This window comes from Streptomyces sp. NPDC034037, from assembly GCF_055575715.1.
The window spans coordinates 567,158-611,663 of record NZ_JBVISC010000006.1; the positions used below are offsets into that span (position 1 = coordinate 567,158).

Here is a 44,506-nt window from a genome sequence, read left to right on the forward strand (position 1 = left end):
GGGCGCGCCGCCGTCCGGGAACGGCACGTCGGCGACGGCGCTGGCGTAGGCGACCCGGCGTAGTTCCGCGCTGCCGTCGGCGAGGCCGGGCGGTGCCTCGTCGCCGGCGAGCAGGCCTTGGTAGAGGTCGACGGAGGCGAGGTCGCAGAAGCCGGGGACGGTGACGTCGAGGAGTTCGCGGGCGGTCGTCTCCAGGTCGAGGGAGTTGCCCATGCGGGCGCCCGCCTCGTTCAGGAGGGCGAGGTTGCGGCGGGCCTGGGCGGCCTCGCGGGCGGCGGCGTGCCGCCGGGTGACGTCGGTGCCGAGGCCCGCGACGCCGATGGGGCGGCCCGCGCCGCTGTGCACGCGGTAGAGGTCGATCGACCAGTGCCTGCGCTCGGTGCTGCCGGGCGCCGGGCCCACGATCTGCATGTCCGTCACCGCTTCGCCGGTCTCCAGGACCCGCTTCAGGGCGGCGGCCATGCGGTCGGCCTCGTGGCGCGGGAGATAGTCGTGGACGGTGCGGCCGCGGTGGTCCTCGGCGCCGCCGCCGAAGACGTCGGCGAACCGGCGGTTGGCACGCTGGACGCGCAGATCCGTGCCGAACAGCAGGAAGCCGAAGGGAGATTGTCCGAAAATGGCCTGCGAGGCGGCGAGGTCCGTCTCGATCCGCCGCAGCGCCCGGACGTCGACGACGATGCAGACCGCGGCCCGCTCGCCGTCCCGCGTCCCGGTCGGCATGACGTAGACCTCGGCGACGCCCTCCGTGACGGGCTCCCGGCCGGGGCCGGCGGCTGCCGCGTCCGCGGGCAGGCGGAAGGGGACGACGCCCGTCCACTCCCGCCCGTCGAGGATCTCCGCCATCTTCCGGTGGCCGCCCGCGCGCAGCTCCGGCGGCACGAAGGCCTCGATGGGGTCCTTGCCGACGGCGTCCCGCGCGGCCACGCCGAACAGGCGCTCGGCCCGGGCGCTCCACTGGTCGACGAGGCCGTCGGGGCCGATCGAGAACGAGGCGACCTGGATGTGGTCGTATATCGACCCGGGCGGGCTGCTCCGCCAGGTCTCGTCGACGGACCCCGCACCGGAGCCGGCCCCCTGACCGGCGCCGGACCTGTCGCCGGAGCCGGACCTGTCGCCGGGGGCGGGCAGCCCGCCGGAGCCGGGCGCACCGCCCGACGGCTCCTCGGGCTCCGTCGCCTTCGCTGGTATCTCGCTCACGCGAACCGTCCCCTCCAGCTCACCGCGTCCGGCACCGGTCACCGCGTACGGCTGACCGCAGTATCCAGCACTACGGACCAGCGCCACACGGCGTTCACGATCACAGCACGGACTCGACGCTTTTTGGCCCGTGCGGCTCTTGTGCCCGACGCTCTACGCACACTGCCAGTCTTCTAACCCGGCAGCGCCAGCTCGAACCACACCGTCTTGCCCGTCCTGCCCGTACGGCCCGGCCGGGTACCCCAGCGGCGCGAGGAGCGGGCCACCAGCTGGAGCCCGCGCCCGCCCTCGTCGTCGAGGGCCGCGACGCGCTCCAGGGGCGGGTCGGGCAGCGGGTCGGACACCTCCACGAGGAGCGTCCCCAGGGGATCGGCGGGGCGTACGAGGCGTACGCCGATGGGACCGGAGGCGTGCCGCAGGGAGTTGGTGACCAGCTCGCTGACGAGCAGGGCGGTGACGTCGCCGAGGGGCGCGAGACCCCAGGTCCCGAGCTGGTCGCGGACGACGGCGCGGGCGGTGCGGACGGCGCCGGGGTCCGCGGGGAAGTCCCACTCGGCGCAGTCGCCTTGGATGTCGATCACGCCGATCACTTCCAGACCAGAGGCAGAACCTGTCCGGTTTCGGGTGGTTAATGGGCACATACCCGATATCACGGCGGCTCTACCGCGCACTGGGGCGCACTGTGGCACGAACGGCGTAGGCGGAGTCAGCGCGTGGTGTGCGGAAGGGCGAGCGCCGCCGTCACCGCGGGCACGTCGGCGGCCAGCCAGTCGACCGACCACACCTGGTCAGGGGCGAGCCAGCGCAGTTCGTCGTGATCCTGGAGGGGGTGGGCCACGCCCGAGACGAGGCGGGCCCGCCACACCCGAAGGACGTACCCCTTGGGGAGCGGCCATTCGCCCGGCACCCGCTCGGTGATCTCCGCCTCGACGCCCAACTCCTCGCGCAGCTCGCGCGCCAGCGCGTCCTCGCACCGCTCGCCGGGCTCGACCTTGCCGCCCGGCAGCTCCCAGCCGCCCGCCAGCTCGGGGGGCGCGCTGCGCCGCGCGGCGAGCAGGCGTCCGTCGTCGTACAGGGCAGCGCCCACCACGATGCGTTCGTTCATGCGCCGGAGCCTAGAGGGCGGCCGGCGGGCAGGGGCGGGGCGGTCAGGCGTTCTGGTTGAGCTTCTCGATCCAGTACAGCTGCTTGTTCCCGCGCCCGTCGAGGCTGTCCGCGATCTTCTGGGCCTCCGCCTTCGTCGCGTACCTGCCCACGCGATAGCGGTTGCCGTTGTCGTCCTGCCGTATGACGAGCCAGGGCAGCAGATCCGTCCCGTCGTTCATCGCGCCCCTCCGCTCGCCGGCCCCGGCGCGCGCCACGCCTCGATCACCAAGGAAACCGCACTCCGCATATGCCCGAGCCTACGCCCGACCTTTACTCAGCGGATACGCGTTTGCACGAAGAGATACCCGTCAGGGGCGGCGGAGGTAGGCAATCGGCCACGGTGCGCGCGGGCGCGGCCGCCGGCGCGCGGGGTCACTTCACGGGGAGGTGGTACGCGATGCGGTAGCGGTCGGCGGGGACCACGATGTCGGCGGTCTCGACCGGGCGGCCCGAGGCGTAGTACGTCCGCGAGACGACGAGGACGACATGGCCGGGGACGCCGCCGAGGGCCGTCAGCTCCTCCGCGAGGCCGGGGCGGGCGCCGACCTCCTCCGCGACGTTGTCCACCACCACGTCGATGGCCGCCATCCGCTCCACCACGCCGCAGCCGCCCAGCGGGCCCTCCTCGGGGAGCATCACGGGGGTGCGGCCGGTGACGGCGAGGGGCTCCCAGGACGTGGAGAGCATCATGGCCTCCCCTCCGTCCCGGAAGACGTACTTGGTGCACATGACGCGCTCGCCGGCGCGGATGCCGAGGCGCTCGGCGATGGCGGCGCTCGCGTCGGCCTGCTCGCTGCGGGACTCCCAGGTGCCGCGCGCGCCCTCGGCGGCCTGCTCCTGGCGGAAGGGGGTGGAGCCGCCGTCCACCGCGCGGTAGCCCGTGCGGGCGATCTTGCGGGGGACGGGGCGCTCACGCACATACGTGCCCGAACCGGAGCGGCCCTCGACCAGGCCCTCGGCCATCAGGACCTTGCGCGCCTCCAGGGCGACCGTGTCGGACACGCCGTACTCCTCGCGGATCCTGGCCTGCGAGGGGAGGCGGGTGTGCGGCGGCAGCGAACCGTCGGCGATCTTCTTGCGGAGATCACCCGCGACCCGCAGATACGCCGGCTGCTCACCGAAAGTCACTGGCCACTCCCATCAGGTTGACAGACAGCTACAGCCTGGCAACCGTGGGTTGTCGCCCGCAACCCAAGGCCAAGGAATCACTCGAAGTGATGATTTCTGACCCCGCAGGTCTTTACGCAGGACGCTTGCCCGGATATGCCTCTCGCCCTCGCGGCGGGCCAGGGGTGGGGGACCTGAGCCGTGCCACGAGGGCGAGCGGGTCATCCGGGGGCGAGGTCACTCAGAACTGCAGACCCCAGGAGTCGATCTTGCCGGTGTCCTGCGCCGCGTTGTCGCTGACGCGCAGTTTCCACGTGCCGTTGGCCGTCTCCGAGGAGGCGTTCACGGTGTACGTGGTGTTGATGTTGTCCGCGCTGCCGCCGGTGCCGTACGCCTTGAGGGTGTAGGCGGTGCCGTCGGGGGCGATCAGCTGGACCTGGAGGTCGCCGATGTAGGTGTGCTGGATGGTCACCGGCACGCTCAGGGCCGCGGGCGCGTTGCCCGCGACGCCGGTCACGGTCACGGGCGACTCGGCCGTGGCGTTGTCCGCGATCGCGTAGTCGGTGTCGTTGGTGAACTTCGGGCCGGGCGGGTTCGTGGTGCCGCCGGTCACGTTCAGCAGGCGGTTGGGCGAGCCGGTGCCGGGGTTGGTGACGACGCCGGTGGAGGCGGCGTTGACCAGCGCGGTGGAGACCTGCGCCGGGGTCGCCGAGGGGTTCTGGCCGACGTAGATCGCCGCCGCGCCCGCCACGTGCGGGGAGGCCATCGACGTACCGGAGATGGTGTTGGTCGCCGAGTCACCGGTGTTCCACGACGAGGTGATCGAGGAGCCGGGGGCGAAGATGTCGAGGACGCTGCCGTAGTTGGAGTAGCTGGCCCTGGCGTCGGTGTTGGTCGTGGCGCCGACGGTGATGGCCTCCGTCACGCGCGCGGGCGACTTGGTCGAGGCGTCGGTGGACTCGTTGCCCGCCGCGACCGCGTAGGTGATGCCGGACGCGATGGAGTTGCGTACGGCCGTGTCGAGGGCGCTGTCGGCGCCGCCGCCGAGCGACATGTTGGCGACGGCGGGCTTGACGGCGTTCTTGGTCACCCAGTCGATGCCCGCGACGACCTGGGCGGTGGTGCCCGAACCCTGGTTGTTCAGCACGCGGACGCCGACGACCTTGGCCTTCTTCGCGACGCCGTGCAGGGTGCCCGCGACGGTGCCGGCGACGTGCGTGCCGTGGCCGTGGCCGTCCTGCGCGGTGTTGTCGTTGTCGATGGCGTCGTAGCCGTAGGAGGCGCGGCCGCCGAAGTCGCTGTGGGTGACGCGCAGGCCCGTGTCGATGACGTACGCCGTGACGCCCTCGCCCGCGGAGTCCGGGTAGGTGTACTTCTGGTCCAGCGGGAGCGCCTTCTGGTCGATGCGGTCCAGGCCCCAGGAGGGCGGGTTGCTCTGGGTCGCGGAGACAGTGAACGTCCGGTTCTGGACGACGGCGTCGACCGCCGGGTCCGCGGCGAACCGCTTCGCCTCGGCCTCCGTCAGCTCCACCGCGTAGCCGTTGAGCGCCCTGTCGTAGGTGCGCTCGATCTCGGCGCCGTACCGCTGGGCGAGGGCCTTGCCGGCGGCCGAGCGCGCCTTCGGGGCGTCCTTGCCGAGGCTCACGATGTAGCTGTTCTTGATCGTGCCGGGGGCGCCGGCGTTCTCGATCCTGCCTTCGGCGCGGTCCGGCCGGGCGTCGGCGGGGACGGCGGAGACGACGCCGAGGGCGAGGGCCGCGACCGCTGTCGCGCTGATCCCGGCCAGTCTTCGGCGGGCATGACGCATCACTGCCATCTGAGGGGTCCTCCTCAATAGGTGGTGCGCTGGTGGGGGAAGTCGAACGGGTGGTGCCCACACGCGCGGAGGCGTCCATGTGATCGTCAGGGGCATGTCAATACGGGCGTACGCGTATGCCGTCCGACCCCACGGGGCCCGCCTCCGTCGGGACGAAAGATTGGCTGATCCATAGGAATCCCACAAGGCCCACGACCGGATGGGCCCCGCCCGCCCCACCTCGTCGGCCTCATCCGCCCCACGACTGGTCTGACGTGGCGTCAGACATGGCTGATTCGGGGGTGCGTGGGCGGTCGGCCTGACGCAAAGGCGGTACGGGTACGGCCTAGCCTGCGCGCATGACCGTCATGAACCATGCGGGCCCCGCGGCCGCGCTGCCCGACTGCTTCTGCCCCGTCGACGGGACCCGCGTCCTCGCCGGCTCGCTCGAATGGGCCTGTCCGCTCTGCCGCGGCCCCCTCGACCTGGACTTCTCCCCCACCCCGGCGCCGCTCACGTCCCTGGCCGGCCGCGTCAACTCGCTGTGGCGGTACGCCGAGTGCCTGCCGCTGCCCCTGCCCGCGATCTCCCTCGGCGAGGGCCGTACGCCCTTGGTGGAGCTGACCGGCGGCGTGCGGGCCAAGGTGGACTTCCTGATGCCGACGCTCTCCTTCAAGGACCGGGGCGCGGTCGTGCTCGCCGCCCTCGCGCACCGCCTCGGGCCCGACCTGGTCATCGCCGACAGCAGCGGCAACGCGGGCACGGCCCTCGCCGCGTACTGCGCCCGGGCCGGGCTGCCCTGCACCGTGTACGTCCCCGCCGGCACGTCGGCCAAGAAGCTGGAGCAGATCGGCGCGCACGGGGCGCGGCTCGAAGTGGTCGACGGCGACCGCGAGGCGACGGCCCGCGCGGCCCGGGCCGCCGCCGACCTGCCCGGCACGTTCTACGCCTCGCACGTCCACAACCCCTACTTCCTCCAGGGCACCAAGACCTACGTCCACGAACTGTGGGAGGACCTCGGCGGCCGGCTGCCCGACACCCTCGTGCTGCCCGTCGGCAACGGCACGCTGCTGCTCGGCGCCGCGCTCGCGGTGCGGGAACTGCACGCGGCGGGGCTCATCGCGAAGGCTCCGGCGCTGTACGCGGTGCAGGCCGCGGCGGTCGCCCCGCTCGCCGCGGCCTGGCGGGCCGGCGCCGACGACCTGGTGGGCGAGACGCCGGCGGCGCCCACCACGGCGGAGGGCATCGCGATCCCCCGCCCGCCCCGGGCGCGGCAGATCCTGCGGGCCGTACGCGATTCGGGCGGCGCCTTCCTCACCGTGACGGAGGAGCAGGTGGCCGCCGCCCAGCGGGATCTGGCCGCACGCGGCCTGTACGTCGAACCGACCGGCGTCGCCTGCTGGGCCGCCGTCCGGGACGGGGCGCTCGGCGAGCACTCGGCGGTGGTCCCGCTGTGCGGCGCGGGAGCGCGGACGGGGCTCGCGGCCGCGGCGCTCGCCTGACGCCGGGCACGGGGTGAGCGCGCCGCCGAAGGACGCCGGTCCATGGAGCGGTTCCGCTGCGTGATCCATCTGTGCGGCGCGCCCACGACGGACATCACGACGTCGCGTCAGGAGTGCGCGGAGTACGCCGGGATGTTCGGCTGGCACAGCACGGAGGTCATCGAGGAGCGCGTGGGGCTGCTGCCGCCGCACGGACGCGACGGGCTGGAGCGGGCCGTCGAGCGGGTGCGCAGCGGCGACGCCGGGGCGGTGCTCACCGCGTGGCGGTCGATGATCTCCTCGGTGCCCCAGGAGTACGACGAGGTGGCGCGCGAGATCGAGCGGGCCGAGGGCTTTCTGCACGTCAAGGGGGCGCCGCGCCGCGAGCGGGGCACGGCGTGACGTTCGCGCCGGCCACCGCGCGGCCGTGGCGGGACGCGTGGCCGCTCGTCGCGCGGACGGACGACGGCAACCGGTGGGTGGCCGGCACCTGTTGGCTGTACTGCCGACGCCAGGGCGTGCGCGTGCTGTGGGTCGGCTCCGTCCGTACGCCCGGTGCGACGGGCGACCTGTACGCGTGCGGTGCTTGTGTCGCGGAACTCGACCACATGGTGCGCGTCCAGTCACACGGCCGGGATCGGGTCACCGACCGCGCCGTGTGAGCCGGACATGCCGGGAAGGGCTGTCAGCGGTGCGGTGCGACCAGCACCGCGTGTCCCACCTCGGAGAGCATCGGCAGGTCCGAGACGTCGTCGCCGTAGCCGTAGCAGTCGGCCGGGTCGATGTGCGCGTGCCGGGAGAGCAGTTCGCGCACCAGGCGGCGCTTCTCGTCGCCGATGACCGGGGCGCCGAGGAGCGCGCCGGTGTAGACGCGGCCGCACCGCTCCGGGCGCGCGCACAAGACGTGTTCGGCGCCGACCGCCTCGGCGAGGGGTTCCAGGAGGGGCCGGAACGAGCCGGAGACCAGGGCGATGGTGGCGCCCTCGGCGCGGTGCCGCCGCAGCTCGGTGACGACGTCGCGGACGTAGAAGCCCTCGGCGGCGCTGCGTTCGGCGAACCAGCGGCGGGCCCACTCCTCGACCGCCGCCACGGGCTCGCCCCGCCAGGCCCGGTAGTAGGCGCGGTTGGCCTGCGCCCTCGGCAGGCCCGCCGCCGATCTCGCGAGGAGGTCCTCGCGGAGCCGGGCGGCGCGCAGAGTACCCTCGGCGCCGTGGCGGCCCGTCGCGTAGTAGGCGTGGAAGTCGAAGAGGCTCTTGCCGGTGATCAGCGTCTCGTCGACGTCGGAGAAGACCAGACGGGGGCGTTCAGACCTCGGCATGGGGCACCTCCGGTGCCAGGTCCCGCGCGGTGGCGGTGACCTCGGTGAGTTCCTCGGACAGTTCGGAGAAGACGCTGCGCGCGTAGTCGACCGCCGCCTGCTCGCGGCGCAGCATCCGGTGGCCCGCCACGGTGCGCACGTCGCGGCGGCACCGCTCGACCGCGGCCGGGGCCGGCGGGCCGGCGGGGACGCCGGTGCGGTGCAGCCGCTCCACCGCGCGGGCGAGCAGCCCGACGACGGAGGCCGCGACGCGCCGGTTGCGGGCGACGTCCCGCTCGGTCCAGGTGGCGGCGTCGGCGCGGTGGGCGGCGTCCCGCAGCAGCAGGCCCGCGGCCTCGATCTCGTCCGCCGAGAGGGCGAGGACCCGGTGCAGCCGCAGCGCGCCCGCCTCGGGCAGGGCCAGCGCGGCGCGGGCCGCCCACCGCGACCACTCCTCGAGGGCGTGGCGCGCGGCGCCCAGCGCGGGGCCGCAGAACAGGAGGCCGCCGCCGAGCTGCGCGGGGACGGTGTGGCAGCGGGCGCGCCCGGGACCCGGCGTGCCGGCGGTCAGGTCGGCCATCAGGAAGGAGCGGTGGTGGGGTACGGGGACGGACTCGACGACGACGGTCTGGCTGCCGGTGCCGCGCATGCCGTCGGGCCGCCAGGTGTCCAGGACGGTCGCCTGGGCGCGCGGGAGGGCGAACACCCGGCAGCGGCCGACCGGTTCGCCGGGTGCGGCCGGTTCGGTGGAGGTGAGCAGCAGCCAGTCCGCGTAGTCCACGCCGCTCGCGTAGGCCCAGCTGCCGCTCAGCAGCCAGCCGTCGGGGGTGGGCGTGGCCTCGCCCGAGGCGCTCATCACCGCGGTGATCCGTGTGTCGGGCGAGTCGGCCCAGAGGTCGCGCTGGCCGTCGGGGGGCAGGTAGGCGGCGAATCTGCCGTGCGCGGCCCACAGGGCGCCGCACCACGCGGCCGAGGCGCAGCCCGCGCCGACCGTGGCGGCCGCGTCGAGGAGCGCGTCGAAGGTGCCTTCCGTGCCGCCCCAGGCGCGGGGCACGAAGTGCCGGGCGAAGCCGGCACGGGTCAGCAGCCCCGCGGTCTCCTCGTGCAACCGGTGCTCCCGGTCGGCGTGGTGGGTGTGGACGGCCGCGGACCTCGCGGCGCTCGCGACGGCGGCCGGGGACAGCGCGAGGCTGCTGGGTCGCTGATGTCCTACTGGTGAACTCTGTGACGGAAACATCTGTGGCATACACCTCTCGCACCGATTAGAATTCGTTCTTGAACGTATCTTTATGGCCGCCGGTCCCCTCGCCACTCGATCCCAGTGAAGGAGGTGTGCACCTTGCCGAAGCAAGCACGGGCCTTGCGCACATACGACGCCGTCCTGGACGCCGCCGCCTACGAGTTCGCGCGATACGGGTACGCGAACACCAACCTGCAGAAGATCGCCGATCAGATCGGCCTGACGAAGGGCGCCCTCTACGGCCACTTCTCCAACAAGGAGGAGCTGGCCGCCGTGCTCTCCACCCACCTGTCCAGCGCGGTCGAACTCCCCCTGGGTGAGGCGAGGGCCGCCACCGGCCCGGCGTTCGACCGACTGCGTACCCTCATGCTCACCCTGGGAGAGCTCTTCCAGGGCGACGTCCGTGCCCGTGCCGCGCTGAGACTGACCCTGGAGACCGCTCAGGCCTCAGGGGTCACCGCCGCCTTGCTGGAGGAGACGCACTCCGTCGTGCGCCGGCTGGTGGGCGAGGTACAGCAGGAGGGTCGCTGGGATGCCTCGGCGTCCGCCAAGGCCGTGGCCGACCTGCTCGTGGCCGCTTTCTTCGGTGTGTTCTGGATGGGCTCCGCCGGTGACCGGCCGGAGTCGGGCGGCCGGGTGGCCGCCATGTGGAACGTGCTGGCCCAGGCCCTACGGCGCAAAGCCTGTCAGTGAGGCCGGCTCGGGCCAGCGGCCCACCGCCGGCGGGGCGGGGCAGGGCCCCATGCCCGCCCACATCATGTCGGTGCGCGCCAGCAGGGTGTCCCCCTGGAGGGCCGCGACCCGCAGCCGGAAGGGGTCCGTCGCCCCGGCGCCCGGCACGCTCTGCTCGACGACGAGCCGGATCGGCGCGTCCAGCTCCGCGAAGGCCGCGCACTCCACCTGGGAGCCGACCAGCGCGAACACCTGGTCGGGCTCCTCGACCTGTTCGTGCACACAGAGGTGGCCCAGCTGCCGGAAGCCCTCCATCAGGACCATCAGCGGCACATGGTCGGTCGGGTGGTCGAAGAGCACCGCGTGGTCGCGGTCGAGGCGCAGCTGCCAGTCCCCGTCCGGCCAGCAGCGCTCCAGGACACAGTCCTTCCAGCGCAGCCGGCCCACGCGGCGCGGCGGCACGAGCGGCGTGGCCGAGGTGCTGCGCGCGACGGGGACGGGCGGGGTGTCGCCGCCCCACGCCATCCGGCGCAGCAGCCCGTACCGCCTGTCGTCCAGCACGAAGACCCGCAGGGTGCCGCTGCCGCACTGCACGCCGTCGACCAGCAGCCGGACGTCGATCCTGGCCCCCCTGGGGCGCCCCTCCTCCCAGGTCCACCGCACGTCGAGGACCACCGGGACGGGGACACCGACGATCCGCAGGGCGGCCGGGTCGGTGATGTCGAAGGACAGGTCGCGGCCGACGAAGCGGTGCCCCAGCGGGACCTCGCAGTACTCGTGGGCCACGTAGAGCAGGGCCTGGCGGATGGTCTCGGCGAACAGCATCGGATCGCTGAAACCCTGCCCGTCAGGATGGTAGAGCGCGTGATCGCGCGGCCACTGGGCCGCGACAGAGAAACGGCTGTCGCTTACGCGACAGCCGTCCGTGACGAAGACCTCCGCGATCGAGCTGCGGTGCACCAGCTCGCGCGGCACGGGTCTGAGAAAGGTGAGACCAGGGACCGTGGGATCCATTGATGAGGCCTCCCCGTTTCTGGAATCATCCGTGAGTACGACCGACATCCGAGACAACGCTTCCCCCCAAATCAGGACGAACTCTTGCCAGAGAACAGGCGTGTGAAGCCTTGCTGCCCGGGAATTAATATACCTGCGAGAAGGTATATTTCAAGGGTTGTCACCACGTGCGGTCATCATCAACCACCCCTGCGTACCGAGCAGTTGTCCGATCCGATCGACTCAGCACGATATGGAAGCCCATGAGCAAAGAACGCAAGGCACCGCTGGCCCCCCTCCCGGCCGGCTCCCTCTCCGACGACACCTCGCACCTCAAGCAGGAGCGGGCCATCCACACCCGCAGGACGATCCTGGACGCGGCGGCCTCGGTCTTCGCCGACACCGGCTTCCCCGCCGTCACCATCAAGGACGTCGCCGACAAGGCGGAGCTGACCAAGGGGGCCGTGTACTTCCACTTCGCCAACAAGGAGGCGATCGCCGTCGCCGTGGCCGACGAGTTCTACCGGCGGCTGAACGAGATCATCGCCCCCGTCCTGGACGGCGACCCGTCCTCGCCCCAGACGGTGGTGGACGTCCTGATGGCGGTGGCCTGCGGCTTCCGTGACGACGACTACATCAAGGCCGGCTCCCGGCTCCAGATCGAACGCCCCTACATCAAGGGCGACATGCCGGTGCCCTACGTGGGCTTCACCGACCTGCTGGCCGAACTCCTGGCGAACTGCGACAAGGCGGGGACGCTGGAGACCGCCGATCCGGCCGCGCTGGCCCGGGTGCTGCGGGCCGCGCTCTTCGGCGCCCAGCACATCTCCTGGGTCCAGGCCAACCGCCAGGACGTCGTCGACCGGGTGCGGGAGATCATCGATGTCTTCCTGACCACCCACCGGGTGGCGTCCTGACCCGTGTGCCGACGAGCGTACGGCTTCCGTGCGCTCACGGCCCGGCGGTCAGTCCAGGAAGGCCGCCTCGATCCAGCGGCGCACCCCGCGCGGCCGCATCCGGTGCAACGCGCCGACGGCGTCGGCCACTTGCGTGGAGCCGCCGACGGCCAGGAACTTCTCGCGCACCATCTCCGAGTGCCGCACCCGCGTGTCGGGACCGGCCGCGCCGACCGGGATGAGGCGCCCGCGCGTGACCGTGCGCCCATCGGTCAGCCGTACGGTGACCCGGGCCCCGGTGGCCTTCGTCGAGCGGGAGAAGTCCGCGCCCGCGGCGCCCAGGTCCCCGATGAGGTCCACCAGTTCGTCCCCGCCGAAGCCGCGCAGCCACGGTGTGGCCAGCGGGCCCGCCTCGCGCACCGCCTCGCCGAACGGGGCGTCGGACAGGAAGAGTTCACGGGTCATCCGCGTGTCGTGCTCCAGGCGCACGCGGCGGGCCAGCGCCCAGCGGTCGGGGTCGTCCAGCCGCGGCGAGGAGAAGTCGTCCACCGAGAACTCCCCGGTCAGCAGCGTGGTGGCGACCGGGTAGGGCACGTCGAGGACGAGCGCGCCGAGGGGGGACCCCGGCCCGTTGACGTACTGGGCGGCGCGCTCCCCCGCGAACAGCGTGTACAGCGACGCCTCCACGACGATCTCCGCCACGTCCTGCGGGCGCAGGGAGCCCAGCTCCCGGTGTATCTCCATCGCGCAGTCCACGGCGGCGTCGATGCCGGGGCCACCCGGGTGCATCTTGAACGACAGGGTGTCGGTGTGCCAGCGGCTGCCCAGCCCCTTGGCGACGGCCTGGGGCAGCGGCACGGTGGCGAAGCGGGCCAGGAAGCCGTCCTGGTGCTCGATGATGTCGGGGGCGCCGCGCAGCCCGGCGGCGGCCGCGTCACAGGCGTCCATGGCGGTGCGTACGGGCGTGAAGGTGTTGAACAGCCGGGCGTCGCTGGCCAGGAAGGCGCGCATCAGCGGCCAGTTGGGCATGGCGAAGGCCAGGCCGAAGGCGTCCTCCCACTGCGAGGCGGGCGCCCGGTCGCAGTGCAGCCGGCCGGCGACCGCGCCCGCCAGATGGGTGTGCACGGCGCTCTGCCCGCGCAGCGGACCGAGGGTCGCGGAGGCGGTGATGCGGGCCGCGCACTCGTTGGCCGCGACGACGGCGGTCAGCAGCGAGAGCCCGTCGAGCTTGCGGGCGTAGGCGAAGGCGAGGGGCACCGCGACGGTCGAGTTCGACAGATGCCCGGCGTACGCGGTGTCGTCGAGGTTGAGCCAGGAGCCGAGGGCGGCGAAGACGCCCGCCGCGGCACGCGGGTCGCGCTGCATGGGATGGCCGAACGCGGCCACGAGCTTGCGGCCCAGCGGATGGGCGAGGCCCGCCCTGATGGAGGCGACCTGCGACAGGACCTGGCTCGCGGCGAGCTTCAGGACTCGGCAGGGCACGTCCTGGGGGCGCAGCCGCGCGGCCCATCGGGAGAGTTCGCGCAGCGGTGTGTCCGTGGCGGCGCGGGCCGCCGTGGGCCGGGGCGGCTCCCACTGCTCGCACAGTGTCCGGGCCACCCGTTCGGCGAGGACTGCCGACATGTGACGCACCGTGCCTTTCCTGTGCGGGCCGGGCGGCACGGCCGCCGGGCCGGTGAGTGCCGCGGCGGCGGTACGCCGATGACGTACCGCCGCCGCGGGGGTGATCAGGCCGCGGGGACCTTGTCCAGGAAGCCGTAGACGCCCTTGATGCGGCCGTCCTCGGCGGTGACCGCGACGTCGAAGCCGATGGCGATCGGCTCGGCGCCGGGCTCGGTCACCAGGCCCCACTGGAAGCGGGCGAGGTTGTGGTGGGTGTCGACGGTGCCGATGAGCTCGAAGCCGAGGCCCTTGAACTGGTCGCGGGCGCCGGCGATGACCGCGCCGATGCCCTCGTGGCCCTCGACGGCCGCCATCGGGTCGATGTACGGGGCGTCCGCCGTGAACAGCTCGGCGATCGCCGCGGCGCGCTTGTCGGCGTCCGCCTCGTTCCAGATGGCCAGGTAGCGGGTGACGGTGTTGTTGAGGTCGCTCATGAGGACTCCTTGGAGAGAGAAAGCAGTCAGGTGGTAAGGGACATGAGGAAAGAGGGGCCGGGCGTGCGGTCAGAGCTCGTCTCGCGCCGACGCCCAGGCGGCGAGCGCTCCGGGGAGCACATCGAAGGTGGCCGAGGAGCCGATCCCGTGCTGGTACTCGCCGTCGTGCTCCAGAGGCAGCCGTCCGCCGTCGGTGCGCTCGACGGTGATCTTGCGGCCGCGTGCGTACACGGTCGCCGGATGCGCCATGTGCGCCGCCTCCAGGGTCAGTCCGGGCACCTCGGTGGCGGCGACGCCGTCACCGATGACACAGACGTCGAGCAGTCCGTCGTCGAGCACCGAGTCGGGCAGGACCAGGAACCGGCCGCCGCGGTAGCGGCCGCCCCCGACGTTGGCGAGGACGGTCGGGCCCTCGTGGACCACCTTCCCGTCCACCACGACCCGGCCCGGGTACGGGACGTAGGCCTCGGCCGTCTCGGCGAACGCGCGGGCGTACAGCTCGCGGCCGCTGAGCGCGATGCCCTTCGCGGTGATCAGCGCGTCGGCGATCACCCCGGTGCAGGCGCCCAGGCAGACGCAGTTGCCGGTCTCGGCGAGCCGCGCCAGGTCCAGGTGGCGCAGCCGGGCGCTGCCGCCCGGCCCGGAGTCGGCGAGGACCGCCTTCAGGGACTCGGTCCAGGGCTGCTCGCCCCAGAGCATCTTGTACCCGGAGTTCCCGGTGCCGCCGGGCACCACCATGAGCGCGGCGCGCCCGGCGGATTCGGCGAGGCCCTGCACCACCTCGCGGACCGTGCCGTCGCCCCCGATGGCCACGACGAGGTCCGGCGCCCCCTCGGTCCGCTCCAGGGCGCGGCGCACGAAGGCGGTCGCGTCCCCGGGGGCGGTGGTGAGGTGCCGTTCGGTGTGGGACAGGTGGGCGGAGCACAGTTCCTCGACGTCACGCACCAGTTCGGGGCTGTGGCTGCCGGATGCGGGATTGGCTATGACCAGGGCCCTGGTGGGGACCGCGGCGTCGCTGCTGTCGGCCATGACGGGCGTACTCCTTGATCTGGTAGCACCTGCGAACGACTCTTTCACCGGGCGCTGACACGGATCTGACGTCCGCCTGACGTCGGCCGGGTGGTCCTACCAGGTCACGAGCAGGGAGTTCAGCCCGTAGTTGATGGTGTTCTCGCGGAAGGAGACCGCGCCGGGCACGTCCGCGACGCGCAGGCCCGGGAAGCGGCCCACCAGGGCGCGCAGGGCGACCTCCAGCTCCATGCGGGCCAGGGAGGCGCCCGGGCACAGGTGCGGGCCGTGGCCGAAGGCGATGTGCCGGCTCGCGTCGCGCGTCAGGTCGAGGCGGTCGGCGTCCGGGAAGACCGTCTCGTCGTGGTTGGCGCCGGGGTAGGCGAGGATCACGCCGTCGCCCGCCGCGATGTGCGCGCCGCCGATCTCCGCGTCGGCGACGGCGACACGGACCTGGTTGTCCTGGGTGATGGACCAGTAGCGCAGCAGCTCCTCGACGGCCGGGGCGAACCGCGACGGGTCGCCGCGCAGCTGCTCCAGCTGCTCGGGCTCGCGCAGCAGGCTCAGCACGCTGAGGCTGAGCTGGTGGGCCGTCGTCTCGTGGCCGGCCACCAGGAAGAGCCGCGCCATGGCCACCAGGTCGTCGTGGGACAGCTCGCCCGTCGCGACGTACTGCGTGGCGAGGCGGCTGAGCAGGTCCTCCTGCGGCTCGCGGCCCTTGCGCCGGATCAGTTCGTCCAGGTAGCCCGTCATCTCCACGAAGGCCGCGTAGATCTCCTCGGGGGTGGCGTCCTGGGAGAGCACGGCCTGGCTCAGCTCCGTGAAGTCGCACTCGTCGGCCTCCGGGACGCCCAGCATGCGGGCGATCACCAGGGAGGGCAGCCGTACGGAGAAGCGCGCCACCAGGTCGACCGGTCGCGGCCCCCGCTCCAGCTCGTCGACGAGGCGCTCCACCAGCAGCTCCACGGAGGGCCGCAGGGCGCGGGTGCGGCGGGCGGTGAACTCCGTCATCGCCATGCGGCGCAGCCGGCCGTGCTCCGGGCCGTCCATGCGCGTGAACGACATCACCCGGGGCGCGGGCGGCAGTTGTATGCGGACGGGGAAGCCGGGCAGCGTGTCGTCCGAGCTGAAACGCGTGTCGGCCAAAATGGCGCGAACGTCCGCGTAGCGGGTGACCAGCCAGGCCTCTCCTGTCCTGATCCGCACCTTGACGGGTGCGCCCCTACGCAGTTCGGCGTAGGCGTCCGGCGGCGCATACGGGCAGGTGCGCGGCATGGGCCAGGTGTCGAGACGCTCTTGTACCTCGGATATGACAGGTGTGACCGCCATGAATTCCCCCCCTGGGTTGTGGCTGATTCCTTTCCGTCATGCTGGCCGAAACCCCTGATGCTCCTCTGACGCCGGACTGACCCTCCCAGGGCCTTGGCGACACCCGCGTACACCGCCTCTGACCTGCACGGGAAACATGCCTGTAACACGTATCGGCGGCCGGTCGCGGGCATGCGAACGGCGGGTGCCCCGGAGCCAGAGGCTCCGGGGCACCCGCCGTGGGGACCGCCCGTTTCCGGGCGCGCGGTCAGACCTTTTCGGCCTTGCGCGGAAGGAACTGCACCAGGATCGCGACCAGGACGCAGACGCCGGCCTGGGCGTACAGGCTGAGTCCGAACCCGTCGGTGTAGCCCTGCGCCGAGGGGTGCTCGCCCACCTGGTTGAAGAAGATGACGCCGATCACCGCGATGCCCAGGGCGTTGCCCATCTCCTGCCCGGTGGAGAACACCCCGGAGGCCGCCGCCGCGTGCCCGGGCGCCACGCCTTCGAGGACCAGGGAGGTGAGCGGGGCGACCACGAGGCCCATGCCGAAGCCGCAGACCACCATGGCCGGCACGCACCAGCCGACCGAGCCCGTGGTGCCGAGGTGGGAGGCCGTCTGCGCGAAGGCGATGTCACCCGCGGCCACGACCAGCGCGCCCAGCGCGAGCGCCTGCCGCCCCAGCTTGGCGGCGAACTTGGGCGCCATCGCCGAGGCGACGAAGAACCCGAGGCCCAGCGGCACGAAGAGCAGGCCCGACTCCAGCGCCGAGGTGCCGCGCCCCTGCTGGAGGTAGAGCGCGAGGACCAGGAAGAAGGACGCCATCACCGAGAAGTACACGAGGATGGTGACGGACCCGACGGTGAACGCGCGGTCCCGGAACAGGGACGGGTTGACCAGCGGCGACTTGGCGCCCGCCGCGAGCCTGCGCTGGCTGACCCAGAACGCGGCGAGCAGCGGTACGGCCGCCGCCATGCACAGCCACGTCCAGGCCGGCCAGCCCTCCTCGCGGCCGATGACCAGCGGCAGCACGACCGCGGTGAGTCCGGCCGTGACCAGCAGGACACCGACCAGGTCGATCCCGGTGCGGCCCTCGGACTTCGACTCCGGCACCAGCTTCGGGGTGAGGACGAGGACGAGCACGCCGATCGGCACGTTGATCAGGAAGATGGTCCGCCAGTCCCAGCCGAACACGTCGGCCTTGATCAGCAGACCGCCGATCAGCTGCCCGAAGACGGCGGCCGCGCCGAGCGCGACGCCGTACGCGTTGAACGCCACGGCCCGGTGCTTGCCCGCGTAGGTGGTCGTCAGGATGCCGAGGACCTGGGGGATGACCAGGGCGGCGGCGGCGCCCTGGACGCCGCGGGCCACGATCAGCTCCGCCATGTTCTGGGCGATGCCGCAGGCGAACGAGGCGAGGGTGAAGACCGCCACGCCGACCGAGTAGACCCGGCGCCTTCCGTAGATGTCGCCCAGCCGGCCGCCGGTGATCAGCAGCGCGGACAGGCCGATGGTGAACGTGACGGCGATGAGCTGGATGTCCGCCGCCGTGGCGTGCATGTTCGCCTGGAGCGAGGGGATCGCCACGTTGACGATGAAGAAGTCGAGGTTCGTGACGAAGAGGCCGGCCAGGACGACCAGGAGCGCCCCATAGGAGGGCTTGGCCGCCGTGGCCTCGCCCGGCGGTGCTGCCTCTGGCACGAGGAGTGGGGCCTGTACGCCCGTGATTTCCGCTTCGGTGGTCATGACCGACCTTCCTGACTAGGGCTCAGCGCGCCGAGGCGGCGACGAGCCGCTGGAGCCGCTGGGCGAAATGCGTGGTGACGGCCTCTGCGTGGCTGTCGATGTAGAAGTGGCCGCCCGGGTACTCGCTGTGCCCCAGGTAGCGCGGGCTGCGCTCGGCCCAGTGCGTCATGGCGTCCGGGCGCTCCATCAGCGGGTCGGACGCGCCGCCGTAGGAGACCAGCGGGCAGCTGGTGCCCGCGCCGTCGTCGACGTACTGGGCGGCGACCCGCAGGTCGGCGCGGAGCGCGGGCACGACGAGCGCGAGCATCTCCGGGTTGTCGTAGACCGCGGCGGGGAACGACCCCAACTTCTTGATCCACTCCACGAGTTCGGGGTCCGGCATCCGGCTCTGCTCCTCCGTCGGCTGGAAGAAGCCCTCGGGCGACCAGCCGGACATGCCGACCAGCAGCGGCGAGGGGCCGCTCTCGGCCTCCATGCGGATGGTGAGCCGGAACGCCAGCTGCGCGCCCAGGCAGTGCCCGAAGAACGCGAAGGGCCGCTCGTCCAGGTCGTCCAGGACGGCCTCGTGGAGCGCGTCGAGCAGCGGCTCCCACTCCTCGTAACTCATCTCCTCGCGGCGGTTGTGGCGCCCGGGCAAGGTCACCGCCTGCGGGGCGATGTCCGCGGGCAGCAGCCGCTCCCAGTCGCGGTAGATGATGGCGCCGCTGCCCGCGTGCGGCAGCATGAACAGCCGTACGGAGGCGTCCTGCGACGGCTCGGCGGGGTGGAACCACTCGCCCGCGGCGGACATCTCCTGGCCCAGGGCGGTGGCGGTGGCGGTGGCACTGGTCACGACTGTGTTCTCCCAACGTTCGTGGTCTCCCCGATGGCGCGTACCGCGGGCAGCAGCACCTCGGCGATCTCCTTCAACTGCGGCTCCGGGTCGAGCGAGCCGACCCGGATGACCAGGTGGCGGGCGCCGGCGCGCACATAGGCGCCGAGCCACTCGGCGCAGCTCTCGGCGCTTCCCCAGCCATAGGCCTGGATGGCCGACATCTGCTCCAGGGAGCGCCCGTAGTAGTGCTCGATGTAGTGCTCCAGCTCGGCCTTGGCCGCCGCCTCGTCGCGGTTGACGGTGACCGTCGCGTACAGCGCGGGCGTCACCGCGTCCGGGGCGCGGCCCGCCGCCTCGGCGAGTTCGGCGATCCGGGCGCGGGCCCTGCCGTACGCCTCGGCGTCGGGCAGGAACGGCAGCCAGCCGTCGTACTTCTCGGCGACCCGGGCGAGCACCTTCGGGGTGTCGCTGCCGGCCAGCCAGAGCGGCGGGCCGCCGGGCGAGGCCGGCTTGGGCAGCCGCTCCAGGCGTTCGGCCTGCCAGAACCTGCCGTCGAAGTCGCAGGGGTTGCCCTCCTCGCCGGAGCGCCAGGCGGTGCGCCACAGCGCGGTGATCTCGTCCAGCCGCCCCACCCGCCCGGCGAAGGACGCCCCGACCGAGGCGAACTCCTCCTCGGTCTCGGGCATCGGGAAACCGGAGCCGAGCCCGAGCACCAGCCGGTCGGCGGCCACGTGGTCCAGGCTCGCGATCATGTTGGCGCCGATGAGCGGGTGGCGCAGGGCGGGGGTGAGCGCGGCCGTGCCGACCGTGATGCGCTTGGTGGCGGCGGCGGCCGCGGAGAGCACCACCAGCGGGTCCAGGCGCGGCCGGGCGGTCAGCGAGTCGCCCGCCCACAGCGAGTCAAAGCCGAGCGCCTCGGCCTGCCGGGCGAAGTCGAGCAGCGGGGCGGCGGCGTAGGTGCCGTTGATGGCCTGCTCCCGGGTGGGCAGCAGGATGCCGATGCGCAGGGGCCCGGCTGATGACTGCATGGGGTACTCCGTTTCGTGGGGGTCCGCTGGTGCGTCTGGTCCGTGCGTCTGGTCCGTGCGTCCGGTGGATGCGTCCGGGGGTGTACGTCTTCGGCGTGCGGCCCGTGCGTCAGGCGTGCTGGCGCTGTGGCGGCAGCGACGCCTGCTGCGCCGAGGCGCGGCGCTGGACGGGCAGGCTCAGGCGTTCGGTCGCCGGCGGCGCCTCGGCGCTCAGCCGCTCCCGCACGGCGCGGCGCAGGATCTTGCCCGAGGGGTTGCGCGGCAGGTCGTCGGCGAAGTGGAAGGCGCTCGGGATCTTGTAGTCGGCGAGGTGTGCGCGCAGCGCGACGAGCAGTTCGCGGGGTTTGACGGTGGCGCCGGGCCGCAGGACGACGACGGCGTGCACCGCCTCGCCCCAGTGCGGGTCGGGCAGTCCGACGACGGCGGCGTCGGAGACGGCCGGGTGGGCGGCGAGCGCCTTCTCGACCTCGGCGGGGTAGATGTTCTGCCCGGCCACGATGATCGTGTCGTTCATGCGGTCGCGCAGGTACACATAGCCGTCCTCGTCGAGGTAGCCGGCGTCGCCCATGTGCAGCCACTCCCCCACGATCGTGCGCTCGGTGGCCTCGGGGAGGTTCCAGTAGCCGAGCATGCGGGAGGGGGTGCGGATGCATATCTGGCCGGTCTCGCCGGGCGGCAGGGTCTCGCCGTCGGGGCCGATGACCTTCACCTCGTTGCCGGGGCAGGGTCTGCCGACCGACTTCAGGAGCCGGGTGCCGGGGCGGTGCGCCTCGGGGGGCAGGCAGACCGCGACGCTGCCGGTCTCGGTGCTGGCGTATATCTGCGCGAACTCGCAGCCGAACACCGCCAGGCAGCGTTCGAGCAGTGGCTCGGACATCGGCGCCGCCCCGTAGGCGATCTTGCGCATCGAGGCGAACGCGGCCGGGCCCGCGCCGCGTTCGGCCATCATCATCTGGAGCATGGCGGGCGCCGCGAAGGTGATGGTGACCCGGTGCTCCCGGATGAGCCGCACCGCCTCCTGGGGGATGAACTGCGGCATGATCACGCTGGTGGCACCGGCGTTGAAGGTGTGCATGAACCAGCCGATGCCGGCGATGCCGAAGCCCGGCAGGGAGATCAGGCTGACGTCGTCCGGCAGCCAGTCGAGCCAGTTGGCGCCGTGCTCGCGCATCGCGGCGGGCAGCGTGAAGAAGCTGCGGTGGGCGAGGACCGCGCCCTTGGGCAGGCCGGTGGTGCCGCTGGTGTAGATCTGCACCACCGCGTCGTCGGGTCCGGTGCCCGGCTCCAGGTCGGTGGTGGGGTGGTTGGCGTACCAGGCGGGCAGCCCGGTGCCGCGCGCCGGCTCACCCTCGCTGTCGGTGCCGTCGACGCGCACGATCGTGCGCAGCCCCGGCAGCTGCGGCTTGACGCGGTCGGCGGTCTCCCAGAACTCGTCGTCGACGAAGAGGAGCACGGCGCCCGAGTCGCGCAGGATGTGGTCCACCTCGCCCTGCGTGAGGCGCCAGTTGACCGGGACGAGGACGGCGCCGGCCTTCGCGCAGGCGAGGATCGTGAGGTAGTAGTTCTCCGACTCGCGGCCCAGGTAGGCGATCCGGTCGCCCGGTCCGATGCCCGCGTCGCGCAGGGCGTGGGCCGCGCGGTTGCTGTCCCGGTGCAGCTTCCCGTACGTGGTGGTGCGGCCTTCGCAGATGATCGCCGCGTGCTCGGCCCGGCTCCCGGCGTGGGCCCGTGAGGTACGGGTCAGCGTCCAGTTGGTTGCGGTGTGGTTTTCCACAGTGGTCTCCCCGCTGCATGGGACATCGGTGGGTGTCATGAGGAATGGATGCCGTGATGGGGGGTGGCTGGCGGACGGTCCCGGTCAGGGGTGCTGCTGGGTGGCCGGGGCCAGGCGTCCGTCGAGGAACTCGGTGAGCCTGCGGACCGTCGGGTGGTCGAAGGTGAGCGAGGCGGGCAGCGGCAGCCGGAACTGCGTCTCCAGGCCGCTCTTGACGGTCTGGGCCATCAGCGAGTCCAGGCCGAGCGAGACGAACTCCGCGTTCGGGTCGAGGTCGTCGTCCGCGTCCATGTGCAGCGCGGCGGTGACCTTCTCGCGCACGGCCGCGCCGATCAGGGCCTCGCGTTCGGGCTTCGGCAGGGCGGCGAGCGCGCTCAGGTCGATCCCGGTGCCGTCCGCGCCGCCCTGCTCCTGCCGGGCGAGCCGGTCGTAGAACGCGTCGTCCACGCCGCCGCCCCCGACATAGCGCGCCCAGTCGAACTCGCCGACCACGCGGCGGCTGCCGGGCCGCTGCCAGAGCCGGGCGAGGGTGTCCAGCGCCCGGGTCGGCGAGAAGAAGCGGACGCCGCTGCGGTCGATCTCCTGGGCGAGCTGCTCGTCCAGCCGGGCGGACATGCCGACCCTGGCCCAGGCGCCCCAGTTGACGGAGAGGCCGCGCAGGCCGCGCAGGCCGCGCCACTCGGCGAGGGCGTCGAGCCCGGCGCTGGCGGCGGCGTAGTGGCCCTGGGTGGCGCCGCCGAGGACGGAGGCGATCGAGGAGTACGCCACGAAGAAGTCCAGCTCCGGGAAGAACTCCTCGGCGGCCTCGTGCAACAGCCAGCCGCCGTACGCCTTCGGGGCGAGCTGGGCGTCGATGGACTCCCAGGTCAGCTCGGCGATGAGCTTCTTGTCGAAGGAGCCGGCCGCGTGCACCACGCCGCCGACCGGATGCGCTCCCGTCGCGAGCCGCGCGGCCAGTTCCCGCACGTCGTCGGCGCTGCTCACATCGGCGCGCACGATGTCGACCCGTGCCCGCTCGGACAGTTCGGCGAGCACCGGCGCCGCCTCTTCGGTGGCCTGCCCGCCGCGGCTGACCAGCGTCAGGTGCCGGGCGCCGAGCGCGACCAGCTTGCGGGCGGTGACCAGGCCGAGGCCGCCGAGGCCGCCGGTGACGAGATAGGTGCGGTCGGGGCGGACGCGGGCCGCGGCGGGCTCGCTCTCCGGGCCGCCGGGCACCTCCACCCACACCTCGTGGGTGCCGGCGGCCGCGGTGCGCAGCGCCTCGCCGATCTCCTCCAGGCGGAAGGCCGTGGCCCCGCCCCGGCTGACGCCGCGAGCCGCGCCGGGGGCCAGGGCCACCTCGGTGGCGGGGACGGTGAGGGTGGCGCGCAGGGCGCCGTCATGCCGTACGTAGACCTCGTCGCCGGCGGTGAACGCCGCCTCGGCGCCCGCGGCGACGACCGTCCCCGCGGCCAGTGAGCCGAGGACGGGACCGGAGCCGTCCACCTGCTCGCCGTCCAGCGCCGTGCGGGCGTCGGCGGCGGTCAGGGCGACCGAGGCGACCCGCACCTGCACCTCGCCGGCGGCGGGGGCGCGGTCCTCGACGGGGGCGAGGGTCAGGTCGGAGAGGTCACCGGAGCCGGGGGTGCGCAGGGCGAAGCCGCCGGGCCAGGTGCGGGTGGTGTCACCCGGCAGCAGCCTGCGCACGTGGCGGTGGCCGGCGCGCAGGGCGACCTGGTACTCGCCGGGGGCCTCGGCGCGGCACTCGTCCAGCAGCGCCGACAGGCCGGTGCCGGGCTCGATGTCGACCAGCGTCGCGCGGTACTGCGGGGACTCGGTGAGCAGCACCCGGCCGAAGCCCCACAGGGTGGCGGCGGCCAGGTGCGCGCCGTCGCCCGGCCGGTCGCCGGGCAGCCGCTGGGCGCCCTCGGTGACCAGCCACAGCCGGGGCGGCCGCTGCTGCGCGGCCGCGTCCAGGACGGTCAGCAGGCCCAGCAGGTCGCGGTAGTTGTGCTCGCACTCGGCGCGCATCAGCTCGGCCGACATGGTGCCGGGCAGCCGCCGCCAGTTCCAGCAGACGTCCGTGACGGAGGTGTCCTCCAGGGCGCTCTTCAGCGCGGCGGTGTCCGGGACCCGCGTGACCCGGGGGCCGTCGCCGTCCGGGGCGCCCATGTCGTCGGGGCCGCCGAGGAGCAGGACGTGCCGGGGGGCGGTGCCGGCGGCCAGGGCGGGCAGGGCGCGGCGCACCCACTCCGGGCGGTGCAGGAACTGCCGCTTGCCCGCAGCGCCTTCGGGGCGGGCGAGGGTGACGCCGGTCAGCTCCAGGACGGGCCTGCCGTCCTCCACGACGAGGACGTCGGCCAGGCGCCGGTCCTGCTCGGTGGTGACGCGGGCGACGACGTCCAGGCGCTCGCCGCGGGGCTTCTTGAAGTGCCGTACGGAAGCGATCTCGCGGGGCAGGAACACCGGGCCCTCGGGGTCGAGGGCGACGGCGGCCTGCACGGCGGCCTCGACCAGCTCGGCGGGCATCTGCTCGACGGCGGTGGTGCCGCGGCAGGTCAGCCGCGCGGAGTGGCCGCCTCCCTCGTGGCGGGCCGCGCTCACCAGGGCGCGGGTGCGCGGGCCGTGCGGGCGGCCCACCGAGGCGAGGTCGGTGTAGAGGTCCTCGGCATCGCTCTCCAGGACGGCGGGGCCGAGGAGGAGACCGGCGAGCCGCGGCTCGTCCTGGTCGTCGTCCTGAGCGGCGCCGAGCACGGCGGTGGCGTGCACCAGCTCGGTGCTGTCCTCGCCCCCGGCGGGGTCGGTGACGGTCAGGACCGTCACGTCGGCGCCGCCGTCGGGGCGCGGCCGCAGCCGGGTGGTCAGGGTCAGGGGCGTCTCGGCCTTCAGGGTGAGCGGGGTGGGCAGCCGCAGTTCCCGCAGGGCGGCGCGGGTGTGGCCGTGGACGGCGTCCTGGAGCGCGAGCAGCAGGTCGACGTAGGCGCCGGCGGGCAGGGTCGTGCGGTCGCCGTCGGCGAAGTCGGCGAGCGCGCCCAGCTCCTCCACGGTGAACTCGGCGGTGAACTCCCGCAGCGAGCCGTCGCGCGGGGACTCGGTGCCGAGCAGCGGGTGATGGGCCGCGGCGCCCTGCGTCCCGCTCCTGCGCGGGGTGACCTGGGGCAGCCAGTAGCGCTTGCGCTGGAAGGCGTAGGTGGGCAGGCCGATCTTCGCGGGGACGGCGCGCCCTTCGTGGTAGCCGTCCCAGGAGACGGGCAGGCCCGCGGTGTAGTACTCGGCGAGGGCCCGCAGTGTGGTGTCGCCGCCGCGGTCGCGCCGGCGCAGGCTGGCCAGCCACAGGTGGTCGGCGACGGGCAGGGAGCGCTGGGCGAGGGCGGTCAGCGCGGTGGAGGGGCCGATCTCGACGAGGGCGTGCCGGCCGCGCCGGGCCACCGCGCGGATGCCGGCCAGGAACTGCACGGGCTCCCCGATGTGGCGCACCCAGTACTCGGGGGTGCCGATCTCGGCGAACCGGGCGAGCTTGCCGGTGACGTTGGAGATGAGGCTGATGGCCGGCTCGTGGAAGGTGATGGTCTCCAGGGCGGCGCGGAAGTCGTCGTAGACCTCGGCCATGAGCGGCGAGTGGAAGGCGTGCGAAACCGCCAGCCGGTCGACGCGCACCCCCTGTGCGGCCAGCTGCCCGGTGACCTCGGCGAGCGCCTCGGAGCCGCCCGAGATCACGCACTGGTCGGGGGCGTTGGCGGCGGCGAGCGCCAGGTCGGGGTGGGGTGCGAGGAGGGGCAGGACGTCCTCGGCGGGGGCGGCAACGGCCGCCATGCCGCCCTCGGCGCGCACGGCCTGCATGAGCCGGGCGCGGGCGGCGACGAGTGTGACGGCGTCGGGGAGGCTGAACAGGCCCGCCACCGCGGCGGCCGCGGCCTCGCCGATGCTGTGCCCGATCAGCACGTTCGGGCGCACGCCCCAGGACATCCACAGCTGGGCGAGCGCGTACTCCAGGGTGAACAGGGCGGGCTGGGTGAACTCGGTGCGGTCGATGGCCTCGGGGTCCTCGGCGCCGCCGACGACGAGGTCCCGCACCGAGCGGTCCAGGTGGGCGGAGAAGAGCCGGTCGCAGGTGTCGACGTGGTCGCGGAAGACGGGGAAGCGCTCGTAGAGGGCGGCGCCCATGCCCGCGTACTGCGAGCCCTGTCCGCTGAACATGAACGCGACCTTGCGGATGCCGGCCGGGCCCTGGTGGTCGCGCTCGGCGGCCTTGTCCAGGAGCTTGGTGAGCGCGGCGCGGTCGGTGACCGGGCCCGCGAGGCGGTAGGGGTGGTGGGTGCGCGCGACGTTGCCGGTGTAGCAGAGCGCATCGACCTGGACGGCGGGGTCGGCGGGGTCGGCGGCGAGCAGCCCGCGGTAGTTCTCCACCTGTTCGCGCAGGGCGGCGGCGGTCTTGGCGGAGAGGGTGAACATGGGCGTGGCGGGGGCCTCGGCAGGCTCCTCGTCCGGTGCGGTCACGGCGGGCGACTGCTCCAGGACGACCGCGCCGATCGTCCCCGCGAAGCCGAAGCTGTTGACGACCGCGCGCCGCACCGGCGCCTTCCACGGCTCGCACGCGGTGGGCACCCGCACCGGGTACAGGTCCCAGGGGATGCGGCCGGAGGGCGTGTCGAGGTTGAGGTGCGGGTAGATCGTGGCGGATCTGAGCTGGAGCACCGACTTGATGACGCCGACGATGCCCGAGGCGGGCTCCATGTGGCCGAGGTTGGTCTTCACGGAGCCGACGAGCAGCGGGTCGCTCTTGGTGTGCGAGTCGGCGAAGGTGTCGCCGATGGCGCCGAACTCGATGGGGTCGCCCAGCGGGGTGCCGGTGCCGTGCGCCTCCACGTACTGGATGTCCTTCGGGGCGAGCGCGGCGGCGGCGAGCGCGGAGCGGATCACCTTCTCCTGCGCGGGGCCGTTGGGCACGGTCAGGCCGGCGCTGTCGCCGTCCTGGCCGACGGCGGTGCCCTTGACCAGGGCGAGGACGGTGTCGCCGTCACGGGTGGCGTCGGACAGGCGCTTGAGCACGAGGATGCCGCAGCCCTCGGCGCGGGCGTACCCGTCGGCCGACTCGTCGAAGGTCTTGCACTGCCCGTCGGGGGAGAGCATCTGCGCGTTGGAGAACATCACGGGGATGCGGGGGTGGTGCAGGGCGTTGACGCCGCCGCACAGCGCGATGTCGGTCTCGCCGGCGCGCAGCCCCTGGACGGCGACGTGCAGGGCGGCCAGGGACGAGGAGCAGGCGGTGTCGATGCTCATGCTCGGGCCGCGCCAGCCGAGGAAGTACGACAGGCGTCCCGAGAGCGGGAACATGGTGATGCCGGAGGCCAGCAGGCCGTCCAGTTCCTCGTAGGGCAGGGAGTCCAGTTCGAGGGCGTAGTCGATGGAGCTGGCGCCGATGTAGACGCCGCCGTTGCCGCGGCGCAGCGGGGCCGGGTCGATGTTGGCGTGCTCCAGGGCCTGCCAGGCGGTCTCCAGCAGCATGCGCTGCTGGGGGTCCATGTACTGCGCCTCCTTCGGGGAGATGTTGAAGAAGGCGGCGTCGAAACGGTCGATGCGGTCCAGGAATCCACCGGACGTCGTGTGAATCTTTCCCTTGTCGTCCGGGCTCTGCGGGGTGAATGCCTCGACGTCCCACCGGTCGCCCGGAATGGGGCCGATGCCCGAGCGCCCCTCGCGCAGGAAGGCATCGAATTCGTCGAGCGAATTACTGCCGCCGGGGAATCGCAGGCCGACGCCGACGATCGCGATCGGTTCGGGCGCCCGGTCGGACACCTGATGGTTCTTGGATTCCTCGTGCGGCATTGATCGTCTCCTTCTGTCCAGGGCCCTGGTGGATCAGTTGGTGCTGGGTATCGCGCCGGCCATCGCATGGGTCGGGTCGCACACGGCGTCGACGAGGTAGTCGAGGAGCCGGCCGACCGTGGGCTCGTTGAAGAGCACGTTCGCGTTGATGGAGAGGTCGAGGATCCCTTCCAGGGTCCGCCTCATCTCGGTCAGCTTCAGCGAGGTGAGGCCGAGGTCGAAGTAGCTGATGTCGAGGGGCAGGTCCTCGGTCTCGTCCATGAGCAGAGTTGCCCTGAACTGGCCGACGAGCAGCCGCTCCAATTCCTCGGTCAGTTCTGGCCGGGGGAGTTCCCTGAATTGCTCAAGTGTCATGTGTTCGGGAGACATGGAGCCATGAAAGCAATGAAGGCTGACGCCTCACTGACGTCGCGCGCGTACCACCGGGACCCCGCACTCAGTCCCTCTTTCCGGTTCTGCTCGCGGGGTTGGCTCAATCGGTGCGCATAGCAGCGATCAGTACGGCGTCAGCGCCGGGTCAGATCGGGCTGCCACGATCGAGATGCTTCGAAACAAGAGCTGATCAGATCGGATTCCACTCGGAGAACCCCCACCCCGAAAGGCTGATAATGCTGCGCGGCGCCATACAGGAGAAAAGTGCTCCGGCACACTCCGCACTCAAGAGCTATGACCTCTACATCGCGGGCAAGGACGTCGCGGGTGACGGGTGGGTCTACACCGTCAGCGGGCGCTCCCTGCTCGAAGACGTCTTCACCAGCGTGAGCCTCAAACGCACGCTGGAACAGGACCCCGAATCCGAGGCGGCCAACCACCCGTATGTGGTGGGCCGTTGCGCGATCGCCGACGACTCCGCCATCGACCTGGCCACGCAGGCCGCGGCCGCGGCGGCGCCGGACTGGGCGGCCGTCCCGCAGGAGCGGCGGATGCGCCTCGGCACCCGGTTCCGCGAGGAACTCATCAAACACCAGGACGAGTTCCTGGACATGCTGGTCGCGGAGTCGCACCCGGTGAAGCTGGCCCGCTGGGAGCTGAGCTGCCTGCTGCAGATCTACGCCCCCGGCAGCCTTCGCTGGTACGCGAAGCAGATGCGCGTCGAGAAGGAGTACGGCGGGCGCAAGCTGATCCTGCAGCGCCAGCCCGACGGCGTGGTGGCCTTCAACCCGCCGCAGAACGCCCCGCTGCCCAGCGCCGCGCTCTCCGTCCTCGCCCTGATGGCCGGCAACGCCGTCGTGGTGCGGGCGCCGCGCAGCATCGCGCTGTCCACCATGTGGCTGCTGCGGGACATCGTCGCGCCGATCCTGGAGGAGTTCGACGCGCCTCCCGGTGTCCTGAACGCGGTGTGCAGCAACCCGAAGCAGACCATGGACCGGTGGGTCACCGACCCGCTGATCAACGACATCTTCTACATCGGCGGCAGCCAGGAGGGTCTGCGCTTCGAGCAGGCCTGCGTGGCCAACGGCAAGAAGCCGATCCTGGAGCTGGCCGGCAACGACGGCATCGTGGTCTGGAAGGACGCCGACGTGAAGTGGGCGGCCGAGGCCATCACCGAGTCGTTCTTCGGCTCCGGCCAGATCTGCATGGTGCCCAACTACATCCTGGTGCACCCCGCGGTCGCCGATGCCCTCATCGCCGAGGTGAAGGAGCAGGTCAAGACGGTCAAGCCGGGCTTCCCCGAGGACGAGGACGTCCTGCTCTCCCCGGTGCGCCGCAGCGAGCGCTTCTTCCGGCTGCTGCGCCAGGCCCTGGACAACGGCGCCGAGCTGGTCACCGGCGGCAACCGCACGGAACTGGACGGCACCCCCTCGGAGACCGGCGTCTTCCTCCAGCCCACCGTCGTGCGCGTGGACGGCCTGGACCGCGCCCGCACCTACGACGTGGTGCGCGAGGAGACGTTCTTCCCGCTGATCCCGGTCATCGTGCCGGAGGCGGACAACGACGACGCCCTCCTGGAGGACTTCCTCCGGTTCGTCAACTCCAACGAGTACGGGCTGCGCAACTCCCTGTGGTCGCGCTCCGACCACGTCATCGACACCTTCGTGCGCCGCGTCGTCAACGGCGGCCTGCTGAAGGTCAACGACTCCCACATCGGCTTCCTGCCGTACCTGCCGAGCCACGGCGGCACCGGCCGCACCGGCGGCGCCTTCGGCGAGGCCAACTACCCCATGCTCAAGACCTCGCACGTGCAGGGCGTCAGCATCGCGCGCGACGTCAGCCCCTACCAGGCGGTCTTCGGCGCCTTCGACGACTGAAACCCATCCCCTCTCCTTCGGAGGTTGTCACGTGCGTACCCTCGATGCCGCTCGGGCCGTCTGCGAGCGCTACCACCCCGGCCTGCTCAAGGAACTGGAGCAACTCCCCTACGCGGAACGGGAGAAGCCCGGCAGTCCGATCATCGATCTCTTCCGCATCCACGGTGGGGTCGGCCTGCTGATACCGGAGAAGTTCGGCGGCCACGGCGCCGGCCCGCTGGACGCGCTGCACACCCAGCTCGCGCTCGGCGCCCTGTCGCCCTCGCTCGTCGCGGCGGTGTCCATGCACCACTTCACCGTCGCCATGCTCTACTCGCTGGCCGTCGAGAAGGGCCGGCTCACCGACGCGCAGACCGATCTGCTGCGCCGGGTCGTCCCCGACCAGCAGGTGATGGCCTCCGGCTGGGCCGAGGGCCGCACCGAGCAGAACATCCTCACCCCCGCGGTCACCGCCCGTCCGGTCGAGGGCGGCTACCTGCTCTCGGGCTCCAAGAAGCCGTGCAGCCTCTCCCGTTCGATGAGCCTGCTCACCGCGAGCATCGCCATCCACGGCCTGGAGGGCGACCCGGAACTGGCGCTGGCCCTGGTGCCCGCCGACGCGCCCGGCCTGTCCGTGCACCCCTTCTGGGGCAACGACCTGCTCGCCGCCGCGGAGAGCGACGAGGTGCGCCTGGAGGACGTCTTCGTACCGAAGGACATGGTCGTGCGCGCCGGGGCCGAGGACCCGCGCCGCCTGGACGACCTCCAGACGGCCGGCTTCGTCTGGTTCGAGATGCTCATCACCGCCGGGTACCTGGGCAGCGCCGCCGCCCTGGTCGAGCAGGTCCAGGAGCGCGAGCGCGGCAGCATCCAGGAGCGGGCCGCCCTCGCGGTCGAACTGGAGGCCGCCCTCTCGCTGCTCGAGGGCGTGGCCCGCGCGATCGGCCCCGAGCCGGGCGACGAGGCGTCGGTGGCCCGGGTGCTCGTCGCCCGCTACGCCGTGCAGAACGCGCTGCCCCGCATCACCTCGCACTCCCTGGAACTCCTCGGCGGCCTGGACTTCATCCGCTCCTCCGAGCACGCCCTCGCGGCCGCCGCGTCCGCCGCGATCGCCTTCCACCCGCCCGGCCGGGGCGCGGCCGCCGAGCCGCTCCTGCGCTACTTCGACGGGGGCCCGCTGGTCCTCGCCTGACGCAGCCCTTGACCGCACCGCTTCTTTGGAGTGAGAAACCTGTGACCGTAATCCAGGAAAACCCGGCTGCCGCGGCAGGCGCGGTCTCCGCGGCCGACACCGAGGCGGAGGTCCTCGGCCTGTACCGCGCCCACCTGAGCAAGGGCCGCGCCACCCTCGCCGAGCTGTTCGGCAGCCACATGGAGGTGGCCTCCGAGGGCGCCTGGCTCACCACGAGCGACGGCGAGCGCTTCCTCAACGCGGGCGGCTACGGCGTCTTCATCATGGGCGCCCGCCACCCCATCGTGATGGAGGAGGTGGAGCGCCAGCTCCGTATGCACCCCACCGCCACCCGCATCCTCCTCGAACCGACGGTGGCCCGCGCCGCCGAGGCCCTGGTCTCCGTCATGCCCGAGGGACTGGACCGCGTGCACTTCGGCCTCTCGGGCGCCGAGGCCGTGGAGACCGGCCTGAAGCTGGCCCGCGCCGGCGGCTTCAAGCGGACCGTCTCCATGCGGGGCGGCTACCACGGCAAGACGCTCGGTGCCCTCTCCGCCACCGCGAAGGAGGTCTACCAGGCGCCGTTCCGGCCGCTGATCCCCGACTTCCACCACCTGCCGTTCGGCGACACCGACGCCCTCGCGGCGGACCTCGCCGCCCACCCCGGTCAGACCTGCGTCATCCTGGAGCCCGTCCAGGGCGAGGGCGGCGTCATCATCCCGCCCAAGGGCTACCTCAAGCGCGTCGAGGAACTCGTGCGCGAGCACGGCGGCTTCCTGATCCTGGACGAGATCCAGTCCGGCTTCGGCCGCCTCGGCGAGTGGTGGGGAGCGGACTTCGAGGACGTGCGCCCCGACGTCCTGCTCGCCGGCAAGGCGCTCGGCGGCGGTGTGCTCCCCGTCTCCGCGGCCGTCGCCACCCGCAAGGCGTTCCGCCCCTTCGACAAGGACCCCTACATCCACACCGCCACCTTCTCGGGGCAGCCCGTCCTGATGGCGGCGGTGCAGGGCGCGGTGCGGGCCATGAAGGAGGACCGCCTGGTCACCCGGGCCACCGACCTGGGCGCCGCGCTGCTGCCGCGGATCGCCGAGATCGCGTACCGCAACATCCCCGAACTCGTCGTCGACGTGCGCGGCCAGGGGCTGCTCATCGGTGTGGAGCTCGTCGAGGCGGGTCTCGCCGGCGAGCTGCTCATCGAACTCTTCAACCACGGGGTGGTCGCCAACCACTCCATGAACGGCAGCTCGGTGGTGCGGTTCACCCCGCCCGCCGTCCTCAGCGACACCGACGTGGAGTTCCTCCTCAACTCCTTCGACCTGGCCACCCGCGACCTTCTCAGCGGTGCGGCCACCATGCCGGAAGGCGGTAACTGATCGTGCGGCACGTAGAACTGGAAGCAGTGGTCCCCGCGGAGCAGGTCTCCACGGTCTTCGACTCCGTGATGCGCTGGGAGAAGTACCCGGACCTGGCACCCCACGTCAACTCCACCACGGTGCACGCCACGCTGCCCGAGACGGCGTGCAGTTCCAGCTGGGAACTGCACTTCCGCAGCGGGCTGCTGCGCTGGACCGAGGACGACACCTTCCTGCCGGAGCAGGGCGAGATCCGCTTCGAGCAGTCGGACGGCGACTTCGACTCCTTCACCGGCACCTGGGCGCTGACGCAGTCCGGTGACGACGTCGCCGTGCGCTTCGACGCCGACTTCGACTTCGGCATCCCGAGCCTGGAGGGCATCCTCGACCCGATCGCCGAGCGGGTCATCAAGGAGACCGTCGCCTGGTCGCTCACCGGCCTGTTCCCCGGCACGCGGATCGCGGGCGGCATCGAACTGTCGCAGCCCGCCGCCGCCTGAGACCACAGCCAGGAGCTGACCATGGACCAGGCCAATCCCTTCGAGACGCCGAAGACGTACTCCCTGCACCGCGCCGAGTATCTGGTGGGCTTCGCGGTCTCCACCGGGCTGCTCATCGCGCACATCGGCGAGATCCGCTGGATACCGGCGGTCGCGCTCTTCCTCTACATCGACCTGATCGGCTACATCCCCGGCGCCATCGCCTTCAAGCGCAGCGGCGGGAAACCGATCTCCAAGGTGTACTACGTCCTCTACAACGTGATGCACAGCCTCATCACCCAGGCCGCGGTGGCCGCCCTGTGGTGCTGGCTGATCGGACCCGAGTGGGCGCTGCTCGTGCTGCCCTTCCACCTCTTCGGCGACCGGGGCCTGTTCGGCAACTTCATGAAGTCGTTCGCCCTGCCCTTCGAGCCGGTGCGCCAGAGCGGCTATCTGCGGCTCCTGGACGACCTGGGGATCGAGCACCCCAAGCCGGTCGGCCACGCGCAGGACCCGGAGCCGGTCGGGCACATCGTCAAGCTGCCGCAGCAGGCGGCCCGGGCCCGCGAGGAGGCACTGCGATGAGCACCCTCACCCCGCTGCGCCGCCCGGTGCGCCAGGACCCGGCGGAGCGCCGCCGGGCGCTGTACCACCTGGCGTCACCGGTGTCGGTGCTGACCGTCGGCCACGCCGGCCGGCTGCACGGCACCACGGCGAGCACGGTCACCCTCGTCTCCCGCGAGCCGCTGCTGATCGGGGTCGCGCTGCGGCCCGGCTCGTCGTTCGCGCGGCTCGCCGCCGCCGAGGGGCGCTTCGTGGTCAACGTCCTGGACGGCACGCAGGGCGACCTGGCGCGCTGGTTCGCGGACAGTTCGCGCCCCGACGGCAGCGCCCAGTTCGACGGCCTGCCCTGGACGCCCGACTCCTACGCCGGCGCGCCCCGGCTGTCCGGGGCGCTCGCCCACTACTCCTGCCGGGTGCACTCCTCGCACCGGGCGGGCGACGGCGAGGTGCTGCTCGGCTACGTCGTGCGCGCCGGCGCCGAGAGCGGCCCGCCGCTGTTCAGCTACGCGGGCGACCTCGTCGCAGGCGCCCTGCATCCCGCCCGCACCACGAAGGAGACATCGGCATCATGACCGGTTCTGTGGCCCCCGAGGCCGACTGGGACAAGGCCCCCGGCTTACTCGACGGCGCGAAGGAACTCACCCTCGGGCCCGACGACTGCGACCTCGCCTACTGGTTCACCTCCGTCGCCCAGGGCACCCTGCGCGACCGCGGCGAGACCGGGCACCACGCGAACGCGACGGTCCCCGACTTCCTGAAGGCGCCCGGCCCGCTGCGCGACGCGCTGGTCCTGGAGTTCGGCTTCCGCGGCCTGTCCGAGGAGATCGCGACCCGCCTCCTCGGGCACTACGTGGCGCTGGCCCCGGGCGTGCCCGAGATGGAGTTCTACGCCACCCAGCTCATCGACGAGGCCCGGCACGCCCGCGTCTTCCGCAACCACCTGGTGGAGCTGGGGCACCCCGCGGGCACCCTCCTCAAGGACATCGACGAGATGGCCGCGGACTACCGCAAGCGCGTCCTGGACCCGGTCGTCGACTTCACCCTCGACATCGTCCGCGACCAGGCCGACTTCGCCGGCGGCGTCGCCGTCTTCGCCATCGTCATCGAAGGGGTGCTCGCCCCGGCCGCCGAGCTGAGCGAGCGCAAGTGGACCCCGCTGTCCCCGGCCACCGGGGAGATCTCGCGCGGCACCGCCATCGACGAGATCCGCCATCTGACGGTGGCCAGCACCATCCTGCGCGACCACATCGTGGCCCACCCCGAGTACCGCCCGCGCCTGATGGAGATCCTGCGCGCCGGGGTCAAGCTGTGGGACGAGATCCCCGACCGGGAGTTCGTCATCCACCGCGAGGAGCTGTTCCAGAAGGGCATGGCCGACCACGCCGACAAGATCGGCGACTACGAGATCTGGCCCGGCGTGCGGATGCTCGACACCACCCCCGAACAGCGCTACGACATGGCCGAGCAGTGGACCGACGAGATGGCCGAGTCCCGCATGGCGTACATGGGGCTGCCCGTCGAGGTCCTCAGCAGTCCGGAGCCGGGCGCATGAGCGGCGCGGCCCGGCCCCTCGGCCGGTCGGCGGTGATCTGCGGCATCGGCTCGTACGTGCCGCCGAACAAGGTGACCAACGACGAGCTCTCGCAGCGCCTCGACACCTCCGACGCGTGGATACGCTCCCGCACCGGAATCGCCGAGCGCTACGTGGTCTCGCCCGGCACCGCCACCTCCGACCTGGCGGTGGAGGCCGGTCTGCGCGCGCTGAAGTCGGCGGACACCGAACAGGTGGACGCCGTCGTCCTGGCCACCACCACCCCCGACCAGCCGTGCCCGGCGACCGCGCCGACGGTGGCGGCGCGCCTCGGACTCGGGCAGGTGGCGGCGTTCGACGTGGCCGCCGTCTGCTCCGGGTTCCTCTACGGGCTCGCCACCGCCTCCGGGCTGATCGCCGCGGGGCTGGCCGAGCGGGTGCTGCTGGTGGCCGCCGACGCGTTCACCACCATCGTCAACCCCGAGGACCGCACCACCGCGGTGATCTTCGCGGACGGCGCGGGGGCCGTGGTCCTGCGGGCCGGGGACGCCGGTGAACCCGGCGCGGTCGGGCCGCTGGTCCTCGGCAGCGACGGTGAGCTGAGCCATCTCATCGAGGTGCCGGCCGGCGGCTCCCGGCAGCGCTCGGCGGGCACCGCGCCCGAGCCGGGCGACGAGTACTTCCGGATGCTCGGCCGCGACACCTACCGGCACGCGGTGGAGCGGATGACCGTCACCTCGCAGGAGGCGGCCGAGCGCGCCGGCTGGCGGCTGGCGGACGTCGACCGGTTCGCCGCCCACCAGGCGAACGCCCGCATCCTCGACTCCGTCGCGGAACGGCTCGGCCTCCCCGCCGAGCGGCAACTCACCAACATCGAGCAGGTCGGCAACACCGGCGCCGCCTCGCTCCCCCTGCTCCTGTCCCAGTCCGCCGCCGACGGCCGGCTCACCGCCGGGCACCGAGTCCTGCTCACCGCGTTCGGCGGCGGACTCTCCTGGGGGGCCACGACGCTCGTCTGGCCCGAAGTGCAGTCCGTCTGACGCCCACCGGCGCCGGCGGCACCTCCTCAAGACCCGTACGCCGAACGGCGCGTACGCCTTTCGAAAGGGATCGTCATGATGCTGGAGCAGCTCAAGGAAATCCTGTCCAACAAGCTCAAGGTGTCCCCCGAGGCCATCACGCCGGAGGCCACCAGGGACGACATCGAGCTGGACTCGCTGGCCGTGGTGGAGCTGTCACTGCTGCTCAAGTCCGAACTGGACATAGACGTCAGCGACGACGACCTCCTGGAGGCCGAGACCGTGGCCGACATGGTGGAACTCATGGAGACGAGGAGCGCGAAGGTCTGATGGCCGGCATCGACATCGCCGTCACCGGGCTCGGCCTCGTCACCCCGGGCGGTATCGGGGTGGGGCCGAGCTGGGCGGCGGTCTGTGAGGGCCGGTCGGGCGCGGCGTTCGATCCCGTACTGGCGGACAATCCGGTACGGATCTCCTGCCGGGTGCCCGGCTTCGACCCCGAAGCGCTGTTGACGGCCCGCAGGGCCCACCGCCTGGACCGTTTCGTGCAGTTCGCGCTGGTCGCCGCGCGTGAGGCGATCGCTGACGCCGGGCTCGACCCGCTGACCTGGGACGGCGCCCGGGTCGGGGTGGTGCTCGGCTGCGCGGACGGCGGCCCCGGCACGGTCGAGGAACAGCACACCGTCCTACGGGAGAAAGGCGCCGACCGCGTCTCGCCGCTGCTGCTGCCCATGCAGCTGCCGAACATGCTGGCCGGTCAGACGGCCATCGAGTTCGGGGCGACGGGACCCAACCTGGTGGTGGCCACGGCCTGTGCCTCCGGGGCGACGGCCATCGGCACGGCGCGGGACCTGCTCGCGCTCGGCCGCTGCGACGTCGTCCTCGCGGGCGGCAGCGAGGCCATGATCACGCCGTTGGTGATGGCCGGGTTCGCGCAGATGGGCGCCCTGTCCCGGCGCGAGGACGACCCCACCCACGCCTCGCGTCCCTTCGACGCGGAGCGGGACGGGTTCGTCGCGGGTGAGGGCTCCGGGATCCTCGTCATGGAACGCGTCGAGGACGCCCGGGCCCGCGGGGCGCACGTGCACGGCCGGATCATCGGCTACGGCGCCACCGCGGACGCCCACCACATGACGTCCCCGCATCCGGACGGCGCCGGGGTGGAGGCGGCGGTCCGCGCGGCCCTCGCCGACGCCGGCGCCGACCCGGACGAGGTCCAGCACGTGAACGCCCACGGCACCTCGACGCCGCTCAACGACGTCGCCGAGGCGAGGATGATCAAACGGACCCTCCAGGGAGATCCGCTGGTCACCTCGACCAAGGGCGTGACCGGGCATCTGCTGGGCGCGGCGGGCGCGGTGGAGGCCGCGTTCACGCTGCTGAGCATCGAGCACGAACTGGTGCCGCCCATCGCCAACCTGGTCATGCCGGACCGGGAGGTCGACATCAAGCTGGCGTACTCGGCGACCTCCATGCCCATCGATCTGGCGCTGAGCAATTCCTGCGGGTTCGGGGGGCAGAACACCGTCCTGGCCCTCGCCCCCGCGTGAGCACCGGAGCCGACCCGCTCCCAGCCCCGCCCCCTCCCCTGCCCCGGCAGGAGCCGCAGCCGCCCCTCGCCAGGGGGGCGGCTCGGCGCATCTCCCCCGCCCCGCACCGCGAGACCCCAGGAGAAGCCATGCACGATCCGCGCGAACTGATCGCCGCCGGACCCGAGGCGGTGCGGCGTCTGGCCCGCCGCCGGCACGACCTCGACCTGAGCGCGCTGGACGCGGCCCACCGCGGCCGGGCCGACGCCCAGGCCGAGGTGACCCGGCTGCGCACCGAGGCCAACCGCGCCACCCGCGAGCGCAGGTCCGGGCCGCCCTCGGAGGAGGAGAAGGAGGCGGCCCGCGCGCTGCGCGCCGACGTGCAGCGGGCCGAGGCGGCCGCCAAGGAGGCGGGCAAGCGCCTCGCGGACCTGGTCCTGACCATTCCCAACATCCCGCTGGACACCGTGCCGGACGGCGACTCCGAGAAGGAGGCCGTGGAGGTGCGCCGGGGCGGCCCGCCCGCGTGCGAGGCGTCCGACGCCCGCCACCACGCCGACATCGGCGAGCGGCTCGGCATCTTCGACGGCAAGGCCGCGGCGCGGCTCTCCGGGGCCCGCTTCACCGTGAGCCGCGGTCCCGGGGCCCGCCTGGAGCGGGCCCTCGCCGACTTCTTCCTCGATCTGCACACCGGCGAGCACGGCTACACCGAGCACTCGGTGCCGTTCCTCGTCAACCGCGACACCATGACGGGCACCGGACAGCTCCCGAAGTTCGCCGACGACCTGTTCGCCACGCAGGTCGGCGAGCGCGAGCTGTTCCTGATCCCGACCGCCGAGGTCCCGCTCACCAACCTCCTCGCACAACAGACCCTGGACGCCCGCGAGATGCCGTACGCGTTCACCTCCCGCACCCCGTGCTTCCGCGCCGAGGCCGGGGCCTACGGCAGGGACACCCGGGGCATCCTGCGGCTGCACCAGTTCGAGAAGGTGGAGCTGGTGCGGGTCTGCGCGGCCGAGGACGCCCAGGAGGAGCTCGAGCTCATGCTGGGCCACGCCGAGGAGTGCCTGCGGCGCCTGGGCCTGTCCTACCGGGTGGTGCTGCTGCCGGCGGGCGATCTCGGTTTCTCGGCCCGGATGACGTACGACATCGAGGTGTGGCTGCCGGGCAGCGGCTCGTACCGCGAGATCTCCTCGGTCTCCGACTGCGGCACCTTCCAGGCCCGGCGCGCCGGCATCCGGTGCCGCACGGCGGACGGCCGCAAGGAGTACGCGGCGACGCTGAACGGCTCGGCGCTGCCCATCGGCCGCACGGTGGCCGCGCTCCTGGAGCAGGGCGCCCGGCCGGACGGTTCGGTGGAGCTGCCCGAGGCCCTCATCTCGTACACCGGGTTCCGCAGGATCCTGCCCGACGGCACCACCGAGTGACCCAGCCGGCCGGCCCGGGCACGACGAATGGGGGGGAGTTCAGGTGATCACCTGAACTCCCCCCCATTCGTTGTGGCCTCGCGGGCGCCGGGTCACGCGCCCATCATGTGGGCCCCGCCGTCCACGTGGACTATCTCGCCCGTCGTACGGGGGAAGAAGTCCGACAGCAGCGCGACGATGCCGCGGGCCGCCGGGTCCGGGTCGGTGAGGTCCCAGCCGGCCGGGGCGCGGGTGTGCCAGTCGTCCGCCAGCTCGGAGAAGCCGGGGATGGACTTGGCGGCCATGGAGCGCAGCGGCCCCGCGGCCACGAGGTTGCAGCGCACACCGCGGGCGCCGAGGTCCCGGGCGAGGTAGCGGCTGGTGGACTCCAGCGCCGCCTTGGCGACGCCCATCCAGTCGTACTTGGGCCAGGCGACGCTCGCGTCGAAGGTGACGCCCACCACCGAGCCGCCGCGCGGTTCCATGAGCGGCAGGCAGGCGGTGGTCAGGGACTTCAGGGAGTACGCGGAGACGTGCACGGCCGTCGAGACGTCCGCCCAGCTCCCGTCGAGGAAGTGGAAGGCGCCGGGCGGACCGTAGGCGATGGAGTGGACGACGCCGTCGAGGCCGTCGACGTGCTCGCGCAGGCGGTCGGCGAGGCCGTCGAGGTGGTCCTGGTCGGTGACGTCCAGCTCGACGACCGGGGCGGGCTTCGGCAGCAGGCCGGCGGTGCGCTCGATCAGGGAGAGCCGCCCGAAGCCGGTCAACACGACCTCGGCGCCCTCCAGTTGGGCGATGCGGGCCGCGTGGAAGGCGATGGACGCCTCGGTCAGGACGCCGGTCACCAGGACGCGCTTGCCCGCGAGGAGGCCGCTCATGACGCGACCACCGCCCGCGGCAGCGCGGCGACCAGGTCGGAGTCGTGGGGCAGGGCGCCGAGCGCGGCGGCGCCGCCGGGCGAGCCGAGCCGCTCGAAGAAGGCGGCGTTGGAGGCGCGGTGGTCGCCCCAGTCGCCGGGCACGTCGTCCTCGAAGTAGATGGCCTCCACGGGGCAGACGGGTTCACAGGCCCCGCAGTCCACGCACTCCTCGGGGTGGATGTAAAGGGCGCGGCCGCCTTCGTAGATGCAGTCCACGGGGCATTCGTCGATGCAGGACTTGTCCTTCACATCGGCGCAGGGCTGAGCGATGACATAGGCCATGCGGGATTCCTCCTTGTCGCGGCGGGGCGGCTGATCAGCCGGCGGGCAGACGGTCGACCGAGGCGCCGGTGGTGCGCTCGCCCAGGGTGAGGACGGTCACCGCGAGCGCGGTCATCACGGCCGCGATGACGCCGAACAGCGCTCCCGGCCCGTAGGTCTGCAGGACCGGCAGCAGGGCGAACGGCAGGGCCGCGGCGCTGAGTTTGGACAGTGAGTACGCCGCGCCGGACGCGGCCGCGCGGATGGCGGTCGGGTACTGCTCGGCGAGGTAGACGTGGCTGACGCTGGAGAAGAGGTTGCTGCACACGGTGTAGACGAAGCCGAAGGTCATGACGAGCGTCGGCGAACCCGCGTAGCTGAAGCCGAGTCCGGCCACGACCATCGCGCCGGCCGAGGCGACCACCAGCTTCTTGCGCTCGACGCGGTCGATGATCGGCAGCGCGAGCGCGGAGCCCACGGGGTAGCCGAGGAAGCACACCGCGGTGAAGCCGAGGCCGGCGACGATCCCGTACCCCTTGGCGGCGAGGATCTGCGGCGCGAGCGTGCCGAAGCCGTAGTAGCCGACCGTGGAGAGCGAGCAGAAGATCCAGAGCATGGTGGTGCGCCGGCGCAGGTGGGGCTGGAAGATGTCGCGCAGCCTGGGCGTCGTGCCCGGATCGTGCCCCGGGCCCGCTTCGACTCCCGGGTCGGGGTCGGCCTTGCGCAGGTCGGCCGCCGTCGAGGCCGCCGCCCCGGCCGGGACCTCGGCCTCCATGCGGGAGACCAGCTCCTCCGCCTCCGCCTCGCGGCCGACCGTGGCCAGCCAGCGCGGGGACTCGATGAGCCGCCTGCGCAGCACCCACACCACGGCCGAGCCGAGCGCCCCGATGACGAAGAGCCAGCGCCAGCCGTCGATGCCGAGTGGGGTCAGCGGCACCAGCCACAGGGCCGCGAAGCCCACGGCGGGCACCCCGCAGAAGGCGAGGGTGTAGGCCCAGGCGATGTACCGGCCGCGCTTCTTCGCGGGCAGCACGTCCGACAAGTAGCAGTCGGACAGGGACTGTTCGGCGCCGATGCCGATGCCCGCGAAGAACCGCGTGGCGATCAGCCAGGCCGCGTTCGGCGAGAAGGCGCCGAGCAGCGAGAAGCCCGAGTAGATGGCGAGGTTGATCAGGAACGCCCGGCGCCGCCCGTACCGGTCGGCGATCTTGCCGAGCAGCAGCGAGCCGATGAACTGGCCGATGAAGGCGGAGGCGAGGACCAGCTTCAGCTCGGTGGCGCCGAAGGCGAAGTCGTTCTGGAGGACCTTGGCGATGGTGCCGGAGAGGTTGTTCTCGAACGTGTCGAAGAGCAGCCCGACGCCGATCACCGCGGTGATGCTGCGGTGGGTCGGGGTGATCGGCATCCGGTCGAGCCGGGCGCCGATGGAGGCGCCCGGCGTAAGGACGGCCGGAGCCGCCGGTCTGGTGACGGTGTCGGTCATCAGGCGGCTCGCCCGACGTGCGCGTCGACCTCGCCGCGGCGGACCGGCGCGCTGACCTCGTGCAGATAGGAGGCCACCTCGCGGTAGGAGGCGAAGAAGCCGACCTCGTGGTAGGGCACCCCGCGCTCGGCGCAGTACTCGCGGGTGAGTTCCCGGGCCCGCCCCAGGTTCTTCTGCGGCATGGCGGGGAACAGGTGGTGCTCGACCTGGTAGTTGAGACCGCCGTACAGGAAGTCGATGAACCAGGACGGACGGATGTTGCGCGAGGTCAGGACCTGGCGCTCCAGCCAGTCCAGGGTCTCCTCGTCACCGTCGCGCACGTCCATGCCCTTGTGGTTCGGGGCGAAGATCATGCCGAAGTAGACGCCGAGGGTGGCCTGCTGGACCAGGATGAAGGCGACCCCGAGGACCGGCGACAGGACGGTGAAGACGCAGGTCAGATAGATCGCGGCCCGCGCTATGAGCAGCGTGGACTCCAGGACCGGACGCTTGGTGAGGCCCTGCGCGATCGACTTCACGGCCGTCTTGTGCATCTTGAACGACTCGAGGACGAGCAGCACGAAGAAGAGCACGCTCTGGTAGCGCACGATGAAGCGCTGCCGGGGGGTGCGGGTCGCGTACTGCTTGATGTCGAAGATCGCGGTGCGCCGGCCGATGTCCGGGTCCATGTCGAGGTGGTTGGGGTTGCTGTGGTGGCGGTTGTGGTGGTTGACCCACCAGCCGAAGCTGACGCCGTTGACGAAGTTGGCGTGGAAGTAGCCGACGGCGGAGGCGGCCCGCTTGTCGCGGAACATCGCCTTGTGTCCGGCGTCGTGCCACATGAAGGAGGACTGGCCGCCGCACAGGCCCATCCACACCGCCACGGCGAGCTGCCACCACGAGTCTCCCAGCAGGAAGAACGCGGTGAGCCCGGCCACGAGCAGCGAGGTGTTGCGGATCAGGCGCCCCACGTAGTACCGCGGGTTCAGGTCGAGCAGCCCCTCCGCCTTGACGCGTTTGAGGAGCTCGGAGAACGTGGCGGATGCCCCGGTGCGCTGCGGGACGTCGGTGCGCTGCGGGGCTACGGCGACACCGGTCTCTTGGACGTGCGGACGCTGCATACGAAGCTCTCCTCGGAAGAAGTGCCCGAACCGGGCGACGGCGCCCGCCCGGCGCACGGGACCCGCTGGAGCACGGTGCGGCTGAGCGCGTGCGGTGCCCCATCGGACGGACGCCGGGCGAACGTGTGTGCAGCGTTCCGTGGAGCGCTGATGTGGCGCTGATGCTGAGCTGATCGGCCAGGTCGCGGCGCACCTGCCGCGATCAGTCCGCCGGGTCGGGCTCGGCCCGCAGCAGGGCGTCCAGGTCCCGCACCACGGCGTCCGCGGCGCGGGCGACGTCCTCGTCGTCCGGGGCGCCGATGACGCCCATGAGCTGTTCCACCATGGTGTGCTTGAGCGCGTCGATGGTCTGCGCGTTGTCACTCATCGTTCATCCACTCCTTCTTCGCGGTGAGGCCGCTTGGTTGTTTGATGTGCCGTCAGAAGGCGTTGCAGGCACGGAAGATGTGGGCGAAGGAGGCGAGCGAGGCGGGCCCGTCGAAGGCGACGTACTCCGGGATGACCGCGTCGGGTGCCCACTTGTGCTTGTACGAGAGCTGCGTCTGGGCCGGGTAGAGCGCGGCGCCCTCGGCCCACAGGGCGTGCATCAGCCACTGGAAGGCGGGGCTGTGGCCGTCCAGTTCGTTGGCGGCGTCCAGCCCGGTGAAGGGCGTGAAGCCGAAGTGCAGCCACTGCACGCCCTCGCCGCGGAACACCTCGATGGCGTGCGCGTTGATGGCCTCCATCAGGCCCGGCGACCCGTCCGGCACGCGCCGGCTCAGGTCGTGCATCCAGCCGGCGCGGGCGCCGTAGACCGGGGAGTACGAGATGTACGCCACGGGCTCCCCGGCGATCGTGCCGACGAACAGCCGCCGCTCCTGCTGCGCCTCGCCGCCGATCTCGCCGACCAGGAACTCCAGGGGGCGGGCCGCGCCCTTGCTGGAGAGCCAGGCACCGTCGATCGTCTCCAGCGCCTGACGCCAGGCGCCGGCCTCGACCTCCTGTATCTGCAGGCCGTTGCGGTAGGCGCGGGAGATCTTGTTGCGCAGCTGCATGAAGCGGGTGCCGCGCAGGGTGAACTCCGGGAGGCTCACCGCCCAGGAGGCGCCGATCTGGTTGACGGTGTAGCCGCGCGCCGCGTAACGCTCGGCGTCGTCGCGCTGGAGCTGGACGCCCACGTGGGTGAGCCCCTGCTCCTTGACGTGGTCCCGGAAGCCGTCGAGGAGGCCTTCGTACTCCTCCGGGGCGGCGAAGGGCCCACCGAACTGGACGGCGAACCGGCCGGTCCTGCGGTAGACGACGACACCGTCGGAGCCGGGTCGCGTGAAGGTGCTGTTGCCACTGTTGAGCGCGAGGAACGCGCTGGGATTCTCGGCCCGCGTATAAGTGCGAACAGCCTGGAGAATCGGGTTTTCCACTACGGTCACGGTCATGATCCGTTTCCCTTTCGGCAGCCGTTGCGGTCGTTGAGAGTAGAGCACCGCCGCCCCTTTGATGGGAAGGGCGAAAAGCTTACGAGGCAGGTCCGTGACGACACGTCAGCAGGGCGTCAGCCGCTCGTCAGAACCACCTGGCAATGTTCTTCTCGTGAACGGAACGGGAAACCGGGCCGGAAACACGGAGAGGTGCCCGGAGTGGTTTAACGGGGACTTCGAGCTCAGCTCAAGGTCGGGCCCCTAGGGGCCCACGCAGGTTCGAATCCTGCCCTCTCCGCAGGCACGAAACTCTGTGCCCGTACAACCAGGAGAGGTGCCCGGAGTGGTTTAACGGGGACCTCGGGCTCAGCCCAGGTCGGGTCCCTCGGGGCCCACGCAGGTTCGAATCCTGCCCTCTCCGCAGGCACGAAGTTCTGTGCCAGTACGACCAGGAGAGGTGCCCGGAGTGGTTTAACGGGGACCTCGGGCTCAGCCCAGGTCGGGTCGCTCGCGACCCACGCAGGTTCGAATCCTGCCCTCTCCGCAGGCACGAAACTCTGTGCCAGTACGACCAGGAGAGGTGCCCGGAGTGGTTTAACGGGGACCTCGGGCTCAGCCCAGGTCGGGTCCCTCGGGGCCCACGCAGGTTCGAATCCTGCCCTCTCC

General features: G+C 72.2%; 41 protein-coding genes and 4 tRNA genes (1 of these 45 only partly in view). 20 read left to right on the forward strand and 25 right to left on the reverse strand.

What is annotated here, in order from left to right; all coding sequences use genetic code 11:
• From ACZ516_RS23730 to ACZ516_RS23755, 6 genes are all read right to left on the reverse strand, one after another.
• A protein-coding gene (locus ACZ516_RS23730) for a SpoIIE family protein phosphatase (protein WP_469011588.1) crosses the window boundary here: on the reverse strand, positions 1–1,239 show its 5' portion. 1,500 nt of this gene lie to the left of the window's left edge; 1,239 of the gene's 2,739 nt are visible here — the first part of the coding sequence; the start codon lies at positions 1,237–1,239; the stop codon falls past the left edge of the window.
• 131 nt (positions 1,240–1,370) lie between these two features.
• Positions 1,371–1,787 (reverse strand): ATP-binding protein, encoded by a 417-nt coding sequence (locus ACZ516_RS23735; RefSeq protein ID WP_358588808.1) that lies wholly within the window; start codon positions 1,785–1,787, stop codon positions 1,371–1,373.
• A gap of 116 nt (positions 1,788–1,903) precedes the next feature.
• A complete protein-coding gene (locus ACZ516_RS23740) occupies positions 1,904–2,302 on the reverse strand; it encodes a (deoxy)nucleoside triphosphate pyrophosphohydrolase (protein WP_358588807.1) in 399 nt (132 codons plus the stop codon).
• Positions 2,303–2,345: 43 nt separating this feature from the next.
• Positions 2,346–2,522, reverse strand: a complete 177-nt coding sequence (locus tag ACZ516_RS23745) for an SPOR domain-containing protein (protein WP_358588805.1) — start codon at positions 2,520–2,522, stop codon at positions 2,346–2,348.
• Positions 2,523–2,715: 193 nt separating this feature from the next.
• The gene (locus ACZ516_RS23750; RefSeq protein WP_469011589.1) at positions 2,716–3,471 is read right to left on the reverse strand and encodes a GntR family transcriptional regulator; all 756 of its coding nucleotides are present in this window, start codon (positions 3,469–3,471) and stop codon (positions 2,716–2,718) included.
• 220 nt (positions 3,472–3,691) lie between these two features.
• Positions 3,692–5,266, reverse strand: a complete 1,575-nt coding sequence (locus tag ACZ516_RS23755; RefSeq protein ID WP_361079675.1) for a S8 family peptidase — start codon at positions 5,264–5,266, stop codon at positions 3,692–3,694.
• Between the two features lie 347 nt (positions 5,267–5,613).
• Between ACZ516_RS23755 and ACZ516_RS23760 the strand changes: the two genes are divergently transcribed.
• The 3 genes from ACZ516_RS23760 to ACZ516_RS23770 are packed head-to-tail and all read left to right on the forward strand — an operon-like array spanning position 5,614 to position 7,388.
• Positions 5,614–6,747 (forward strand): pyridoxal-phosphate dependent enzyme, encoded by a 1,134-nt coding sequence (locus ACZ516_RS23760; RefSeq protein WP_469011616.1) that lies wholly within the window; start codon positions 5,614–5,616, stop codon positions 6,745–6,747.
• 42 nt (positions 6,748–6,789) lie between these two features.
• Entirely contained in the window at positions 6,790–7,128 is a 339-nt protein-coding gene (locus ACZ516_RS23765; RefSeq protein ID WP_361079677.1) for a hypothetical protein, read from the forward strand.
• Positions 7,125–7,388 carry a hypothetical protein gene (locus ACZ516_RS23770; RefSeq protein WP_361079679.1) on the forward strand — a complete coding sequence of 88 codons (264 nt, stop codon included), beginning with the start codon at positions 7,125–7,127 and terminating at the stop codon, positions 7,386–7,388. Before ACZ516_RS23765 ends, ACZ516_RS23770 begins: the two co-directional genes overlap by 4 nt.
• A gap of 23 nt (positions 7,389–7,411) precedes the next feature.
• Here the strand turns inward: ACZ516_RS23770 and ACZ516_RS23775 are convergent, their stop codons facing one another.
• Together ACZ516_RS23775 and ACZ516_RS23780 are read right to left on the reverse strand one after the other, a co-directional pair.
• Positions 7,412–8,044, reverse strand: a complete 633-nt coding sequence (locus ACZ516_RS23775) for an HAD family hydrolase (RefSeq protein ID WP_361079681.1) — start codon at positions 8,042–8,044, stop codon at positions 7,412–7,414.
• Positions 8,031–9,260: an acyl-CoA dehydrogenase family protein gene (locus tag ACZ516_RS23780; RefSeq protein ID WP_361079683.1), complete on the reverse strand. Its 1,230-nt coding sequence runs from the start codon at positions 9,258–9,260 to the stop codon at positions 8,031–8,033. Before ACZ516_RS23780 ends, ACZ516_RS23775 begins: the two co-directional genes overlap by 14 nt.
• Before the next feature lie 93 nt (positions 9,261–9,353).
• Here ACZ516_RS23780 and ACZ516_RS23785 point away from each other — a divergent pair, with 93 nt between their 5' ends.
• Complete coding sequence (locus tag ACZ516_RS23785; protein WP_361079685.1) at positions 9,354–9,956, forward strand: TetR family transcriptional regulator; 603 nt, start codon at positions 9,354–9,356, stop codon at positions 9,954–9,956.
• Here ACZ516_RS23785 and ACZ516_RS23790 read toward each other — a convergent pair.
• On the reverse strand, positions 9,933–10,949 hold the full coding sequence (locus tag ACZ516_RS23790) for a ScbA/BarX family gamma-butyrolactone biosynthesis protein (protein WP_358913677.1): 1,017 nt from the start codon (positions 10,947–10,949) through the stop codon (positions 9,933–9,935). The genes ACZ516_RS23785 and ACZ516_RS23790 overlap by 24 nt on opposite strands.
• A gap of 242 nt (positions 10,950–11,191) precedes the next feature.
• On the opposite strand from ACZ516_RS23790, the gene ACZ516_RS23795 reads away from it, so the two are divergent.
• The gene (locus tag ACZ516_RS23795) at positions 11,192–11,845 is read left to right on the forward strand and encodes a ScbR family autoregulator-binding transcription factor (protein WP_361079687.1); all 654 of its coding nucleotides are present in this window, start codon (positions 11,192–11,194) and stop codon (positions 11,843–11,845) included.
• A 48-nt stretch (positions 11,846–11,893) separates the two neighbouring features.
• Here the strand turns inward: ACZ516_RS23795 and ACZ516_RS23800 are convergent, their stop codons facing one another.
• The 10 genes from ACZ516_RS23800 to ACZ516_RS23845 all read right to left on the reverse strand — a co-directional run bounded on the left by ACZ516_RS23800 (position 11,894) and on the right by ACZ516_RS23845 (position 27,773).
• Complete coding sequence (locus tag ACZ516_RS23800; RefSeq protein WP_469011590.1) at positions 11,894–13,447, reverse strand: MmgE/PrpD family protein; 1,554 nt, start codon at positions 13,445–13,447, stop codon at positions 11,894–11,896.
• A 104-nt stretch (positions 13,448–13,551) separates the two neighbouring features.
• Positions 13,552–13,920, reverse strand: a complete 369-nt coding sequence (locus ACZ516_RS23805) for a nuclear transport factor 2 family protein (RefSeq protein ID WP_358584363.1) — start codon at positions 13,918–13,920, stop codon at positions 13,552–13,554.
• Positions 13,921–13,989: 69 nt separating this feature from the next.
• On the reverse strand, positions 13,990–14,949 hold the full coding sequence (locus ACZ516_RS23810; protein ID WP_469011591.1) for a diacylglycerol/lipid kinase family protein: 960 nt from the start codon (positions 14,947–14,949) through the stop codon (positions 13,990–13,992).
• A 96-nt stretch (positions 14,950–15,045) separates the two neighbouring features.
• Entirely contained in the window at positions 15,046–16,257 is a 1,212-nt protein-coding gene (locus ACZ516_RS23815) for a cytochrome P450 (protein ID WP_469011592.1), read from the reverse strand.
• A gap of 247 nt (positions 16,258–16,504) precedes the next feature.
• The gene (locus ACZ516_RS23820) at positions 16,505–17,983 is read right to left on the reverse strand and encodes an MFS transporter (protein ID WP_469011593.1); all 1,479 of its coding nucleotides are present in this window, start codon (positions 17,981–17,983) and stop codon (positions 16,505–16,507) included.
• Between the two features lie 22 nt (positions 17,984–18,005).
• Complete coding sequence (locus tag ACZ516_RS23825; RefSeq protein ID WP_358584390.1) at positions 18,006–18,773, reverse strand: thioesterase II family protein; 768 nt, start codon at positions 18,771–18,773, stop codon at positions 18,006–18,008.
• Positions 18,774–18,811: 38 nt separating this feature from the next.
• Complete coding sequence (locus ACZ516_RS23830; protein ID WP_358584367.1) at positions 18,812–19,825, reverse strand: LLM class flavin-dependent oxidoreductase; 1,014 nt, start codon at positions 19,823–19,825, stop codon at positions 18,812–18,814.
• Positions 19,826–19,934: 109 nt separating this feature from the next.
• Entirely contained in the window at positions 19,935–21,638 is a 1,704-nt protein-coding gene (locus ACZ516_RS23835) for a fatty acid--CoA ligase (protein WP_469011594.1), read from the reverse strand.
• A 45-nt stretch (positions 21,639–21,683) separates the two neighbouring features.
• Positions 21,684–27,404 (reverse strand): type I polyketide synthase, encoded by a 5,721-nt coding sequence (locus tag ACZ516_RS23840; RefSeq protein WP_469011595.1) that lies wholly within the window; start codon positions 27,402–27,404, stop codon positions 21,684–21,686.
• 33 nt (positions 27,405–27,437) lie between these two features.
• Entirely contained in the window at positions 27,438–27,773 is a 336-nt protein-coding gene (locus ACZ516_RS23845; RefSeq protein ID WP_358697916.1) for an acyl carrier protein, read from the reverse strand.
• Positions 27,774–28,012: 239 nt separating this feature from the next.
• On the opposite strand from ACZ516_RS23845, the gene ACZ516_RS23850 reads away from it, so the two are divergent.
• The 11 genes from ACZ516_RS23850 (at position 28,013) to serS (ending at position 38,704) form a co-directional block, all read left to right on the forward strand.
• A complete protein-coding gene (locus ACZ516_RS23850; RefSeq protein ID WP_358584371.1) occupies positions 28,013–29,653 on the forward strand; it encodes an aldehyde dehydrogenase family protein in 1,641 nt (546 codons plus the stop codon).
• Positions 29,654–29,684: 31 nt separating this feature from the next.
• Positions 29,685–30,824 carry an acyl-CoA dehydrogenase family protein gene (locus ACZ516_RS23855; RefSeq protein WP_358697915.1) on the forward strand — a complete coding sequence of 380 codons (1,140 nt, stop codon included), beginning with the start codon at positions 29,685–29,687 and terminating at the stop codon, positions 30,822–30,824.
• Positions 30,825–30,865: 41 nt separating this feature from the next.
• Positions 30,866–32,176 carry an aspartate aminotransferase family protein gene (locus tag ACZ516_RS23860; protein WP_469011596.1) on the forward strand — a complete coding sequence of 437 codons (1,311 nt, stop codon included), beginning with the start codon at positions 30,866–30,868 and terminating at the stop codon, positions 32,174–32,176.
• 2 nt (positions 32,177–32,178) lie between these two features.
• Positions 32,179–32,655 (forward strand): type II toxin-antitoxin system RatA family toxin, encoded by a 477-nt coding sequence (locus ACZ516_RS23865; protein ID WP_358584374.1) that lies wholly within the window; start codon positions 32,179–32,181, stop codon positions 32,653–32,655.
• Between the two features lie 21 nt (positions 32,656–32,676).
• A complete protein-coding gene (locus tag ACZ516_RS23870; protein ID WP_358584375.1) occupies positions 32,677–33,219 on the forward strand; it encodes a hypothetical protein in 543 nt (180 codons plus the stop codon).
• A complete protein-coding gene (locus tag ACZ516_RS23875; protein ID WP_358584376.1) occupies positions 33,216–33,770 on the forward strand; it encodes a flavin reductase family protein in 555 nt (184 codons plus the stop codon). Before ACZ516_RS23870 ends, ACZ516_RS23875 begins: the two co-directional genes overlap by 4 nt.
• Positions 33,767–34,750, forward strand: a complete 984-nt coding sequence (locus tag ACZ516_RS23880; protein WP_358584377.1) for a ferritin family protein — start codon at positions 33,767–33,769, stop codon at positions 34,748–34,750. Before ACZ516_RS23875 ends, ACZ516_RS23880 begins: the two co-directional genes overlap by 4 nt.
• Positions 34,747–35,769, forward strand: coding sequence for a beta-ketoacyl-ACP synthase III (locus ACZ516_RS23885; protein ID WP_358584378.1), 1,023 nt, complete (start codon positions 34,747–34,749; stop codon positions 35,767–35,769). The genes ACZ516_RS23880 and ACZ516_RS23885 overlap by 4 nt, the downstream gene beginning before the upstream one ends.
• 75 nt (positions 35,770–35,844) lie before the next feature.
• A complete protein-coding gene (locus ACZ516_RS23890; protein WP_127911495.1) occupies positions 35,845–36,078 on the forward strand; it encodes an acyl carrier protein in 234 nt (77 codons plus the stop codon).
• The gene (locus tag ACZ516_RS23895; RefSeq protein WP_361079703.1) at positions 36,078–37,298 is read left to right on the forward strand and encodes a beta-ketoacyl-[acyl-carrier-protein] synthase family protein; all 1,221 of its coding nucleotides are present in this window, start codon (positions 36,078–36,080) and stop codon (positions 37,296–37,298) included. The genes ACZ516_RS23890 and ACZ516_RS23895 overlap by 1 nt, the downstream gene beginning before the upstream one ends.
• 128 nt (positions 37,299–37,426) lie before the next feature.
• Positions 37,427–38,704 carry a serine--tRNA ligase gene (gene serS, locus ACZ516_RS23900; RefSeq protein WP_358584380.1) on the forward strand — a complete coding sequence of 426 codons (1,278 nt, stop codon included), beginning with the start codon at positions 37,427–37,429 and terminating at the stop codon, positions 38,702–38,704.
• Between the two features lie 92 nt (positions 38,705–38,796).
• On the opposite strand, the gene fabI is transcribed toward serS, so the two are convergent.
• The 6 genes from fabI to ACZ516_RS23930 form a co-directional block, all read right to left on the reverse strand.
• Positions 38,797–39,561 carry an enoyl-ACP reductase FabI gene (gene fabI, locus ACZ516_RS23905; protein WP_358584381.1) on the reverse strand — a complete coding sequence of 255 codons (765 nt, stop codon included), beginning with the start codon at positions 39,559–39,561 and terminating at the stop codon, positions 38,797–38,799.
• The gene (fdxA, locus tag ACZ516_RS23910) at positions 39,558–39,884 is read right to left on the reverse strand and encodes a ferredoxin (RefSeq protein ID WP_358584382.1); all 327 of its coding nucleotides are present in this window, start codon (positions 39,882–39,884) and stop codon (positions 39,558–39,560) included. The genes fabI and fdxA overlap by 4 nt, the downstream gene beginning before the upstream one ends.
• A 34-nt stretch (positions 39,885–39,918) precedes the next feature.
• Positions 39,919–41,346 carry an MFS transporter gene (locus ACZ516_RS23915; RefSeq protein WP_361079705.1) on the reverse strand — a complete coding sequence of 476 codons (1,428 nt, stop codon included), beginning with the start codon at positions 41,344–41,346 and terminating at the stop codon, positions 39,919–39,921.
• Positions 41,346–42,446 carry a fatty acid desaturase family protein gene (locus tag ACZ516_RS23920; protein ID WP_358584384.1) on the reverse strand — a complete coding sequence of 367 codons (1,101 nt, stop codon included), beginning with the start codon at positions 42,444–42,446 and terminating at the stop codon, positions 41,346–41,348. Before ACZ516_RS23920 ends, ACZ516_RS23915 begins: the two co-directional genes overlap by 1 nt.
• A gap of 202 nt (positions 42,447–42,648) precedes the next feature.
• Positions 42,649–42,813 carry a hypothetical protein gene (locus tag ACZ516_RS23925; RefSeq protein ID WP_361079708.1) on the reverse strand — a complete coding sequence of 55 codons (165 nt, stop codon included), beginning with the start codon at positions 42,811–42,813 and terminating at the stop codon, positions 42,649–42,651.
• A 52-nt stretch (positions 42,814–42,865) separates the two neighbouring features.
• Positions 42,866–43,858 (reverse strand): bifunctional lysylphosphatidylglycerol flippase/synthetase MprF, encoded by a 993-nt coding sequence (locus ACZ516_RS23930; RefSeq protein ID WP_358584386.1) that lies wholly within the window; start codon positions 43,856–43,858, stop codon positions 42,866–42,868.
• A gap of 186 nt (positions 43,859–44,044) precedes the next feature.
• Between ACZ516_RS23930 and ACZ516_RS23935 the strand changes: the two genes are divergently transcribed.
• The 4 genes from ACZ516_RS23935 to ACZ516_RS23950 all read left to right on the forward strand — a co-directional run bounded on the left by ACZ516_RS23935 (position 44,045) and on the right by ACZ516_RS23950 (position 44,506).
• Positions 44,045–44,138: transfer RNA gene (locus tag ACZ516_RS23935), tRNA-OTHER, on the forward strand.
• Positions 44,139–44,168: 30 nt separating this feature from the next.
• Positions 44,169–44,261: transfer RNA gene (locus ACZ516_RS23940), tRNA-Leu, on the forward strand.
• Positions 44,262–44,291: 30 nt separating this feature from the next.
• Positions 44,292–44,384 (forward strand) — tRNA-OTHER (locus tag ACZ516_RS23945).
• Between the two features lie 30 nt (positions 44,385–44,414).
• Positions 44,415–44,506 (forward strand) — tRNA-Leu (locus ACZ516_RS23950).

Coding starts and splice junctions, on each gene's coding strand:
- ACZ516_RS23740 (WP_358588807.1), bottom strand. CDS start 2,302: ATGAACGAACGCATCGTGGTGGGCGCTGCCCTGTACGACGACGGACGC.
- ACZ516_RS23745 (WP_358588805.1), bottom strand. CDS start 2,522: ATGAACGACGGGACGGATCTGCTGCCCTGGCTCGTCATACGGCAGGAC.
- ACZ516_RS23755 (WP_361079675.1), bottom strand. CDS start 5,266: ATGGCAGTGATGCGTCATGCCCGCCGAAGACTGGCCGGGATCAGCGCG.
- ACZ516_RS23760 (WP_469011616.1), top strand. CDS start 5,614: ATGAACCATGCGGGCCCCGCGGCCGCGCTGCCCGACTGCTTCTGCCCC.
- ACZ516_RS23765 (WP_361079677.1), top strand. CDS start 6,790: ATGGAGCGGTTCCGCTGCGTGATCCATCTGTGCGGCGCGCCCACGACG.
- ACZ516_RS23775 (WP_361079681.1), bottom strand. CDS start 8,044: ATGCCGAGGTCTGAACGCCCCCGTCTGGTCTTCTCCGACGTCGACGAG.
- ACZ516_RS23780 (WP_361079683.1), bottom strand. CDS start 9,260: ATGTTTCCGTCACAGAGTTCACCAGTAGGACATCAGCGACCCAGCAGC.
- ACZ516_RS23790 (WP_358913677.1), bottom strand. CDS start 10,949: ATGGATCCCACGGTCCCTGGTCTCACCTTTCTCAGACCCGTGCCGCGC.
- ACZ516_RS23795 (WP_361079687.1), top strand. CDS start 11,192: ATGAGCAAAGAACGCAAGGCACCGCTGGCCCCCCTCCCGGCCGGCTCC.
- ACZ516_RS23800 (WP_469011590.1), bottom strand. CDS start 13,447: ATGTCGGCAGTCCTCGCCGAACGGGTGGCCCGGACACTGTGCGAGCAG.
- ACZ516_RS23805 (WP_358584363.1), bottom strand. CDS start 13,920: ATGAGCGACCTCAACAACACCGTCACCCGCTACCTGGCCATCTGGAAC.
- ACZ516_RS23810 (WP_469011591.1), bottom strand. CDS start 14,949: ATGGCCGACAGCAGCGACGCCGCGGTCCCCACCAGGGCCCTGGTCATA.
- ACZ516_RS23815 (WP_469011592.1), bottom strand. CDS start 16,257: ATGGCGGTCACACCTGTCATATCCGAGGTACAAGAGCGTCTCGACACC.
- ACZ516_RS23820 (WP_469011593.1), bottom strand. CDS start 17,983: ATGACCACCGAAGCGGAAATCACGGGCGTACAGGCCCCACTCCTCGTG.
- ACZ516_RS23825 (WP_358584390.1), bottom strand. CDS start 18,773: ATGTCCGCCGCGGGCGAGTGGTTCCACCCCGCCGAGCCGTCGCAGGAC.
- ACZ516_RS23830 (WP_358584367.1), bottom strand. CDS start 19,825: ATGCAGTCATCAGCCGGGCCCCTGCGCATCGGCATCCTGCTGCCCACC.
- ACZ516_RS23835 (WP_469011594.1), bottom strand. CDS start 21,638: ATGACACCCACCGATGTCCCATGCAGCGGGGAGACCACTGTGGAAAAC.
- ACZ516_RS23840 (WP_469011595.1), bottom strand. CDS start 27,404: ATGCCGCACGAGGAATCCAAGAACCATCAGGTGTCCGACCGGGCGCCC.
- ACZ516_RS23845 (WP_358697916.1), bottom strand. CDS start 27,773: ATGTCTCCCGAACACATGACACTTGAGCAATTCAGGGAACTCCCCCGG.
- ACZ516_RS23850 (WP_358584371.1), top strand. CDS start 28,013: ATGCTGCGCGGCGCCATACAGGAGAAAAGTGCTCCGGCACACTCCGCA.
- ACZ516_RS23870 (WP_358584375.1), top strand. CDS start 32,677: ATGGACCAGGCCAATCCCTTCGAGACGCCGAAGACGTACTCCCTGCAC.
- ACZ516_RS23875 (WP_358584376.1), top strand. CDS start 33,216: ATGAGCACCCTCACCCCGCTGCGCCGCCCGGTGCGCCAGGACCCGGCG.
- ACZ516_RS23880 (WP_358584377.1), top strand. CDS start 33,767: ATGACCGGTTCTGTGGCCCCCGAGGCCGACTGGGACAAGGCCCCCGGC.
- ACZ516_RS23885 (WP_358584378.1), top strand. CDS start 34,747: ATGAGCGGCGCGGCCCGGCCCCTCGGCCGGTCGGCGGTGATCTGCGGC.
- ACZ516_RS23890 (WP_127911495.1), top strand. CDS start 35,845: ATGATGCTGGAGCAGCTCAAGGAAATCCTGTCCAACAAGCTCAAGGTG.
- ACZ516_RS23895 (WP_361079703.1), top strand. CDS start 36,078: ATGGCCGGCATCGACATCGCCGTCACCGGGCTCGGCCTCGTCACCCCG.
- serS (WP_358584380.1), top strand. CDS start 37,427: ATGCACGATCCGCGCGAACTGATCGCCGCCGGACCCGAGGCGGTGCGG.
- fabI (WP_358584381.1), bottom strand. CDS start 39,561: ATGAGCGGCCTCCTCGCGGGCAAGCGCGTCCTGGTGACCGGCGTCCTG.
- fdxA (WP_358584382.1), bottom strand. CDS start 39,884: ATGGCCTATGTCATCGCTCAGCCCTGCGCCGATGTGAAGGACAAGTCC.
- ACZ516_RS23915 (WP_361079705.1), bottom strand. CDS start 41,346: ATGACCGACACCGTCACCAGACCGGCGGCTCCGGCCGTCCTTACGCCG.
- ACZ516_RS23920 (WP_358584384.1), bottom strand. CDS start 42,446: ATGCAGCGTCCGCACGTCCAAGAGACCGGTGTCGCCGTAGCCCCGCAG.
- ACZ516_RS23925 (WP_361079708.1), bottom strand. CDS start 42,813: ATGAGTGACAACGCGCAGACCATCGACGCGCTCAAGCACACCATGGTG.
- ACZ516_RS23930 (WP_358584386.1), bottom strand. CDS start 43,858: ATGACCGTGACCGTAGTGGAAAACCCGATTCTCCAGGCTGTTCGCACT.